General features: G+C 55.1%; 55 protein-coding genes and 1 other annotated feature. Of the genes, 42 read left to right on the plus strand and 13 right to left on the minus strand.

The features are described from left to right. From dnaA to gyrB, 4 genes are read left to right on the plus strand one after another with little or no spacing between them, the layout of a single operon-like run. A complete protein-coding gene (gene dnaA, locus N2K86_RS00005) occupies positions 1-1,395 on the plus strand; it encodes a chromosomal replication initiator protein DnaA (RefSeq protein WP_010426558.1) in 1,395 nt (464 codons plus the stop codon). A gap of 4 nt (positions 1,396-1,399) precedes the next feature. Further along, positions 1,400-2,500 carry a DNA polymerase III subunit beta gene (gene dnaN / locus N2K86_RS00010; protein ID WP_010426557.1) on the plus strand — a complete coding sequence of 367 codons (1,101 nt, stop codon included), beginning with the start codon at positions 1,400-1,402 and terminating at the stop codon, positions 2,498-2,500. After that, positions 2,500-3,573, plus strand: a complete 1,074-nt coding sequence (gene recF, locus N2K86_RS00015; RefSeq protein ID WP_260660034.1) for a DNA replication/repair protein RecF — start codon at positions 2,500-2,502, stop codon at positions 3,571-3,573. Before dnaN ends, recF begins: the two co-directional genes overlap by 1 nt. Positions 3,574-3,601: 28 nt before the next feature. Further along, the gene (gyrB, locus tag N2K86_RS00020; protein ID WP_260660035.1) at positions 3,602-6,013 is read left to right on the plus strand and encodes a DNA topoisomerase (ATP-hydrolyzing) subunit B; all 2,412 of its coding nucleotides are present in this window, start codon (positions 3,602-3,604) and stop codon (positions 6,011-6,013) included. A gap of 151 nt (positions 6,014-6,164) precedes the next feature. Here gyrB and N2K86_RS00025 read toward each other — a convergent pair whose 3' ends face one another. Further along, positions 6,165-6,836: a hypothetical protein gene (locus tag N2K86_RS00025; RefSeq protein ID WP_260660036.1), complete on the minus strand. Its 672-nt coding sequence runs from the start codon at positions 6,834-6,836 to the stop codon at positions 6,165-6,167. Between the two features lie 197 nt (positions 6,837-7,033). Here N2K86_RS00025 and yidA point away from each other — a divergent pair, with 197 nt between their 5' ends. The 7 genes from yidA to N2K86_RS00060 all read left to right on the plus strand — a co-directional run bounded on the left by yidA (position 7,034) and on the right by N2K86_RS00060 (position 14,088). Then, complete coding sequence (yidA, locus tag N2K86_RS00030; RefSeq protein WP_237845209.1) at positions 7,034-7,846, plus strand: sugar-phosphatase; 813 nt, start codon at positions 7,034-7,036, stop codon at positions 7,844-7,846. Positions 7,847-8,072: 226 nt separating this feature from the next. Then, positions 8,073-8,762 (plus strand): D-galactonate utilization transcriptional regulator DgoR, encoded by a 690-nt coding sequence (gene dgoR, locus N2K86_RS00035; protein ID WP_003861109.1) that lies wholly within the window; start codon positions 8,073-8,075, stop codon positions 8,760-8,762. After that, positions 8,759-9,637 carry a 2-dehydro-3-deoxygalactonokinase gene (locus N2K86_RS00040; RefSeq protein ID WP_260660037.1) on the plus strand — a complete coding sequence of 293 codons (879 nt, stop codon included), beginning with the start codon at positions 8,759-8,761 and terminating at the stop codon, positions 9,635-9,637. Before dgoR ends, N2K86_RS00040 begins: the two co-directional genes overlap by 4 nt. Beyond that, positions 9,621-10,238 (plus strand): 2-dehydro-3-deoxy-6-phosphogalactonate aldolase, encoded by a 618-nt coding sequence (locus N2K86_RS00045; protein ID WP_260660038.1) that lies wholly within the window; start codon positions 9,621-9,623, stop codon positions 10,236-10,238. The genes N2K86_RS00040 and N2K86_RS00045 overlap by 17 nt, the downstream gene beginning before the upstream one ends. Beyond that, the gene (gene dgoD / locus N2K86_RS00050) at positions 10,235-11,383 is read left to right on the plus strand and encodes a galactonate dehydratase (RefSeq protein ID WP_260660039.1); all 1,149 of its coding nucleotides are present in this window, start codon (positions 10,235-10,237) and stop codon (positions 11,381-11,383) included. The genes N2K86_RS00045 and dgoD overlap by 4 nt, the downstream gene beginning before the upstream one ends. Before the next feature lie 86 nt (positions 11,384-11,469). After that, positions 11,470-12,807: an MFS transporter gene (locus tag N2K86_RS00055; protein ID WP_260660040.1), complete on the plus strand. Its 1,338-nt coding sequence runs from the start codon at positions 11,470-11,472 to the stop codon at positions 12,805-12,807. 51 nt (positions 12,808-12,858) lie between these two features. Next, entirely contained in the window at positions 12,859-14,088 is a 1,230-nt protein-coding gene (locus N2K86_RS00060; protein WP_260660041.1) for a DUF3748 domain-containing protein, read from the plus strand. On the opposite strand, the gene N2K86_RS00065 is transcribed toward N2K86_RS00060, so the two are convergent. Beyond that, the gene (locus N2K86_RS00065) at positions 14,085-14,417 is read right to left on the minus strand and encodes a YceK/YidQ family lipoprotein (protein ID WP_216358225.1); all 333 of its coding nucleotides are present in this window, start codon (positions 14,415-14,417) and stop codon (positions 14,085-14,087) included. The genes N2K86_RS00060 and N2K86_RS00065 overlap by 4 nt on opposite strands. A 248-nt stretch (positions 14,418-14,665) precedes the next feature. Continuing rightward, positions 14,666-14,737 (plus strand) — a sequence feature (ROSE (Repression Of Heat Shock gene Expression) occurs in the 5'-region of heat shock genes and acts as an RNA thermometer to modulate expression.). On the opposite strand from N2K86_RS00065, the gene ibpA reads away from it, so the two are divergent. The 3 genes from ibpA (at position 14,731) to N2K86_RS00080 (ending at position 17,582) form a co-directional block, all read left to right on the plus strand. Next, positions 14,731-15,141: a small heat shock chaperone IbpA gene (gene ibpA / locus N2K86_RS00070; RefSeq protein ID WP_008500162.1), complete on the plus strand. Its 411-nt coding sequence runs from the start codon at positions 14,731-14,733 to the stop codon at positions 15,139-15,141. Its footprint overlaps the feature before it by 7 nt. A 136-nt stretch (positions 15,142-15,277) precedes the next feature. Then, entirely contained in the window at positions 15,278-15,706 is a 429-nt protein-coding gene (gene ibpB, locus N2K86_RS00075; protein ID WP_148243886.1) for a small heat shock chaperone IbpB, read from the plus strand. Positions 15,707-15,920: 214 nt separating this feature from the next. After that, on the plus strand, positions 15,921-17,582 hold the full coding sequence (locus N2K86_RS00080) for a putative transporter (RefSeq protein WP_260660042.1): 1,662 nt from the start codon (positions 15,921-15,923) through the stop codon (positions 17,580-17,582). Here the strand turns inward: N2K86_RS00080 and N2K86_RS00085 are convergent. Beyond that, on the minus strand, positions 17,550-18,296 hold the full coding sequence (locus tag N2K86_RS00085; protein ID WP_260660043.1) for a GntR family transcriptional regulator: 747 nt from the start codon (positions 18,294-18,296) through the stop codon (positions 17,550-17,552). The genes N2K86_RS00080 and N2K86_RS00085 overlap by 33 nt on opposite strands. A 221-nt stretch (positions 18,297-18,517) precedes the next feature. Between N2K86_RS00085 and N2K86_RS00090 the strand changes: the two genes are divergently transcribed. Next, positions 18,518-20,140, plus strand: coding sequence for an alpha-glucoside-specific PTS transporter subunit IIBC (locus N2K86_RS00090; protein ID WP_260660044.1), 1,623 nt, complete (start codon positions 18,518-18,520; stop codon positions 20,138-20,140). Further along, positions 20,137-21,459 carry a 6-phospho-alpha-glucosidase gene (locus N2K86_RS00095; protein ID WP_148387548.1) on the plus strand — a complete coding sequence of 441 codons (1,323 nt, stop codon included), beginning with the start codon at positions 20,137-20,139 and terminating at the stop codon, positions 21,457-21,459. Before N2K86_RS00090 ends, N2K86_RS00095 begins: the two co-directional genes overlap by 4 nt. Here the strand turns inward: N2K86_RS00095 and N2K86_RS00100 are convergent. Continuing rightward, complete coding sequence (locus N2K86_RS00100; RefSeq protein ID WP_032668915.1) at positions 21,456-22,349, minus strand: helix-turn-helix transcriptional regulator; 894 nt, start codon at positions 22,347-22,349, stop codon at positions 21,456-21,458. The genes N2K86_RS00095 and N2K86_RS00100 overlap by 4 nt on opposite strands. A 173-nt stretch (positions 22,350-22,522) precedes the next feature. On the opposite strand from N2K86_RS00100, the gene N2K86_RS00105 reads away from it, so the two are divergent. From N2K86_RS00105 to N2K86_RS00125, 5 genes are read left to right on the plus strand one after another with little or no spacing between them, the layout of a single operon-like run. After that, a complete protein-coding gene (locus N2K86_RS00105; RefSeq protein ID WP_153657007.1) occupies positions 22,523-24,238 on the plus strand; it encodes a solute:sodium symporter family transporter in 1,716 nt (571 codons plus the stop codon). Continuing rightward, a complete protein-coding gene (locus tag N2K86_RS00110) occupies positions 24,235-25,731 on the plus strand; it encodes a sulfatase-like hydrolase/transferase (protein WP_033487027.1) in 1,497 nt (498 codons plus the stop codon). The genes N2K86_RS00105 and N2K86_RS00110 overlap by 4 nt, the downstream gene beginning before the upstream one ends. Positions 25,732-25,740: 9 nt before the next feature. Next, the gene (locus tag N2K86_RS00115) at positions 25,741-26,088 is read left to right on the plus strand and encodes a YidH family protein (protein WP_260660045.1); all 348 of its coding nucleotides are present in this window, start codon (positions 25,741-25,743) and stop codon (positions 26,086-26,088) included. Further along, complete coding sequence (locus N2K86_RS00120; RefSeq protein WP_260660046.1) at positions 26,078-26,437, plus strand: DUF202 domain-containing protein; 360 nt, start codon at positions 26,078-26,080, stop codon at positions 26,435-26,437. Before N2K86_RS00115 ends, N2K86_RS00120 begins: the two co-directional genes overlap by 11 nt. Before the next feature lie 17 nt (positions 26,438-26,454). After that, complete coding sequence (locus N2K86_RS00125) at positions 26,455-27,540, plus strand: anaerobic sulfatase maturase (RefSeq protein WP_313771649.1); 1,086 nt, start codon at positions 26,455-26,457, stop codon at positions 27,538-27,540. A gap of 3 nt (positions 27,541-27,543) precedes the next feature. Here N2K86_RS00125 and dsdA read toward each other — a convergent pair whose 3' ends face one another. Together dsdA and dsdX are read right to left on the minus strand one after the other, a co-directional pair. After that, positions 27,544-28,833, minus strand: a complete 1,290-nt coding sequence (gene dsdA / locus N2K86_RS00130; RefSeq protein WP_260660048.1) for a D-serine ammonia-lyase — start codon at positions 28,831-28,833, stop codon at positions 27,544-27,546. A 17-nt stretch (positions 28,834-28,850) separates the two neighbouring features. Next, positions 28,851-30,188 carry a D-serine transporter DsdX gene (gene dsdX, locus N2K86_RS00135; RefSeq protein WP_260660049.1) on the minus strand — a complete coding sequence of 446 codons (1,338 nt, stop codon included), beginning with the start codon at positions 30,186-30,188 and terminating at the stop codon, positions 28,851-28,853. A gap of 204 nt (positions 30,189-30,392) precedes the next feature. Here dsdX and dsdC point away from each other — a divergent pair, with 204 nt between their 5' ends. Both dsdC and N2K86_RS00145 read left to right on the plus strand, forming a co-directional pair. Continuing rightward, the gene (dsdC, locus tag N2K86_RS00140; RefSeq protein ID WP_260660050.1) at positions 30,393-31,319 is read left to right on the plus strand and encodes a DNA-binding transcriptional regulator DsdC; all 927 of its coding nucleotides are present in this window, start codon (positions 30,393-30,395) and stop codon (positions 31,317-31,319) included. Positions 31,320-31,403: 84 nt separating this feature from the next. After that, the gene (locus tag N2K86_RS00145; protein ID WP_260660051.1) at positions 31,404-32,492 is read left to right on the plus strand and encodes a cellulase family glycosylhydrolase; all 1,089 of its coding nucleotides are present in this window, start codon (positions 31,404-31,406) and stop codon (positions 32,490-32,492) included. Here the strand turns inward: N2K86_RS00145 and emrD are convergent. The 4 genes from emrD to tisB all read right to left on the minus strand — a co-directional run bounded on the left by emrD (position 32,395) and on the right by tisB (position 35,251). Next, positions 32,395-33,579: a multidrug efflux MFS transporter EmrD gene (gene emrD / locus N2K86_RS00150; protein WP_260660052.1), complete on the minus strand. Its 1,185-nt coding sequence runs from the start codon at positions 33,577-33,579 to the stop codon at positions 32,395-32,397. The genes N2K86_RS00145 and emrD overlap by 98 nt on opposite strands. A gap of 175 nt (positions 33,580-33,754) precedes the next feature. Continuing rightward, the gene (locus N2K86_RS00155) at positions 33,755-34,588 is read right to left on the minus strand and encodes a DMT family transporter (protein ID WP_260660053.1); all 834 of its coding nucleotides are present in this window, start codon (positions 34,586-34,588) and stop codon (positions 33,755-33,757) included. A gap of 62 nt (positions 34,589-34,650) precedes the next feature. Then, positions 34,651-35,097, minus strand: coding sequence for a GNAT family N-acetyltransferase (locus N2K86_RS00160; protein ID WP_260660054.1), 447 nt, complete (start codon positions 35,095-35,097; stop codon positions 34,651-34,653). 64 nt (positions 35,098-35,161) lie between these two features. After that, a complete protein-coding gene (tisB, locus tag N2K86_RS00165) occupies positions 35,162-35,251 on the minus strand; it encodes a type I toxin-antitoxin system toxin TisB (protein WP_045260836.1) in 90 nt (29 codons plus the stop codon). Positions 35,252-35,740: 489 nt separating this feature from the next. Between tisB and N2K86_RS00170 the strand changes: the two genes are divergently transcribed. The 16 genes from N2K86_RS00170 to N2K86_RS00245 all read left to right on the plus strand — a co-directional run bounded on the left by N2K86_RS00170 (position 35,741) and on the right by N2K86_RS00245 (position 50,636). Then, positions 35,741-36,055, plus strand: coding sequence for a type II toxin-antitoxin system HigB family toxin (locus tag N2K86_RS00170; RefSeq protein WP_260660055.1), 315 nt, complete (start codon positions 35,741-35,743; stop codon positions 36,053-36,055). Then, positions 36,052-36,471, plus strand: a complete 420-nt coding sequence (locus N2K86_RS00175; protein ID WP_260660056.1) for a helix-turn-helix domain-containing protein — start codon at positions 36,052-36,054, stop codon at positions 36,469-36,471. Before N2K86_RS00170 ends, N2K86_RS00175 begins: the two co-directional genes overlap by 4 nt. 147 nt (positions 36,472-36,618) lie before the next feature. After that, positions 36,619-36,717 carry an ilvB operon leader peptide IvbL gene (gene ivbL, locus N2K86_RS00180; protein WP_057979964.1) on the plus strand — a complete coding sequence of 33 codons (99 nt, stop codon included), beginning with the start codon at positions 36,619-36,621 and terminating at the stop codon, positions 36,715-36,717. A gap of 106 nt (positions 36,718-36,823) precedes the next feature. Continuing rightward, positions 36,824-38,512, plus strand: a complete 1,689-nt coding sequence (gene ilvB, locus N2K86_RS00185; protein ID WP_260660057.1) for an acetolactate synthase large subunit — start codon at positions 36,824-36,826, stop codon at positions 38,510-38,512. 3 nt (positions 38,513-38,515) lie between these two features. Beyond that, a complete protein-coding gene (gene ilvN, locus N2K86_RS00190; protein ID WP_010426528.1) occupies positions 38,516-38,803 on the plus strand; it encodes an acetolactate synthase small subunit in 288 nt (95 codons plus the stop codon). 765 nt (positions 38,804-39,568) lie between these two features. Next, positions 39,569-40,750, plus strand: coding sequence for an MFS transporter (locus tag N2K86_RS00195; protein ID WP_260660058.1), 1,182 nt, complete (start codon positions 39,569-39,571; stop codon positions 40,748-40,750). Beyond that, complete coding sequence (locus N2K86_RS00200) at positions 40,725-41,471, plus strand: ferritin-like domain-containing protein (protein ID WP_260660059.1); 747 nt, start codon at positions 40,725-40,727, stop codon at positions 41,469-41,471. The genes N2K86_RS00195 and N2K86_RS00200 overlap by 26 nt, the downstream gene beginning before the upstream one ends. Positions 41,472-41,474: 3 nt before the next feature. Beyond that, on the plus strand, positions 41,475-42,077 hold the full coding sequence (locus N2K86_RS00205; RefSeq protein ID WP_260660060.1) for a hypothetical protein: 603 nt from the start codon (positions 41,475-41,477) through the stop codon (positions 42,075-42,077). Further along, a complete protein-coding gene (locus N2K86_RS00210; RefSeq protein WP_260660061.1) occupies positions 42,067-42,363 on the plus strand; it encodes a pyrimidine/purine nucleoside phosphorylase in 297 nt (98 codons plus the stop codon). The genes N2K86_RS00205 and N2K86_RS00210 overlap by 11 nt, the downstream gene beginning before the upstream one ends. Beyond that, a complete protein-coding gene (locus N2K86_RS00215) occupies positions 42,356-43,375 on the plus strand; it encodes a Gfo/Idh/MocA family protein (RefSeq protein ID WP_260660062.1) in 1,020 nt (339 codons plus the stop codon). Before N2K86_RS00210 ends, N2K86_RS00215 begins: the two co-directional genes overlap by 8 nt. Positions 43,376-43,397: 22 nt before the next feature. After that, positions 43,398-44,417, plus strand: a complete 1,020-nt coding sequence (locus tag N2K86_RS00220) for a sterol desaturase family protein (RefSeq protein ID WP_260660063.1) — start codon at positions 43,398-43,400, stop codon at positions 44,415-44,417. Positions 44,418-44,534: 117 nt separating this feature from the next. After that, the gene (uhpA, locus tag N2K86_RS00225) at positions 44,535-45,128 is read left to right on the plus strand and encodes a transcriptional regulator UhpA (protein WP_260660064.1); all 594 of its coding nucleotides are present in this window, start codon (positions 44,535-44,537) and stop codon (positions 45,126-45,128) included. Further along, positions 45,125-46,630 carry a signal transduction histidine-protein kinase/phosphatase UhpB gene (gene uhpB, locus N2K86_RS00230; protein ID WP_260660065.1) on the plus strand — a complete coding sequence of 502 codons (1,506 nt, stop codon included), beginning with the start codon at positions 45,125-45,127 and terminating at the stop codon, positions 46,628-46,630. The genes uhpA and uhpB overlap by 4 nt, the downstream gene beginning before the upstream one ends. Beyond that, positions 46,623-47,942, plus strand: a complete 1,320-nt coding sequence (locus tag N2K86_RS00235) for an MFS transporter (RefSeq protein ID WP_260660066.1) — start codon at positions 46,623-46,625, stop codon at positions 47,940-47,942. Before uhpB ends, N2K86_RS00235 begins: the two co-directional genes overlap by 8 nt. 132 nt (positions 47,943-48,074) lie before the next feature. After that, positions 48,075-49,472, plus strand: coding sequence for a hexose-6-phosphate:phosphate antiporter (gene uhpT / locus N2K86_RS00240; RefSeq protein WP_014068281.1), 1,398 nt, complete (start codon positions 48,075-48,077; stop codon positions 49,470-49,472). A gap of 159 nt (positions 49,473-49,631) precedes the next feature. After that, positions 49,632-50,636, plus strand: coding sequence for an alpha/beta fold hydrolase (locus N2K86_RS00245; protein WP_260660067.1), 1,005 nt, complete (start codon positions 49,632-49,634; stop codon positions 50,634-50,636). Here the strand turns inward: N2K86_RS00245 and N2K86_RS00250 are convergent. Next, positions 50,624-51,526 (minus strand): LysR family transcriptional regulator, encoded by a 903-nt coding sequence (locus tag N2K86_RS00250; protein ID WP_260660068.1) that lies wholly within the window; start codon positions 51,524-51,526, stop codon positions 50,624-50,626. The two genes, N2K86_RS00245 and N2K86_RS00250, sit on opposite strands and share 13 nt — an antisense overlap. A 99-nt stretch (positions 51,527-51,625) precedes the next feature. On the opposite strand from N2K86_RS00250, the gene N2K86_RS00255 reads away from it, so the two are divergent. The 3 genes from N2K86_RS00255 to nepI all read left to right on the plus strand — a co-directional run bounded on the left by N2K86_RS00255 (position 51,626) and on the right by nepI (position 54,055). Continuing rightward, complete coding sequence (locus N2K86_RS00255) at positions 51,626-52,078, plus strand: DUF1198 domain-containing protein (RefSeq protein ID WP_104949788.1); 453 nt, start codon at positions 51,626-51,628, stop codon at positions 52,076-52,078. Between the two features lie 97 nt (positions 52,079-52,175). After that, positions 52,176-52,694, plus strand: coding sequence for an SRPBCC domain-containing protein (locus N2K86_RS00260; RefSeq protein ID WP_260660069.1), 519 nt, complete (start codon positions 52,176-52,178; stop codon positions 52,692-52,694). 170 nt (positions 52,695-52,864) lie between these two features. Further along, positions 52,865-54,055, plus strand: coding sequence for a purine ribonucleoside efflux pump NepI (gene nepI, locus N2K86_RS00265; RefSeq protein WP_260660070.1), 1,191 nt, complete (start codon positions 52,865-52,867; stop codon positions 54,053-54,055). Positions 54,056-54,168: 113 nt separating this feature from the next. Here the strand turns inward: nepI and N2K86_RS00270 are convergent, their stop codons facing one another. Continuing rightward, positions 54,169-55,074 (minus strand): DMT family transporter, encoded by a 906-nt coding sequence (locus N2K86_RS00270; RefSeq protein WP_023333969.1) that lies wholly within the window; start codon positions 55,072-55,074, stop codon positions 54,169-54,171. Between the two features lie 134 nt (positions 55,075-55,208). Beyond that, positions 55,209-56,588: a carbohydrate porin gene (locus N2K86_RS00275; protein WP_221552141.1), complete on the minus strand. Its 1,380-nt coding sequence runs from the start codon at positions 56,586-56,588 to the stop codon at positions 55,209-55,211. Between the last annotated feature and the right edge of the window lie 85 nt (positions 56,589-56,673).

The raw sequence follows: 56,673 nt of genomic DNA on the forward strand, positions 1-56,673 counted from the left end.
GTGTCACTTTCGCTTTGGCAGCAGTGTCTTGCCCGATTGCAGGATGAGTTACCAGCCACAGAATTCAGTATGTGGATCCGCCCGTTGCAGGCGGAACTGAGCGATAACACGCTGGCTTTGTATGCGCCAAACCGTTTTGTGCTCGATTGGGTAAGGGACAAGTACCTTAATAACATCAATGGACTGCTGAACGATTTCTGCGGGTCAGATGCCCCACAGCTGCGCTTTGAAGTGGGCACAAAGCCGGTCACCCAAACCGTACGTGAAACCGTGAACGTCGCAGCGCCTGCTCAGGCCGCTCCTGCTCCGGCCCCTCGCGTCGCACCTGCTCGTCAGGGCTGGGATAACGTCCCTGCGCCCGCTGAGCCCACCTATCGCTCCAACGTTAACGTTAAGCACACCTTTGATAACTTCGTTGAAGGTAAGTCGAACCAGCTGGCGCGCGCGGCGGCCCGTCAGGTTGCTGATAACCCCGGTGGTGCCTATAACCCGCTGTTCCTTTATGGCGGCACGGGTTTGGGTAAAACGCACCTGCTGCATGCGGTGGGTAACGGCATTATGGCACGCAAGCCTAATGCGAAAGTAGTGTATATGCACTCCGAGCGCTTCGTTCAGGACATGGTAAAAGCCCTGCAAAACAATGCGATCGAAGAGTTTAAACGCTACTATCGTTCCGTTGACGCGCTGTTGATCGATGACATCCAGTTCTTTGCCAATAAAGAACGATCGCAGGAAGAGTTTTTCCATACCTTCAACGCCCTGCTGGAAGGCAATCAGCAGATCATTTTGACCTCGGATCGCTACCCAAAAGAGATCAACGGCGTTGAAGATCGTCTGAAATCCCGCTTCGGCTGGGGCCTGACCGTGGCGATCGAGCCACCGGAGCTGGAAACCCGCGTCGCGATCCTGATGAAGAAAGCCGATGAAAACGACATTCGCCTGCCGGGTGAAGTGGCGTTCTTTATTGCCAAGCGTCTGCGCTCCAACGTGCGTGAGCTGGAAGGGGCACTGAACCGTGTGATTGCCAACGCCAACTTCACCGGTCGTGCGATCACCATCGATTTTGTGCGTGAAGCGCTGCGCGATTTGCTGGCATTGCAGGAAAAACTGGTCACTATCGACAATATTCAAAAGACGGTGGCTGAGTACTACAAGATCAAAGTGGCAGATTTACTGTCTAAACGTCGTTCCCGCTCGGTGGCGCGTCCGCGTCAGATGGCGATGGCGCTGGCAAAGGAGTTAACCAACCACAGTCTGCCGGAAATCGGGGATGCGTTTGGTGGCCGTGACCATACGACCGTGCTGCACGCTTGTCGTAAGATTGAGCAGTTACGCGAAGAAAGCCACGACATAAAAGAAGATTTTTCCAATTTAATCAGAACATTATCATCGTGACGCTATGAAATTTACCGTTGAACGTGAACATTTATTAAAACCGCTGCAACAGGTGAGTGGCCCATTAGGCGGCCGCCCAACGCTGCCTATTCTCGGAAACCTGCTGCTTCAGGTCGCGGACGGTACGCTGTCGCTGACCGGCACGGATCTGGAAATGGAAATGATCGCGCGCGTTACGCTGACGCAGCCGCACGACGCGGGCGCGACCACGGTTCCGGCACGTAAATTCTTTGATATTTGCCGTGGGCTGCCGGAAGGCGCTGAAATCGCCGTGCAGCTGGAAGGCGACCGCATGCTGGTGCGTTCTGGCCGCAGCCGTTTCTCGCTCTCCACGCTGCCTGCTGCAGACTTCCCGAACCTGGACGACTGGCAGAGCGAAGTTGAATTCACCCTGCCACAGGCGACGATGAAGCGTCTGATTGAAGCCACGCAGTTCTCCATGGCGCATCAGGACGTTCGTTACTACTTAAACGGCATGCTGTTCGAAACCGAAGGTGAAGAGCTGCGTACCGTAGCCACCGACGGCCACCGTCTGGCGGTCTGTTCTATGCCGATTGGCGACTCACTGCCAAACCATTCGGTGATCGTGCCGCGTAAAGGGGTGATTGAGCTGATGCGTATGCTCGACGGTGGCGACACGCCGCTGCGCGTGCAGATCGGCAGTAACAACATTCGCGCACACGTGGGCGATTTTGTCTTCACGTCGAAGCTGGTTGATGGTCGTTTCCCTGATTATCGCCGCGTATTGCCGAAGAACCCGGACAAAACGCTGGAAGCAGGCTGCGACAGCCTCAAGCAGGCCTTTGCCCGCGCGGCCATTCTCTCCAATGAGAAATTCCGCGGCGTGCGTCTGTACGTGAGTGAAAACCAGATCAAAATCACCGCTAACAACCCGGAGCAGGAAGAGGCAGAAGAAATTCTGGACGTCACCTACGCCGGTACCGAGATGGAAATCGGCTTCAACGTCAGCTACGTGCTGGATGTGCTTAATGCACTGAAATGCGAGAACGTTCGCATTCTGCTGACCGACTCCGTTTCAAGCGTACAGATTGAAGATGCGGCCAGCCAAAGCGCGGCTTATGTTGTCATGCCAATGAGACTGTAATGTCGCTCACCCGTCTGTTGATCCGCGACTTTCGCAATATCGAAAGCGCGGATCTCGCTTTATCCCCCGGCTTTAACTTCCTGGTTGGCGCAAACGGCAGCGGCAAAACCAGCGTGCTGGAAGCCATCTATACGCTCGGCCACGGTCGGGCGTTTCGCAGTTTGCAGATTGGTCGCGTCATTCGCCACGAGCAGGAATCCTTTGTTCTGCACGGACGTTTGCAGGGGGCGGAGCGGGAAACCGCCATCGGCCTGACCAAAGACAAGCAGGGCGACAGCAAGGTGCGCATCGACGGCACCGACGGCCATAAAGTGGCGGAGCTGGCGCTGCTGATGCCAATGCAGCTGATTACGCCGGAGGGGTTTACTTTACTCAACGGTGGCCCCAAATACAGAAGAGCGTTCCTCGACTGGGGATGCTTTCACAACGAAGCCGGTTTCTTTAACGCCTGGAGCAACCTGAAGCGCCTGCTCAAGCAGCGTAATGCCGCGTTGCGCCAGGTAACACGCTACGCCCAGCTGCGTCCGTGGGATAGGGAATTAATCCCTCTCGCGGAACAAATCAGCCGCTGGCGTGCCGAATACAGTGCAGGTATCGCCGAAGATATGGCGGATACCTGCAAACAGTTTTTACCCGAATTCTCTCTCACCTTCTCCTTCCAGCGCGGCTGGGAGAAAGAGACGGATTATGCCGAGGTGTTAGAGAGAAACTTCGAGCGCGACCGCATGTTGACCTACACCGCGCACGGCCCGCACAAAGCGGATTTCCGCATTCGTGCCGACGGTGCGCCGGTGGAAGACACGCTGTCGCGCGGGCAGCTCAAGCTCCTGATGTGTGCGCTGCGCCTGGCACAGGGGGAGTTTCTCACCCGCGAGAGCGGAAGACGCTGCCTGTACCTGATAGATGATTTTGCCTCGGAACTCGACGACGCGCGGCGCGGGCTGCTTGCCAGCCGCTTAAAAGCCACGCAGTCGCAGGTTTTCGTCAGCGCCATTAGCGCTGAACACGTTATAGACATGTCGGACGAAAATTCGAAGATGTTTACCGTGGAAAAGGGTAAAATAACGGATTAACCCAAGTTGAAATGAGCGAGAAACGTTGATGTCGAATTCTTATGACTCCTCCAGTATCAAAGTCCTGAAAGGGCTGGATGCGGTGCGTAAGCGCCCGGGTATGTATATCGGCGACACGGATGACGGCACCGGTCTGCACCACATGGTATTCGAGGTGGTAGATAACGCTATCGACGAAGCGCTCGCGGGTCACTGTAAAGACATCGTGGTCACCATCCATGCGGACAACTCCGTCTCCGTCACCGATGATGGTCGTGGCATCCCAACCGGTATTCACCCGGAAGAGGGCGTCTCTGCTGCGGAAGTGATCATGACCGTCCTGCACGCAGGCGGTAAATTCGACGATAACTCCTATAAAGTTTCCGGCGGCCTGCACGGCGTAGGTGTTTCCGTAGTAAACGCCCTGTCGCAGAAGCTGGAGCTGGTTATTCAGCGCGAAGGCAAAATTCACCGTCAGCTTTATACGCACGGCGTGCCGCAGGCACCGCTGGCTGTGACCGGCGATACCGACAAAACCGGTACCCTGGTGCGTTTCTGGCCAAGCCATGAAACCTTCACCAACGTCACCGAATTCGAGTACGACATCCTGGCGAAACGCCTGCGTGAACTGTCGTTCCTGAACTCCGGCGTCTCTATCCGCCTGAAAGATAAGCGTGACGGCAAAGAAGACCACTTCCATTACGAAGGTGGTATCAAAGCGTTCGTTGAGTATCTCAACAAGAATAAAACGCCAATTCACCCGAATATCTTCTACTTCTCCACCGAAAAAGACGGTATTGGCGTGGAAGTGGCGCTGCAGTGGAACGATGGTTTCCAGGAAAACATCTACTGCTTCACCAACAACATTCCACAGCGTGACGGCGGTACGCACCTTGCGGGCTTCCGTGCGGCGATGACCCGTACCCTGAACGCCTACATGGACAAAGAAGGCTACAGCAAGAAAGCGAAAGTCAGCGCCACCGGTGACGACGCCCGTGAAGGCCTGATTGCCGTTGTCTCCGTGAAGGTGCCGGATCCGAAGTTCTCCTCACAAACCAAAGACAAGCTGGTCTCTTCTGAGGTGAAATCAGCCGTTGAACAGCAGATGAACGAACTGCTGAGCGACTACCTGCAGGAAAATCCGTCTGACGCGAAAATCGTGGTCGGCAAAATTATTGATGCGGCGCGTGCCCGTGAAGCGGCGCGTAAAGCCCGTGAAATGACCCGTCGTAAAGGCGCGTTGGACTTAGCAGGCCTGCCGGGCAAACTGGCTGACTGCCAGGAACGCGACCCGGCGCTGTCTGAACTGTACCTCGTGGAAGGGGACTCTGCGGGCGGTTCTGCGAAGCAGGGCCGTAACCGTAAGAACCAGGCGATTCTGCCGCTGAAGGGTAAAATCCTCAACGTTGAAAAAGCCCGTTTCGACAAGATGCTCTCTTCTCAGGAAGTGGCGACCCTCATCACCGCGCTGGGCTGCGGCATCGGCCGTGATGAGTACAACCCGGACAAACTGCGCTACCACAGCATCATCATCATGACCGATGCGGACGTCGACGGCTCGCACATCCGTACGCTGCTGTTGACCTTCTTCTATCGTCAGATGCCTGAAATCGTTGAGCGTGGCCACGTCTACATTGCACAGCCACCGCTGTACAAGGTGAAGAAAGGCAAGCAGGAACAGTACATTAAAGACGACGAAGCGATGGATCAGTACCAAATCGCGATCGCCCTTGATGGCGCGACCCTGCATGCGAACTCTCACGCCCCTGCACTGGCCGGTGAGCCACTGGAGCGTCTGGTGTCCGAGTTCAACGCGACGCAGAAAATGATCACGCGTATGGAACGCCGTTATCCGAAAACGCTGCTGAAGGAGCTGATCTATCAGCCAACCCTGACCGAAGCCGATCTGAGCGACGAGCAGACCGTGACTCGCTGGGTTAACGCCCTGGTGACCGATCTGAACGAGAAAGAGCAGCACGGTAGCATGTGGAAATGCGATATCCAGCAGAACGCCGATCAGCAGTTCGAGCCGATTATTCGCGTGCGTACTCACGGCGTTGATACCGACTATCCGCTGGAGCACGAGTTTGTGACCGGTCCGGAATACCGTCGTATCTGTACGCTTGGCGAGACGCTGCGCGGCCTGATTGAAGACGATGCGTTTATCGAACGTGGCGAACGTCGTCAGCCGGTAGCCAGCTTCGAGCAGGCACTGGACTGGCTGGTGAAAGAGTCCCGCCGTGGTCTGGCTATTCAGCGTTATAAAGGGCTGGGCGAAATGAACCCGGATCAGCTGTGGGAAACCACCATGGATCCGGAAAGCCGCCGCATGCTGCGCGTTACCGTTAAAGACGCGATTGCGGCGGATCAGCTGTTCACGACCCTGATGGGCGATGCGGTTGAACCACGTCGTGCCTTCATCGAAGAGAACGCGCTGAAAGCGGCAAATATCGATATTTAATTTGTTCTGACCCGGCGGTATTTTGCGCTGCCGGGTCATCCTGTTAATGTAATAGAAACCTTAATAAACGGTGTGTTAATCGAAGCATATTTCGATAAGTTATTTCAGATAGATTATCAGTTCCTGTCAGGGACAGTTATGTCCAAATGATTTAGTGGGATGGAACCGAAGCATTCGAAATAAATATCGCAACACCTATCAACTGTATTGGGAACGTCACAATATCCGCCGCAATGGCTACAGGGTAAAGAACTCTCTTCGCGGAATACCCTGATTCTTTATAAAATGTTACGGCGAAAGGTTTGTGAAAATAAATTATTTTCCCAGCATCTTCACTTTTATTCTTATTATGAATGCTTCCTTTTAAACGCAGTATGTCTGACCTGCAGTGAATGCGCCTGGCATTGTCATCACAATTGAATCTGGAGGCGGTTAAAGCCAGTTTTAGCGTCTGATCGTGTTCGGGGTAATCATACGTAAGTATCATTTCTCCGGTGAAATCATTATCATCATTTATTATAAAACTTGGAGGTGAGAATATTGTTATCCTGGATGTATCTACATTCTTGTTTTTTAATAATGTGACTATTCCGTTTACGCCAGTGGTAACCAGGTAGTCGAAATGCTCACCAATAAAAACCCATCCCTTTTGATCTTCATGACTGATGCCAGCAGACAAACCAATGATTTTATCACTCGAGAATGCATATTTTTGTGACTCTTCAACGAGAATGCTATCTTTTAATTTACTTGTGTTGCACCCGCTAAGAAATAGTGATGTGATGAATAATATTGATACTGCTGATACTTTATTTAATCTCATTACTTAAGTCCTTTTTTTGTTAGTAATAATATGTCTATATACTCCATTTTTATTTTTTAGTGAATAAAATTACAGCGAGAATAACAAAAAGAGGAATCCCCCTTTAAACCACATCCCCCTTTATCCCCAACTCTGTTACTGTTTTTTGAGCAGAATCGCGTTAGCATGAGGCAGCACTCATTTATCCCGGGGATCTCATGGCTATCAAACTCATTGCAATCGACATGGACGGCACGCTGCTGCTGCCTGACCACACCATCTCTCCAGCCGTTAAAAACGCGATCGCCGCCGCACGCGCGAAGGGCGTGAATGTGGTCCTGACCACGGGCCGTCCTTATGCGGGCGTGCACAGCTACCTGAAAGAGCTGCACATGAATCAGCCGGGCGACTACTGCATCACCTACAACGGTGCGCTGGTACAGAAAGCGGCAGACGGCAGCACGGTGGCGCAAACCGCGCTGAGCTACGATGACTACCTGTTCCTGGAAAAACTGTCCCGTGAAGTGGGTTCCCACTTCCACGCGCTCGATCGCAACACGCTCTACACTGCTAACCGCGACATCAGCTACTACACCGTGCATGAATCCTTTGTCGCGACGATCCCGCTGGTGTTCTGTGAAGCCGAGAAGATGGACCCGGCGACCCAGTTCCTGAAAGTGATGATGATCGACGAGCCTGAAATCCTGGATAAAGCCATCGCGCGCATTCCGGCGGAGGTAAAAGAGAAGTACACCGTGCTAAAAAGTGCGCCGTACTTCCTCGAAATCCTCGATAAACGCGTCAATAAAGGTACTGGCGTGAAATCGCTTGCTGATGCGTTGGGTATCAAGCCGGAAGAGATCATGGCGCTGGGTGACCAGGAAAACGACATTGCGATGATTGAGTTTGCGGGCATGGGCGTGGCGATGGATAACGCCATTCCATCCGTGAAAGAAGTGGCCAACTTCGTGACCAAATCCAACCTGGAAGACGGCGTTGCCTACGCGATCGAGAAGTTTGTGCTGCAGTAACGCCTGTTTTTAATCATCAGCCTCGGTTATCAACCGGGGCTTTTTTTTGCGCTGAATTTATTGAATTGTTCTTTTTGTGATCTGGATTGTAGTACAACATTGAGTGATTGTACTACATTATAACCACAGCAAAGACGAACTCTCTCACGTTTGTACTGCAAAAGTGAGGTGAAATTCAGCGGTCGCGGTAAAGTAGTGATGGACATACAGAGCACAAGGACTCTCCATGACTCTCAATAAAACCGATCGCATCGTCATCACGTTGGGCACCCAGATTGTGGGGGGCAAATACGTACCCGGTTCGCCGCTGCCCGCAGAGGCTGAACTGTGTGAGGAGTTTGAAACCTCGCGCAACATCATCCGGGAAGTGTTCCGCTCGCTGATGGCGAAGCGGCTCATTGAAATGAAACGGTACCGCGGCGCGTTTGTTGCCCCGCGCAACCAGTGGAACTACCTCGATACCGACGTACTGCAGTGGGTGCTGGAAAACGACTACGACCCGCGGCTTATCGGTGCGATGAGCGAAGTTCGAAACCTGGTGGAACCGGCCATCGCCCGCTGGGCGGCGGAGCGCGCAACCTCCGGCGATTTGGCACAGATTGAGTCGGCTTTAAACGACATGATCGCCAATAACCAGAACCGGGAGGCGTTTAACGAAGCGGACATTCGCTACCACGAAGCGGTGCTGCAGTCGGTGCATAACCCGGTATTACAGCAGCTTAGCGTGGCGATCAGCTCGCTACAGCGAGCAGTATTTGAACGTACCTGGATGGGCGATGAGGCCAACATGCCGAAAACGCTCCAGGAACATAAAGCGCTGTTCGATGCGATACGGCATCAGGACGGCGATGCGGCAGAGCAGGCGGCACTTACCATGATTGCCAGCTCGACACGAAGGCTGAAGGAAATCACATGATATCTCGCTACATCGCAATTGACTGGGGATCGACCAACCTGCGCGCCTGGCTTTACCAGGGTGAGCAGTGCCTGGAGAGCAGGCAATCAGAAGCAGGCGTGACGCGCCTGAACGGTAAATCCCCCGAGGCGGTGTTAGCAGAGGTCACACAAAACTGGCGCGATAGCGCCACGCCGGTGGTAATGGCGGGCATGGTCGGCAGCAACGTGGGCTGGAAGATAGCGCCTTATCTCCCTGTTCCTGCCCATTTCTCCGCTATTGGTGAGCAGTTAACGTCCGTTGGCGACAATATCTGGATTATTCCCGGTTTGTGCGTCTCTCGCGACGATAACCACAACGTGATGCGCGGCGAAGAGACGCAGCTGCTTGGCGCGCGCACGCTTTCTCCTTCTTCTGTCTACGTCATGCCCGGAACGCACTGCAAGTGGGTCCAGGCTGACGCTGAGCAAATCAACGATTTCCGCACCGTGATGACCGGCGAACTGCACCATTTGCTGCTCAACCATTCACTGGTGGGAGCCGGGTTGCCGGAGCAAAAAGCCTCGTCAAAGGCATTTGCTGCCGGGCTTGAACGTGGGATCGCTTCCCCTGATGTTTTGCCGCACCTTTTTGAGGTTCGCGCCTCGCACGTGCTGGGAAATCTCCCGCGCGAGCAGGTCAGCGAATTTCTCTCCGGCCTGCTGATTGGCGCAGAGGTCGCCAGCATGCGCGATTTCGTCGCGCACGAGCAGGCCATCACCATTGTCGCCGGCGCATCGCTGACGTCGCGCTACGAGCAGGCGTTCCGCGCCGTTGGGCGTGATGTTGCAACGGTATCCGGCGACACGGCATTTCAGGCAGGAATAAGGAGCATCGCTCATGCAGTGGCAAACTGATCTTCCCCTTATCGCGATTTTGCGCGGCATCACGCCCGATGAGGCGTTAGCCCACGTCGGTGCGGTTATCGACGCCGGATTCGACGCGGTAGAAATCCCGCTCAACTCGCCGGAATGGGAAAAAAGCATTCCAGCCGTGGTGGAGGCGTTCGGTGAGAAGGCGCTGATTGGCGCAGGCACCGTATTACAGCCGGATCAGGTGGACAGGCTGGCAGAGATAGGCTGCAGGCTTATCGTCACGCCCAACATCAATCCTGAGGTGATCCGCCGTGCGGTAGGTTACGGCATGACCGTCTGCCCGGGATGCGCTACCGCCACAGAAGCGTTTACGGCACTTGATGCCGGCGCGCAGTCGCTCAAAATTTTCCCGTCATCGGCGTTTGGACCGGACTACATCAAAGCGTTGAAAGCGGTCTTACCCGCCAGCGTGCCGGTCTTTGCCGTGGGCGGCGTAACGCCAGAAAACCTGGGCCAGTGGATGAGCGCGGGCTGTGTGGGCGCGGGGCTGGGCAGCGATCTTTATCGTGCCGGGCAGTCCGTGGAACGTACCGCACAGCAGGCGGCAGCATTTGTGAAAGCGTATCGAGAGGCAGTGAAATGAAAATAACCAAACTCACCACGTACCGTTTACCCCCGCGCTGGATGTTCCTGAAAATCGAAACCGATGAAGGGGTCGTGGGCTGGGGCGAGCCGGTGATAGAAGGACGAGCGCGCACCGTAGAAGCGGCGGTGCACGAGCTGGGTGAATACCTGATTGGTCAGGATCCGGCGCGCATCAACGACCTGTGGCAGGTGATGTACCGCGCTGGCTTCTACCGCGGGGGGCCGATCCTGATGAGCGCCATTGCCGGTATCGACCAGGCGCTGTGGGATATCAAAGGCAAAGTGCTGAACGCGCCGGTCTGGCAATTAATGGGCGGCCTGGTGCGCGACAAGATCAAAGCCTACAGCTGGGTGGGCGGCGACCGTCCTGCAGAAGCGATCGACGGCATCACGCAGCTGCGCAACATTGGCTTTGATACCTTCAAGCTCAACGGCTGCGAAGAGATGGGCATTATCGACAACTCGCGTGCGGTGGATCGCGCGGTGAATACTGTCGCGCAAATCCGTGAAGCCTTCGGCAACGAGATTGAGTTTGGTCTGGATTTCCACGGCCGCGTCAGCGCGCCGATGGCCAAAGTGCTGATTAAAGAGCTGGAGCCGTATCGCCCGCTGTTTATCGAAGAGCCGGTGCTGGCCGAGCAGGCCGAGTACTATCCGAAACTGGCTGAACAGACCCACATTCCTATCGCGGCGGGTGAACGTATGTTCTCGCGCTTTGAGTTTAAACGCGTGCTCGAGGCAGGCGGCATTGCCATCCTGCAGCCGGACCTCTCCCACGCGGGCGGCATCACCGAATGCTACAAAATTGCCGGAATGGCTGAAGCCTACGACGTGGCGCTGGCACCGCACTGTCCGCTCGGGCCGATCGCGCTGGCAGCCTGTCTGCACGTGGACTTCGTCTCCCGCAACGCCGTGTTCCAGGAGCAGAGCATGGGCATTCACTATAACAAGGGTGCGGAGCTGCTCGACTTTGTGAAAAATAAAGAAGACTTCAGCATGGAAGGCGGTTTCTTTAAACCGTTAACGAAGCCGGGCCTTGGCGTGGAAATTGACGAAGCCAAAGTTATTGAGCTGAGTAAAAGTGCGCCGGACTGGCGTAACCCACTGTGGCGTCATGAGGACGGCAGCGTAGCGGAATGGTAATCGCCATCCCGTAGGCCCGGTAAGCGCAGCGCCACCGGGCAAAAAAACGTACATACAAAAATATAACCCTCTGTAAATTACAGGGCATGGTGAGCGGCTTCGCTATGCCCAAAATCTGGAGACAGATTGCGATGGATATTCCAGTTACTGCTGCAAAAACCGGGCGTCGTCGTTACCTGACGCTGATTATGATCTTTATTACCGTGGTTATTTGTTACGTTGACCGCGCCAACCTTGCCGTGGCATCGGCCCATATTCAGGAAGAGTTTGGCATCACCAAAGCGGAAATGGGTTACGTCTTCTCGGCGTTTGCCTGGCTGTATACGCTCTGCCAGATCCCCGGCGGCTGGTTCCTTGACCGCGTGGGTTCACGTCTGACCTACTTTATCGCCATTTTCGGCTGGTCCGTGGCGACCCTGTTCCAGGGCTTCGCGACCGGGCTGATGTCGCTGATTGGCCTGCGCGCGATCACTGGGGTTTTCGAAGCGCCCGCGTTCCCAACCAACAACCGCATGGTGACTAGCTGGTTCCCGGAACATGAACGTGCGTCTGCCGTCGGCTTTTACACCTCCGGGCAGTTTGTTGGCCTGGCGTTCCTGACGCCGCTGCTGATCTGGATCCAGGAGCTGCTGAGCTGGCATTGGGTGTTCATCGTCACCGGCGGGATTGGCATTATCTGGTCGCTGATCTGGTTCAAGGTTTACCAGCCGCCGCGTCTGACCAAAAGCATCACCAAAGCCGAGCTGGACTATATCCGCGACGGCGGTGGCCTGGTGGATGGCGATGCGCCGGTGAAAAAAGAGGCGCGTCAGCCGCTGACCAAAGCGGACTGGAAGCTGGTCTTCCACCGTAAGCTGGTGGGCGTTTATCTGGGGCAGTTCGCGGTCACTTCCACGCTGTGGTTCTTCCTGACCTGGTTCCCGAACTACCTGACCCAGGAAAAGGGCATCACGGCGCTGAAAGCGGGTTTTATGACCACCGTGCCGTTCCTCGCGGCGTTCTTCGGCGTGCTGCTCTCGGGCTGGCTGGCCGATAAGCTGGTCAAAAAAGGCTACTCGCTGGGCGTGGCGCGTAAAACGCCGATTATCTGCGGACTGCTGATCTCCACCTGCATCATGGGTGCCAACTACACCAACGATCCGGTGTGGATTATGACCCTGATGGCGGTGGCGTTCTTCGGTAACGGTTTCGCCTCTATCACCTGGTCGCTGGTGTCGTCCCTCGCGCCGATGCGGCTGATTGGCCTGACCGGCGGCGTGTTCAACTTTGTCGGCGGGCTGGGCGGCATCACCGTACCGCTGGTCATCGGCTACCTGGCGCAGGACTACGGCTTTGGTCCTGCGCTGGTGTACATCGCCGCCGTGGCGCTGATCGGCGCGCTCTCCTACATCCTGCTGGTGGGTGATGTGAAACGAGTAGGCTAATCCCTACGGATGTTTTACCCTGATGCACTCTCCGTGCATCAGGGTATCCTCATGAAACAAATCACCTTCGCCTCCCGTAATCACCAGCTCACTAATATCAACACCTGGACACCGGACAGCCAGTGGCTGGTCTACGACGTGCGCCCGTCCGGTGCGTCCTTCACCGGTGAAACCATCGAGCGGGTCAATGTCGATACGGGTGAGGTGGAGGTGGTTTATCGCGCCACCGATGGCGCGCATGTCGGTGTGGTGACCGTTCATCCGGCGCAAGAGAAATACGTCTTTATCCACGGCCCGAAAAACCCGGACGCAGACTGGCGCTACGATTTTCATCATCGTCAGGGAGTCATTGCGCACAACGGTCAGGTGAGCAATCTTGACGCGATGGATATCACTGCGCCCTACACCGCAGGCGCGCTGCGCGGCGGCAGCCATGTGCACGTCTTTAGCCCAAACGGGCAGCTCGTCAGCTTCACCTATAACGACCATGTGCTGCACGAGCGCGATCCGAAGCTCGATTTACGCAACGTCGGTGTGGCGGCGCCGTTCGGCCCGGTGAACCCGCAGGGGAATCATCCGCGTGAATATCCGGGAACTTTCTGGAGCGTGCTGGTCAGCCGCACCACGCCCAACCCGCAGCCGGGCAGCGATGAAATCAACCGCGCCTACGAAGAGGGCTGGGTAGGCAACGACAGGCTGGCGTTTATCGGCGACACGCTGTCTGAAAAGGGCGAGAAAGTGCCCGAGCTGTTTATTGTCGCGTTACCGCAGGACGAGCAGGGCTGGAAACGAGCGGGCGATACGCCGCTGCAGGGAACGCCTGAGACCCTGCCTGCGCCACCCGCCGGGGTGATGCAGCATCGTTTAACCTTTACTCATCAGAACCGTTATCCGGGGCTGGTGAACGTGCCGCGCCACTGGGTACGTAGTAATCCGCAAGGGACGCAGATTGCCTTTCTGATGCGTGATGAAAACGGTACGGTTCAGCTGTGGTTAATCTCACCCGAGGGCGGCGAGCCGCGCCAGTTAACCCATACGGAGAGCGGTATTCAGTCTGCATTCAACTGGCACCCTTCCGGAAACATGCTGGGATGTGTTCTAGAAAATCGGATCGCCAGTTGTGATGCGCAGACTGGAGAGGTCACGTTTTTGACGTCCGAGCGCGGCAATCCACCGTCTGCGGATGCGGTCGTGTTCTCGCCTGACGGGCGATCTATTGCCTGGATGGAAGAGACGGACGGTTTCCGCCAGCTGTGGCTAACGGAAACCGCTGAGAACTAACGCGGGGGCAGTGCAGCGGGCGGGATGACGGCGTTGGTCGCCAGATTTTCCTGCTCGCTTTTCTCTACGCGTGAGCGCACGGAACTGTCCGTGCGGAACATGTCCCACGGGAGTAGCAGCGTATCGGCGACTGCCGTGAAAGGCATATCCAGGATAACCAGAGATTTGGTTCCCCAGTTTGTATCGTCATCGGAAATCATGGCCGCACTGGCGCGCGTCCCCGGATATGTTCCTTCTTTACCGCCGGTGTGAGACATCACGCTCGAGCACCCGCAAAGTAATACCACCCCGCTGAACGCTGTCAGCTTTATCAGAACATTTTTCATCATCACTCAGTCATCGTTAATAACACTGCATCGACCTGCAACTCAGGGTTATAGCGAGCCTTACCCTAAATGAATAGCCCGAAAACCCCGCACTGTGGCAGCCATCGCAATTTAACTCTTTGTGCTGTTGTCCCAGTCTAAGCGACAACCCGCAAAGTGCAAAAAAATCTCACATCAATACGCTTGAAAAGCCCGTATCCAGACCCATTTTAAGAATGTAGCCCGATAACGAACTCGCCTGATGGGTGTTCGGGGGCGCAAAGGCCTGTCCATGGTGGAAGGCTATACTTTCTCGCTGATTTCAGGAGTTTTATTTATGCGTAACTTCGATCTTTCTCCGCTATACCGTTCTGCTATTGGTTTTGACCGCCTGTTTAACCATTTAGAAAATAACCAAAGCCAGAGCAACGGCTACCCTCCATACAATGTTGAGCTGGTTGACGAAAACCACTACCGCATCGCCATTGCCGTCGCCGGTTTTGCAGAAAACGAGCTGGAAATCACCGCGCAGGACAACCTGCTGGTGGTGAAAGGTTCCCATACGGCCGAGCAGAAAGAACGTACCTACCTTTACCAGGGCATCGCCGAGCGCAACTTTGAACGCAAGTTCCAGTTAGCCGAGAACATTCACGTTAAAGGCGCGAACCTGGTTAACGGCCTGCTGTTTATCGAACTGGAACGCGTGATTCCGGAAGAGAAAAAACCGCGCCGTATCGAAATTAACTAATTACGCGGGTCGCGCGAGCGGCCCACCCGGACTTGCTTGCCGTAACGGGAGCATATGCGAATCCATCAGGATTTGCAGGAACAACTGTGCACAAAATTAAACTGTGCCGAACTCGCTTCTCAGAAGGAGATTTAGTATGCGTAACTACGATTTATCCCCCCTGCTGCGTCAGTGGATTGGTTTTGACAAACTGGCTAATGCCCTGCAAAGCACCACCGAGCAACAGACATTTCCGCCGTACAACATCGAAAAAAGCGACGATAACCACTATCGCATCACCCTGGCGCTGGCCGGCTTCCGCCAGGACGATCTGGATATCCAGCTTGAAGGCACGCGCCTGACCGTGAAGGGGTCGCCGGAAAAACAAGAGACCGAGACCAAATGGCTGCATCAGGGTCTGGTGAATCAGCCGTTTAGCCTGAGCTTTACCCTGGCCGACCATATGGAGGTGTCCGGCGCGACGTTTACCAACGGGCTGCTGCATATCGACCTGCTCCGCAACGTGCCGGAAGCCATCGCGCCGCAGCGTATCGCCATTAGCGACCGGCCGGCGTTGAACAGTTAACTCACTTTTTTGCCGGGTGGCGGCTATGCCTTGCCCGGCCTACAAATCATGCCGCTCCTGTAGGTCGGGTAAGGCGCAGCCGCCACCCGACAATACTCACAGACTGCACGAAGCCCTGCCCGGCAGGGCTTTTTTGTGCGCCATCACCCATACAACCGCCCACGGCTCTGAGAGAATCCTTAGCATAACTAAGGTTATGCCAAGGAAGTGGATCATGAGTGATATCGCGTTAACCGTCAGCGTGTTGGCCCTGGTCGCTGTTGTTGGCCTGTGGATAGGGAATATCAAAATCCGTGGCGTCGGGTTTGGAATAGGTGGGGTACTGTTTGGCGGCATTTTTGTCGGGCACTTTGCCGACCAGCTCGGGCTGGTCCTCAGCGCCGAAATGCTCCACTTTACTCAGGAGTTCGGCCTGATCCTCTTCGTTTATACGATCGGTATTCAGGTGGGACCGGGCTTTTTCGCCTCACTTCGGGTCTCCGGATTACGGCTCAACCTGTTTGCCCTCGGCATTGTGGTGATGGGCGGGCTGGTCACCGCGATCCTGCACAAAATCTTTGCTATCCCGCTGCCCGTGGTGTTGGGCATTTTCTCCGGGGCGGTCACCAACACGCCTGCGCTCGGCGCGGGCCAGCAAATCCTGCGCGATTTGGGCATCGAACCCGGCATTGTCGACCAGATGGGGATGAGCTACGCCATGGCCTATCCATTTGGGATTTGCGGCATTCTGCTCTCCATGTGGCTGGTACGCGTTCTGTTTCGCGTCAACGTTGAAAAAGAGGCGATGGAGCATGAAACCACGCTCACCAACGGCCATATGCCGATCAAAACCATCAACATTCGCGTCGATAACCCTAACCTGAACAATATGGCGATTCAGGACGTGCCGATCCTGAACAGCGCCAATATCATCTGCTCACGGCTTAAGCGTGACGATATGCTGATGGTACCTGCGCCCGGCACCGTCATTCAGCAGGGCGATCTGCTGCACCTGGTCGGCCAGCCCGGTGATTTAAACAACGCCCGTCTGGTGATTGGGCAGGAAGTGGATACCTCGCTCTCAACCCGCGGCACCGATATGCGCGTCGAGCGCGTTGTCGTGACCAATGAAAAGGTTTTGGGCAAGAAAATACGCGATCTGCAGGTCAAAGAGCGCTATGACGTGGTGATCTCCCGCCTTAACCGTGCGGGTGTCGAACTGGTTGCCAGCCAGGACGCCAGCCTCCAGTTCGGGGATATCCTCAACCTGGTCGGCCGCCCGTCGTCCATCGACGCCGTGGCGGATATGGTGGGTAACGCCCAGCAAAAACTGCAGCAGGTGCAGATGCTGCCGGTGTTTATCGGTATCGGGCTCGGCGTGCTGCTCGGCTCTATTCCGGTGTACGTTCCGGGCTTCCCGGTGGCGCTCAAGCTGGGTCTGGCGGGCGGACCGCTGATTATGGCGCTGATCCTCGGGCGTATCGGCTGCATCGGTAAGCTCTACTGGTTTATGCCGCCGAGCGCCAACCTGGCGCTGCGCGAGCTGGGCATCGTCCTGTTCCTGGCGGTGGTCGGGCTAAAATCCGGCGGGGATTTTGTCGATACCCTGGTCAAGGGCGAAGGGATGAGCTGGGTCGGTTACGGCATTTTCATCACGGCGATCCCGCTGCTGACGGTGGGCATACTGGCGCGGATGTTCGCCAAAATGAACTACCTGACGCTGTGCGGCATGCTGGCGGGCTCGATGACCGATCCGCCCGCGCTCGCCTTTGCCAACAACCTGCACGCCACCAGCGGTGCGGCCGCGCTCTCCTATGCTACCGTCTATCCGCTGGTGATGTTCCTGCGCATCATCACCCCCCAGCTACTGGCGGTGCTGTTCTGGGGCATGGGCTAGCAGGTCCTCCGGGTGGATGCGCCGCAGATGGTAGTCCACCTGGTAATCACTGGTATTTCGGAACATCACGGAATAATTCAGGAACTCGCCGCTGTCGCTGTAGGAGAGAGACGTAATGCGCAGCAGCGGCGTCTGTTCCGGCAGGTTCATATAACCGGCCAGCGTTTTATCGGCCAGCACCGGCGTCAGGCTCTCGTAGTTGCCGCTGATGGTGATCCCGCACTCCTTCTCGATGTAATCAAACTTAGACCCCTCAAGATGCGCCAGCGAGAGGTTGCGAAACAGCTTCACCGGCATAAAGCTGTCTTCCAGCATCAGCGGCTTCCCGTCCACGTAGCGCACCCGCCGGGAAAAGTAGATTCGCTCATCCACCTGAATCCGCAGCTGGCTGGCGATGGCGGGTGGGGCGGGCATCACTTCAAACTGTAAGACCTTACTCTGCACCTCTTTTCCCTGCTGGCGCAGCACCTCCACCAGCCCGGTCAGGTTGGTGGTTTCGTGGTGAACGTCTTTGCGCGAGACAAACGTTCCGCTACCGTGCCGCCGCTCAACCAGCCCCCAACTCACCAGCAGATCCAGCGCCTTACGGATGGTCATTCGCGCCACGCCGAACTCCTGCGCCAGCGCTTTTTCGCCAGGCAGCGGGCTGCCGATGTTGTAGTCCGACGAATTCAGCCGCAGCCGTAATCTGTCGGCTATTGATTTGTAGATCACCAGTAGACCTCTCTGCCCTTATCAGGGCGTGGATTGCGTCCTGACATGTCCATGTTTACCGCAAAAAGTAGACCTGATTGGTCAAAATAAAACCATGAATGCGATCACGAATCGCAGCGGCACGCCATGTTCGTGCATCAGTAAGTTCTTATGCTCACCTCAGGCCAGCAAAAAACCATAAAGGCCTCTACCCCTACAGGTTGTTTCATGAGGATTTAAAAATGCTCAGTCAAATACAACGTTTTGGCGGTGCCATGTTTACCCCGGTATTGCTGTTTCCGTTCGCCGGGATCGTGGTGGGAATCGCCATCATGCTTCGCAACCCGCTGTTTGTCGGCGAAGCCTTAACCGCCCCCGATCATCTTTTCGCGCAGATCGTTCACATCATTGAAGAGGGCGGCTGGGCTGTTTTTCGCAATATGCCGCTGATTTTTGCCGTCGGCCTGCCGATTGGCCTGGCGAAGCAGGCGCAGGGCCGCGCCTGTCTGGCGGTGCTGATTAGCTTCCTGACCTGGAACTACTTCATCAACGCGATGGGAGTGACCTGGGGCCACTTCTTCGGCGTCGACTTCTCCGCCGAACCCACGGCGGGTAGCGGGCTGGCGATGATTGCCGGGATCAAAACGCTCGATACCAGCATCATCGGTGCCATTGTGATTTCAGGCATCGTCACCGCCATCCACAACCGCTACTTCGACAAGCCGCTGCCGGTCTTTCTGGGGATTTTCCAGGGTAGCTCGTTTGTCGTTATCCTCGCATTTTTCGTCATGATCCCCTGCGCCTGGCTGACGCTGCTGGGCTGGCCGAAAGTACAGATGGGCATTGAGTCCCTGCAGGCGTTCCTGCGCTCTGCCGGTGCGCTGGGCGTGTGGGTATATACCTTCCTAGAACGCATTCTGATCCCAACTGGCCTGCATCACTTCGTCTACGGCCCATTTATCTTCGGCCCGGCGGCGGTAGAAGGCGGGATTCAGGTCTACTGGGCGCAGCATCTGCAGGCGTTCAGCCAGAGCACCCTGCCGCTGAAAACCCTCTTCCCGGAAGGCGGGTTCGCGCTGCACGGCAACTCCAAAGTGTTTGGCTCGGTCGGGATAGCGCTGGCAATCTGGTATACCGCGTCGCCAGAAAACCGCGTCAAGGTGGCGGGCCTGCTGGTCCCGGCTACGCTCACCGCCGTGCTAGTGGGCATTACTGAACCGCTCGAATTCACCTTCCTGTTTATCTCGCCGCTGCTGTTTGCCGTTCACGCGGTGCTGGCGGCGACCATGGCGACGGTGATGTACACCTTCGGCGTGGTCGGGAACATGGGCGGCGGCCTGCTGGACCAGTTCCTGCCGCAAAACTGGATCCCGATGTTCCATAACCACGCCTCGACGGTCTTCACCCAGATCGGCATCGGCGTCTGCTTCACCGGCATCTACTTCGTGGTCTTCAAAACGCTGATCGAACGTCTGAATCTGAAAACGCCTGGCCGGGAAGAGAGCGAAATCAAACTCTACAGCAAGGCCGACTATAAGGCGGCGCGCGGGCAAACCACCGCTCCGGCAGCGGCCAGCCAGCAGGTCGGGCAAGCCGCCGGGTTCCTGCAGGCGCTTGGCGGTGCGACCAACATCGAAAGTATCAACAACTGCGCCACCCGCTTGCGCATCGCCCTGGTCGATATGGCGAAAACGCAAAGTGATGACGTCTTCAAAGCCCTCGGCGCCCACGGCGTGGTGCGACGCGGCAACGGTATTCAGGTGATTGTCGGTCTGCACGTTCCTCAGGTGCGCGACCAGCTGGAATCGCTGATGAAAACTCCTTTAACGAATGAACAAACCACCCTGACAGAGGCTATATCATGAAAAAATTCTCAGTTGTCATTGCAGGCGGCGGCAGCACCTTCACGCCTGGTATCGTCCTGATGTTGTTAGCCAACCGCGACCGTTTCCCACTGCGTGCGCTCAAGTTCTATGACAACGACGGCGCGCGGCAGGAGATCATCGCCGAGGCGTGCAAAATCATCCTTAAGGAGCAGGCGCCAGAGATTGAATTTAGTTACACCACCGATCCGAAAGCGGCCTTTACCGATGTGGATTTCGTGATGGCGCATATTCGCGTTGGCAAATACCCCATGCGTGAAAAAGATGAAAAAATCCCGCTGCGCCACGGCGTGCTGGGCCAGGAAACGTGCGGGCCGGGCGGAATTTCCTACGGCATGCGCTCCATCGGCGGCGTGCTTGAACTGGTAGATTATATGGAGCAGTACTCCCCGAACGCGTGGATGCTGAACTACTCCAACCCGGCGGCGATTGTTGCGGAAGCCACGCGCCGCCTGCGTCCGAACGCGAAAATCCTCAACATCTGCGACATGCCGATCGGCATTGAAGGGCGTATGGCGCAAATTGTCGGCCTGAAAGACCGCAAAGAGATGCGCGTGCGCTACTATGGTCTGAACCACTTCGGCTGGTGGACGTCGATTGAAGATCACAACGGCAACGATCTGATGCCGAAACTGCGCGAATACGTGGCGAAAAACGGTTATGTTCCGCCTTCGGAAGATCCGCATACCGAAGCGAGCTGGAACGATACCTTTGCCAAAGCAAAAGACGTACAGGCGCTGGATCCGGACACCATGCCGAACACTTACCTGAAGTATTACCTGTTCCCGGACTACGTGGTCGCCCATTCCAACCCGGAGCGTACCCGCGCCAATGAAGTGATGGATCACCGTGAGAAGCATGTATTCAGTTCATGCCGGGCGATTATCGAAGCCGGTCATTCTTCTGCCGGTGAACTGGAAATCGACGAACATGCGTCGTACATCGTCGATCTGGCAACTGCGATCGCCTTTAACACCCAGGAGCGCATGCTGCTGATTGTGCCTAACAATGGGGCTATCCATAACTTTGACGCCGACGCGATGGTAGAAATCCCGTGTCTGGTCGGCCACAACGGACCGGAGCCGCTGACCGTGGGGGATATTCCGCACTTCCAGAAAGGGCTCATGAGCCAGCAGGTGGCGGTGGAAAAACTGGTGGTGGACGCCTGGGAGCAGCGCTCGTATCAGAAACTCTGGCAGGCGATTACCCTGTCGAAAACCGTACCGAGCGCGTCGGTGGCGAAGGCGATTCTGGACGATCTGATTGAAGCCAACAAAGAGTACTGGCCGGAACTGCATTAATTTTCCTGACCGGCATCATTGAGGTGCCGGTCCTTAAACTTGCTGACCGCCGACGGCGCATAGCCAAACTTATTCTTAAACGCTTTGCTGAAGTGAAACGAATCAAAAAAGTTGAGCATGTCAGCCACCTTGTTTACCGTATTTCCCTCCTGGCGCAGCAGCGATTGCGCCAGTTCTAGGCGTGCGTCAAGATAATATTCTTTCGGCGTTTTACCCGTGTATCGTAAAAAGATCCGCCGCAGCCAGGGCTCGCTGCACTGCATCCGCTGTGCCATTTCTGTGACGCTCCAGCGCTTTTGCACACTGGCGTGCAACTCGGCCAACAGATTTTCCAGACGCAGCAGTTCCCGATCTTTCCTACCATTTTCGGAAATAAGACAAATCCACTGATAGATAATTTTTGTGAGAAACGCGACGGCTAAATTATTTTTTATGGGGGACCGCAAAGCGAGTAATTCAGCAACTTCTGAAAGTTCTTTATTAAACTCGTCGCCATTATAAATTATGCCAGTTTGTAATATAGGGATTTCCATCATGTTTGTGGGGATGAATTCCATCCAGTATTGTTCCCAGATAAGACCGTCGCAGTAGTACGACGTTATATCGGTAGGTTTTAAGAATATAACGTTATTTCCATTAAGCATAATTTCAGAATTATCTTTGAGCCTGATTTTCCCGCACCCTTGCACGGTATAAACCGCCACCCAGGAGTTAGCAATCAGCGGTTTTTTCTTATCCTGAGGCCAGATAACGCGGTAGCTCTCGTCGGCTAGCGTATGCCAGAGTGAGATCAGTGAAATTCCGCTTGAGATCACACTTTCATCAAGAACTAAGGGAATATTGTACGTTGTTTCGTTTTTTACATGCGAAATTTGAATTTTTCCATTCATTTTAATTTCTCGTCAGCAAATTATGCCCACAACCTGTAGCGGAATTTATCAGAAAATTACCGTGATGGGGAAACCAGTCTTGTATTTTAAGATATCGAATAGCCTGGGTCCGGTGCGTTAAATTCCTCTGTACAGCGAACTACCGGGTCATAATCATAATTAAGGGCAACAAGATGAATATTCAGCAAATTGTGAGCTTTATTGCCTTTACGCTGCTGGTGGCGTTTATCACCTGGTGGAAGATACGTAAAGTGGATACCGCTTCGCAGCAGGGATACTTTCTGGCGGGCCGGTCGCTGAAAGCGCCAGTGATTGCTGCTTCACTGATGCTGACCAACCTGTCCACAGAGCAACTGGTGGGTCTGTCTGGCCAGGCCTACAAAAGCGGCATGTCGGTGATGGGCTGGGAGGTCACGTCAGCGGTTACGTTGATTTTTCTGGCGCTGATCTTCCTGCCGAAGTATCTGCAACGCGGTATTGCCACTATTCCCGATTTTCTGGAAGAGCGTTACGACAAAACGACACGCATCATTATTGATTTCTGTTTTCTTATCGCGACGGGCGTCTGCTTCCTGCCGATTGTGCTCTACTCCGGCGCGCTGGCGTTGAATAGCCTGTTTCACGTCGGCGATGCGCTTGGACTTTCGCAGGCCGCAGCCATCTGGTTGCTGGTCATTCTGCTGGGGCTGGCCGGAATTGTGTATGCCGTTATAGGCGGAATGCGCGCCATGGCGATTGCGGACTCCATTAACGGCATTGGTCTGGTGATCGGTGGTCTGCTGGTACCCGTGTTTGGTCTGATTGTGATGGGGGATGGCAGTTTTTTACAGGGAGTTGAGCGTCTGACCACCGTACACGCCGAGAAGTTAAATTCCATTGGCGCAAGCACCGATCCGTTGCCTATCGGCGCGGCATTTACGGGCCTGATCCTGGTGAATACCTTTTACTGGTGTACGAATCAGGGGATTGTGCAGCGAACGCTGGCCTCGAAAAGTCTTGCTGAGGGACAAAAAGGGGCCTTGTTAACCGCAGTGTTAAAAATGCTCGACCCGCTAATTCTGGTGCTTCCTGGCCTGATTGCGTTCCACCTGTACAGCGATCTGCCGAGTGCGGACATGGCCTATCCTGCTCTGGTCAACAAAGTCCTGCCGACACCGTTGGTGGGTTTTTTTGGTGCCGTTTTATTTGGTGCAGTTATCAGTACGTTCAACGGGTTCCTGAATAGTGCCAGTACGCTCTTTAGTATGGGAATTTATCGTCGCATCCTGAAGCCTGATGCGACACCGGACGGACTGGTGCAGGTAGGACGCCGGTTTGGCCTGTTTATCGCAGTGGTATCTGTAATAGTTGCGCCGTGGATTGCCAATGCGCCGGAGGGGCTTTATTCATGGATGAAACAGCTAAACGGCATCTATAACGTTCCACTGGTGACTATCATCATTATGGGCTTTTTCTTCCCGCGCATTCCAGCCCTCGCCGCGAAAGTGGCGCTGTTTATCGGCATTTGCAGCTACATCGTAATTAATTACCTGGTGAAATTCGATTTTCACTTTCTCTATGTTCTGGCCTGCACGTTCTGCATCAACGTGGCGGTAATGTTGATTATCGGCTGGCTCAAGCCGCGCGACACGCCGTTTACCTTCCATGACGCGTTTGCCGTGGACATGTCACCCTGGCGTAACGCGAAAATTGCCTCGGTGGGTATTCTCTTCGCCATGATTGGCGTCTACGCCGGGCTGGCCCAATTTGGGGGGTATTCCACTCAATGGCTTGCCATCGTCAGCTACTCCATCACCGCAGGGGTCGTGATTTACCTCATTATCGATGCCATCCGTCAGCGCCGTAACCCTTCGCTTGTTTATGTTTCCGATGTTAAGGAAAAGCCATGAAACGCCCGAATTTTCTGTTCATCATGACCGACACTCAGGCCACGAATATGGTGGGCTGTTATAGTGGTAAACCCCTGAACACCCACCATATTGATCAGCTTGCGGAAGAGGGGATTCGCTTCAATGCTGCTTATACCTGCTCCCCTGTTTGCACCCCCGCGCGTGCGGGGCTGTTCACCGGGATCTACGCTAATCAGTCCGGACCGTGGACCAACAACGTTGCACCAGGCAAGAACATCTCAACGATGGGGCGCTACTTCAAGGATGCGGGCTATCAAACCTGCTACATCGGCAAATGGCATCTTGATGGTCATGACTATTTCGGCACCGGCGTTTGTCCTCCCGAATGGAATGACGAGTTTTGGTTTGACGGCGCTAACTATCTGGCAGAACTTACCGAAGAGCAGATTAATCTGTGGCGCAACGGCCTTAATAGCGTAGAGGAATTGCAGGCTAATAATATCGATGAGACCTTTACCTGGGCGTACCGCATCAGCAATCGCGCGATCGATTTTTTACAGCGCCCTCACCCGGAGGACGAACCCTTTTTGATGGTGGTCTCTTACGACGAACCTCATCATCCCTTCACATGCCCGGTTCAGTATCTCGAGAAATATCAGGACTTTTACTACGATTTAGGGGAAAAGGCGCAGGATACGCTAGTGGATAAGCCCGTACATCATCGCCTCTGGTCGCAGGCCATGCCGTCACCCGTTGAAGACGGCAGCCGGTACTACCATCACCCGCTTTATTTCGCCTGTAATGACTTTGTGGACGATCAGATTGGTCGTGTGGTTAACGCACTCACTCCCGAACAATGCGAGAACACATGGGTCATATATACCTCTGACCATGGCGAGATGATGGGAGCACATCGGCTTATCAGCAAAGGTGCGGCTATGTACGACGATATTACCCGCATCCCGTTGATTATACGCCCCCCACAGGGCGCACCGAAGCAAGTCGACACGCCGGTCAGCCATATCGATTTACTGCCGACCATGATGGCGTTGGCGGGGATACCTAAACCTGACATCCTGCCGGGTGACAATATTCTGGCGACAGAGCCAGAGCGCGGAGTGATGGTGGAGTTTAACCGCTACGAGATAGAACATGACAGCTTTGGCGGATTTATTCCGGTACGCTGTTGGGTAACGGATGCATTCAAGTTGGTGCTGAACTTGTTCACAACTGATGAACTCTACGACCGCCGCAACGATCCAAACGAGATGCATAATCTGATTGACTCGCCGCGCTATGCTGAGCAGCGCAATCAGCTGCATGATGCGCTGCTGGATTATATGGATAAAATCCGCGACCCGTTCCGTACCTATCAATGGGCGTGTCGACCGTGGAGAGCGGACGCTATCCCTCGTTGGATGGGGGCTTTCCGTCCGCGGCCGGGAGATGGCTATTCTCCGGTGGTGCGTGATTACGACACCGGACTGCCCACGCAGGGGGTAAAAGTGGAAGAGAAAAAGCAGAAGTTTTAAGGAGACAAGATGAAAATTTCCCGCGTCGGTGAAGCGCCGGATTACCGCTTCTCGCTGGCCAATGAACGCACGTATCTGGCGTGGATCCGCACCGCGCTAGGTTTTCTGGCCGCAGGCGTGGGTCTTGATCAGCTTGCACCCGATTTCGCTACGCCACTGATCCGTGAATTGCTGGCATTACTGCTGTGCCTTTTCGCAGGGGTGCTGGCGATTTACGGCTACCTGCGCTGGCTGCGAAACGAAAAAGCGATGCGGCTTAAAGAGGATTTACCCTACACCCGCGGCCTGCTTGTGATTAGCACTATACTACTGGTGGTAGCCGTAGTGGTGATGGGGTTGGTGCTCTATGTCGGGTAGCCGCAAAGCGCGCCGTGAGGCCGACCCAGGTCTACAGCCGGAGCGAACGTCGCTGGCCTGGCTGCGCACGTTACTGGGCTACGGTGCGCTTATCGCGCTGGCGATTAAACACAACTGGCACCACACGGGGCTTCCATTCTGGATTTCACTTGTGGTACTTGCGCTGGTGGCGGTTATCCTCTGGCGCTACACGCGCGGTCGTAATCTGATGGACGTTGAGCATGGTGATTTCGCACAACCTAAAGCCGTACGTGACAAATTTTTGATCGCTCTCGCTGTTCTCTCCCTTTCTATATTGTTTGCTATTTCGCACTTACATCAGATTATCTCTTTTATAGAGGAAAAATAATGACAGGATGTCATGTGATGGCCAAACCGGCCAGCTCTCGCTGTAACCTGAACTGCCGTTACTGTTTTTATATCGATAAACCCGAACAACCCCAAATGAGCGAGGCCACTCTGGAGGCGTTTATTTGCCAACAGATTGCTGCCCAGCCGGATGATGACGTTCACTTTGCCTGGCAGGGAGGTGAACCCACGCTGTGCGGCATCAATTTTTTTCGTAACGTGGTGGCGTTGCAGCAACTCCACGGGAAAGGAAAGCGCATCATGAACGCTTTTCAGACTAACGGCGTACTGCTCAACGATGAATGGTGCCGTTTTTTTCGCGAAAACGACTGGCTGGTAGGTATCTCTGTCGATGGTCCTGCCGAATTGCACGATGCCTATCGTGTTAACCGTCGCGGCAATTCGACTCACCAAAAAGTTCTCGCAGCCATTGAAAAGCTATGCATTCATCAGGTTTCTTTCAATCTTCTGACGGTGGTCAATCAACACAACAGCCAACAGCCGGAGCGGGTGTACCGTTTTCTTCGCACGCTCGGCACCCCATTTTTGCAGTTTATTCCGTTGGTAGAGCAGAGTAATCCGTCATCAGTGAGTGACAGGGAGTGGGGGACATTCCTGAAGGCAATCTTCGACCTCTGGGTAAGAGAAGATGTAGGGCGCGTTTTTGTGCAGCTCTTTGACTCAATGCTTGGCGTCTGGAGTGGCTATCCCGCACAGATGTGCTCACTGGCCGAACGCTGCGGGCATGCCTTTGCACTAGAGGCCAATGGCGATCTCTATCAATGTGACCACTATGTTTACCCTGAATACTGTCTGGGAAATATTCATCAAATGTCGATATCTGTTCTTAACCAAACCGCCGCGGCGCGTGCATTTGGCGAAATTAAGCATGATTCGCTCACGGATGAGTGTAGGCAGTGTTCTGTTCTTCCCCTGTGCAATGGCGACTGCCCCCGCCATCGCCTGAACGGTAAAAGCGTGCTGTGCGAGGGCTACCGTGATTTCTTTTTTCACAGCACGCCGTACATGCGGGCCATGCGCGACCACATCAGGCATCAACGTTCGCCCGCTGAACTGATGAAACAGCTGCGGCAGAGCGGCTGACGATCAGGCGTTTCCCTTCGCCAGATACTTCGCCATCTCGTCTTCCGGCACCATGCCGCCGCCCGTCGCCCACACCAGGTGAGTAACGCTGGCATCTGAAAGCACGCGCAGCGGCCCGGCCATCCCCGCCAGTGCTGACGGCTCCAGGCGAATCCCTTCCTCCTGCGCCAGCCAGCCGAGCATGTCGTACATGCTTTGGTCGGAAAGGGTGTAGAACCCGTCAAGCAGGCGCTCCATCGCGCGGCCCACGAAGCCGGACGCGCGGCCTACCGCCAGACCGTCCGCCGCCGTCACGTTATCAATGCCCAGATCCTGTACCGCGATTTCATCGTGCAGGCCGGTGTAGACGCCCAGCAGCATGCACGGGGAGTGCGTTGGCTCCGCGAAGAAGCAGTGGACGTTATCGCCAAAGGCCAGCTTCAGGCCAAACGCCACCCCACCGGGGCCGCCGCCGACGCCGCACGGCAGGTAGACGTACAGGGGGTGATCGGCATCCACCACGCGGCCCTGTTCGGCAAACTGCGCCTTCAGGCGCTCACCTGCAACGGCATAGCCCAGGAATAAGGTGCGGGAATTTTCATCGTCAATGAAGAAACAGTTCGGATCGCTTTCCGCCGCTTTTCGTCCCTGCTCTACCGCCACGCCGTAATCCTGCTCATATTCCACGACGATGACGCCGTGGCTGCGCAGCCTGGCTTTCTTCCACTCGCGGGCGTCGGCGGACATATGCACCGTCACCTTAAAACCGATACGGGCGCTCATAATGCCGATGGACATCCCCAGGTTGCCGGTTGAGCCCACCGCAATGCTGTACTGGCTGAAAAAGTCCTTAAAGCGCGGCTCCAGCAGAACGCTGTAGTCGTCTTCAACGCTCAGCAACCCGGCGTCCAGCGCCAGTTTTTCCGCGTGGGTCAGCACCTCGTAGATGCCGCCGCGCGCTTTAATCGAGCCGGAGATCGGCAGATGGCTGTCTTTTTTCAGCAGCAGGCTGCCGGGAATGGGTTTGCCGGACTCTTTCGCCAGCCGCGTCTGCATTGCCGGAATGGCGACCAGTTCGGATTCAATAATCCCGCCCGTTGCCGCCGTTTCCGGGAAGGCTTTCGCCAGATACGGCGCGAAGCGTTTCAGGCGAGCATGCGCGTCGTCCACGTCGGCTTTGGTCAGCCCGACATGCGGCAATCCTTCAGCCAGCGTTGTGGTACGCGGGTTAATCCATGTGGTTTCTTTCAGGGCAATCAGATCCTCAACCAGAGGAAACTGTGCGGTTAAAGTAGTGATAGTTGCGTTTTCCATAATACGTCTCTTCGCGCTCAGATAATGAAGGAAAGCAGGAATGTGCCGCCAAGTGCAAGCACCGAGGCGATAAACGTCGCCGTCGTATAGTATTTGAAGGTCTCATTCAGGGTCGCGCCGCAGTATTGCTTCACCAGCCAGAAGAGAGAATCGGTCACGATCGTGCAGCCAATGGCGCCGGAACCGATGGCAATGGTGATGATCTCCGGGCTCACATTCGGGTAGAGTGGCAGCATCGGCGCGACGATCGCCGTGGCGCCCATCATCGCCACCGTCGCGGAGCCTACAGCGGCATGCAGCACCAGCGCCACCAGCCAGGCGAGCAGGATTGGGTGCATGTGCAGGTTCGAGAGAATATGCGCCAGCGAGTCCGCCAGCCCGCTGGTTTTCAGGATGGCGTTGAACGCGCCGCCCGCCCCAATAATCAGCAAAATGTTGGCAATAGAGCCAAAGCCGTGCTCGGTGTGCGTCAGCATTGCGCCCATGCCCATTTGCTGGCGGATGCCCAGCAGGTAGTAGGCGACAAACACGGCGATAAACATCGCGGTGATGGGGTTGCCGATAAACTCCAGCAGCGTATACAGCGTGCCTTCTTTTGCCATATTCAGCTCGGCAATGGTTTTCACCAGCATCAGCGCAATTGGCAGCAGCACCGTGAACAGGGTAGCGCCCAGCGACGGCAGGGTGTGCTCTTCCCGCACCTTCAGGTCTGAAAATTCCACCGGAACCGGCTTAAACGGCAGACGGTTGCCGAGCAGTTTCAGGAACAGCGGGCCGCCGACCAGCGAGGCCATCAGGCCCACCAGCAGACCGTAGACAATCACCGTCCCGACGTCCGCCCCTAATTTATTGGTCACAAACAGCGCGGCCGGATGCGGCGGCACCACGCAGTGCACCGCCATCAGCGCGGTACAGAGCGGAATGGCCAGCTTGAGCAGCGACGTGTTAGTCTTTTTGGCGATGGAAAACGCCAGCGGGATCAGCAGTACCACGCCCACTTCCACGAACAGCGTAATGCCGCAGATAAGGCCCACCAGCACCATAATCACGTCCGCCGACAGCCAGCGGCAGCGCTGCAACGTAATGCCAATGCGTTCCGCCGCGCCGGAGACTTCCATCATCTTGCCGAGAATGGTGCCCAGACCAATCACCGCCGCCAGGAAGCCCAGCGTACCGCCAATTCCACTCTCAATGGCGTTCACCATATCCAGCGGGCTCATCCCCATCATCGCGCCGACGAAAAAGCTCGCCAGCAGCAGTGCGAGGAACGGGTGAAACTTCAGTTTTACGATGGTTAAAACAATCAACACAATGCTGACCAGCAGCGTTGCCACAACCCAGACCTGAGATCCCATATCTCACCTCACCCTTATGTCATCTGTGGGTATTGGACGAAAAAACGGCGTGGGCTGACAAACGATATAAATTGGCGTTCAGATGAGCCAGATTGGATCAACTGAGTGACTGTGCTCTAAAAAGTGCACTTAATTCGTATTAGGTTCACATAAATTCACCCTTGAGCGGTATGCTGAGCGCAGAAACCCCGCGTGAGAATTGTGATGAACGATGCAAATGAAGCCAGAAACCGGCTGTTAAACGGCTGGCAACTGTCGAAAATGTACACCTTTGAAGTGGCGGCCCGGCATGAGTCCTTCGCGCTGGCGGCGGAGGAGTTGTCGCTCAGCCCCAGCGCGGTGAGCCACCGCATCAACCTGCTGGAAGAGGAGCTGGGTATTCAGCTGTTTGTCCGCTCGCACCGTAAAGTCGAGCTGACGCAGGAGGGAAAGCGCGTTTACTGGACGCTAAAATCGTCCCTCGACACCCTGAATCAGGAGATCCTGGATATCAAAAACCAGGCGCTCTCCGGCACGCTGACGGTTTACTCCCGCCCGTCGATTGCCCAGTGCTGGCTGGTGCCGATGTTGGGGGACTTTACCCGCCGCTACCCGTCGATTTCACTCACCATCCTGACCGGCAATGATTACGTTAATATGCAGCGAACCGGCGTCGATCTGGCGCTCTATTTTGACGATACGCCGCCAAACCACCTCGCTCATCACTTCCTGATGGACGAGGAGATTCTGCCCGTCTGCTCACCGCAGTATGCCCGCGAGCATGAACTGCTGAAAAACCCCGATAACCTTAGACACTGCACGCTGCTGCACGACCGTCAGGCCTGGAGCAATGATTCCGGTACGGATGAGTGGCTGAGCTGGGCGCAGCACTTTGCGGTGAATATGCCGCCATCGTCGGGCATTGGTTTCGATCGTTCTGATTTAGCCATTATCGCGGCCATTAATAACGTGGGGGTGGCGATGGGGAGAAAGCGGCTGGTGCAAAAACGTCTCGAACGGGGGGAGCTGATCGCACCCTTTAATGGGAAAACCCTCAAGTGCCATCAGCATTATTACATCTCAACGCTTCCCGGCCGTCAGTGGCCGAAAATTGACGCCTTTATCGGCTGGCTAAGAGAGCTGGCGGGTTGAAGAATTATTACGCTTTCGCGCTACACCAAATGTGAAAAAGCGTGCTAAATACAGGTAATGCTTTTGATTTATCCAGGGTAAACCGTGTTAAAGCCTCTCATCGCTACCGCGTTACTGATCTCTTCCGGCTGGACCATTGCCGCTGAACCGCCGCTGACGGCTGCCCGTTACGCGCAGATGCTGGGCGTCGGAATGGATGTCGACTGGGCGCGCACCGAGCGCGGTATCCGCGAGTTCGATCCGCTGGTGGTCCGTGATTTCCAGGTGAAAGGCATACGTCATGTCCGTATTCGGGTGGCGGGCGAACCGACGGAAGCGCGGCTGATTCACCTGCGTAAGCTGGTGGAGGCCTGCGAGCAATACGGCGTCATCCCCATCATCGCTTATCAGGCCGATGAGTATAAAAACGACCCGAAAGCGGATACCGAAAAAGAGGTGATCAACTGGTGGATTGCCGTAGCGCACTATTTTGGTCAGCGCTCGCCGTTGCTGGGCTTTGACCTGATCTACGAACCGGCGGACAAGCTCAACCGCAACCTTGCTTCGCTCAACCGGGTGTATGAGAAAGCGATCAAAGACATTCACGCCATTGATGCCAGCCGCATGATTTTTATCGCCCCTCGTCTGCGCGCCGCGCCGGAGGATTTATCCAGCCTGAAGCTGCCCGCACACAGCCAGAATTACCTGCTGGCGGAGTGGCATATTTTCCCCTGGGGTCCGCTGAAAACGAACGGCAAATACCCGTGGACGTCCGGAACCGCGGCTGAGAAAGCGGCTATCCGTAACCGAATCAACGCCGCGCTGCACTGGCAACAAAAAACCGGGCACGTGAGCTGGGTTGGCGGCTGGGGGGGGGGCGAATCGAAAAGCCTGACACCAACCGCCTCCCAGATGGCCTTCGCCACCTTTATGGCCTGCGAGCTGCAAAAGGCGAAAATCCCGTATGCGCTTAACGCGGATTTCCAGTTTTACGACGGGGAAGAGGGGGCCTGGCGGCCAGCGCCGGAGCCGTTATTGCAGGCGATGATTGCGCCCGTCTGTGAAAAGCCCGGCGAGAAGCCGGGCCATCATGCGGTTAAACCGGCTGCTCGTGATGCGGGACACGCGACGCCAGCGGCAGCCAGCACAGTAAAATCAGCAGCCCCATCAGCGTCATCAGCAGGCCCAAACTAGCCTGCCCGGTCTGCGGCATCATGGCCGAGAGCCAGGCCAGCGCGCCGGAACCGATGTTCTGCAAACCGCCCACCAGCGCGCCCGCCGTACCGGCGAGGAACGGGAACGGCTCCATCGCGCCGCTTGTCGCCAGCGGGAACAGCATCCCCGCGCCGAAGAAGAACAGCGCCGCCGGGATGAGCAGCGTCCAGACCGTCATCACGCCAAACAGCCCAGGGATCCACATCATCAGACCCGCCAGCAGGCAGCTGATCACCGACTGCCACATCAGCGTTGAGAAACGCTTGTTCGGGCGTCCGGCAAACCACGCGCCGAAGAACGCCGCCGGGATCGGCAGAATAAACAGAATACTCACCACCATGCTGCTCAGGCCCAGCCCCGCGCCCAGCAGCACGCCGGAGCAGGCTTCGAATACCGCAATACCCGCCAGGCCGCCGATCAGCATCAGCAGGTAGCAGGTAAACGATCCGTTGCCGAACAGCGTTTTATAGCTGGCGATGAGCTTCGTGCGCGGCGCGTCCTGCGGGCGCGTTTCCGGCATCCAGCGCGCCATGCTGAAGGTGACAATCACGCAGAGCACCAGCAGGAAGGCGTAGCAGGCGCGCCAGGACCACATCGTGTCCAGCAGGCCGCCAATCAGCGGGGCGAGAAGCGGGCTGACCAGAATACCCATATTCAACAGGCTGTTGGCATGACGGAGCTGGGTGCCCTGATACATATCGCGCGGTAAGGTTCGCGCCATCACCCCCCCGACGCCGGTTCCGACACCCTGCAGGGCACTGGCGGCAATTAATACGGTCAGGTTATGGGTGGTCATCGTAATGACGGTCGCCACCATGAAAATGCTCATGCCTACCAGGATCACCGGGCGACGCCCGACGCGGTCGGACAGCGGGCCATAGAAAAGCTGCGAAACGCCATAGGTCAGCAGGTAGGCTGCCATTACGCTCTGCACCGCGCCCTCGCGGACGTTCAATTCCTTTGCCATGTCGGCGATAGCCGGAATGTAGATGGTTTGCGCCATCTGACCGACGGCCACCAGTAACACCAGCATCAACAATAAGTTAACGTTCCTTTGTTTTTTCATGTCGCTGAATACTTTTGCCAAAAGAGAAAAATGAAGAATAAGTGACTGCGAATTCCCGTAAATGCGCGAGGAATCTACCACATTGAGATGACAATTTAAGCATTGTTGTGGTGAATGAAAAAACCGGGAAAGGCAGGATTTGTAAACAAGAACGGCAAGTAATGTTGCCAGTGATTTACGCCAGGCGCAGCAGAATGGCGCCGCAGGCGATACCCAGCGCCGCCGCGATGCGCAGGCCCGCAACCTTCTCTTTTAAAAGCAAAAATGCGATCAGCGCCCCGAAAAGAATCGAGGTTTCCCGTAGCGCCGCGACCACCGCCAGCGGTGCCTGCGTCATTGCCCAAAGCGCCAGACCGTATGATCCCATGGTGCCAACGCCGCCGAGTAGTCCCTTTTTCCAGTGCAGACGCAGGTAGCCGGACGCCTCGCGCCGACGTGCCACCATCGCCCAGCTCAGCAGGCAGAAGCCGTTCATAAAGAACGTCCACAGCGTATAGCCCAGCGCGGTGCCGGACAGCCGCACGCCGGTGCCGTCCACCAGCGTGTAGCCTGCGATAAAACAGGCGTTCAGGAGCGCCAGCCAGATCCCTTTGCGTGACTGCATGCGGCCATGCATCGCCATAATGAGAATCGACAGGCAGATCACGCCAATGCCTGACCAGGCGAGCCAGGAGAGACGATCGCCGAGCGCCAGCACGCTGATCAGCGCCACCAGCAGCGGGGCGGTGCCGCGCATCAGCGGGTAGGTCTGGCTCATATCGGAGACCTGATAGGTCTTCGCCACCAGTACGGTGTACACCACCTGTAAGGCGCAGGAGACAATCAGAAACGGCCAGCTTTCAGCAGATGGCTGAGGGGAAAACGGCAGTAAGACCAGAGCGATAACCGTGGCGGAGCCGCTGACGCTTATTGCGGAATAGAGCTTGTCCGTTCCGGCTTTAACGATGGCGTTCCAGCTGGCATGCAGCAGCGCGGCGAAGAGCAAAATGCAGAAAACGGTGATGGTCATGGCGTATCGGGTGATGAATTGTCACTCAACTGTAACATTCACATTCTGATGCCGCCAGCCGGTTACACCGCACAAAAAAGGCGGTGCGTTACCCGCGGTTCGTCTGAGACCATCGTAAAACCCGCCCGATGATAAAACCCGTAGGCACTGTCTGGCGCATGGGTATTGAGAAAATCAAACCAGATGCTGGCATCGGCCATTACCACGGTCAAAAGCTGTTTGCCAATGCCCAGCCCGCGGCACTTCTCGCTGACGTAGAGATGGCGAATACGTCCGGCGCGCGGCTGCTGGCTGAACGGATCGCGGTTGAGGCCGCACACGCCCACCAGCTTGCCGTTGAGAAACGCACCCAGCAGCTTTTCACCCGGCGCGTTAAAGCGGTTCTCGCCCCGCTGCCAGTTCTCTTCCAGCCTGCGCAGCATGTTGAAATTCAATGCGATACTTTCCGCCTTCAGGGCGATATACCCCGGCTCATCCGGTGTGACAGGCTCAATTAACAGACGCGACATAGCATTCCCTCGTTATTAAAGAGGGGCGGTTGCCCGCCCCTCTCAGGTGCGACTTGAACCTGAATTACCGAACGTATTTCAGGACAGCATCAAGCAGTTGCAGTACTGCAACAATGAGTTTGAGGATAAGTATCACCATATCCACTACGCTCATACGCGTCTCCTTTTGGTTAAAAGGAGCACGATGCTGGCGTACCTTTCCGCCGCCTGTTGCCAGCACCTGGATTGACGTAACACAGTGTGCTCACTTCAGGGGTTAAGGCACTGACGGCACCACCCGTTTCAGCCAGGACTTCGTTGCGCCGGTAGAACTGCGGCCCCCTCGCTCACTGCGAACACCCTCAGTATAGATAAATACTGTATGCATGAACAGTATTTTATGGACAAAATTTGGAAGGCGATCCATACTCAAAAACGTCAAAATCCGTGCCGGAATTGCGCGTTCGTCTTCGATCGCGTATACTTTTTGCGTTGACGTAACACAGTGTGTTCTGCGGCAACCAACCGCAAAACCCTGATAAAAACCTCGCTCCGGCGGGGTTTTTTGTTTTCAGATGTTAGTCAGAAAAACGATACGTGTTGACACATTGGCAATGCATGGATATCGTTGCCATAATGGCAACGGACGCAGCAGGCATGCAGTATGCATTTAATTTCTTTGAAGGCAATTATTGATGCGGTAAAACAGTTCCCGCAGCACAAGGAAGAGCTCCTTTTTTTAGGTCGCACTATCGAAAAGAGCCATTGCCCGACACCTGCTGCGCTGAAACAAATTTTTCCGACGCTGGATAACTTTAAATATCTGGATAAGCATTATGTGATTGATATTGCAAATAACATTCTCAGAGTAGTGGCTCTCATATTCTTTGAAAGCCAAAAGTTCTATGTGCGCCATGTTTTTACTCATAAGGAATATGACCGTTTTACGGAGAAACATCGCACTAAGGGGAAGAAATGATGATCGTCGCTGATGCAATGAAAGCAACGCATGCCCTTGTCGAGGCTGTCCCTTTACTGGGTGAACATCCGAACGAGAAAGATTACCAGGATGCACTTGAGCTGGTTGAGTATCTGCTCATGAATGAACCTGGTAGCCCTTTGCTGGATATCGTATGTGCAAGAATAAGTCGTTATGAAGCGAATCGACCCGACATTGTCGCCTTGCGTCAGGAGATGGAATCTGTTCCAGTGGGAATTGCGGTTTTAAGAACCCTTATGGATCAGTACAAACTGACCATTTCAGATTTTCAGGATGAAATTGGCAGTAAATCAATGGTTTCAAGGGTGTTGAATGGACAGCGTCAGCTGACCTTAAACCATATAAAAAAACTGGCGGCGCGCTTTGGGGTATCGCCTGCACTGTTTATTGAATGAAATAAAACGGTCGACAACCCTTTTATCACTCAACAAACGAAACGTGATCCCTGACGCATTTTTGCGCAGATGAAAATATTTCCATTGTCACGCCCGAAAACCTGTGTTTGTATAAATTCAATCAATGATTCCAAACACAGGTCCCCAATGACTTCATCCATCTTCACTTCGACCCTACTAAAAACTGCGCAACCAGCCGCAGTGGTCGTCGTGCGTGTGGTGGTGGTCGTCGGCAATGCGCCGTAGGGACTGGATCAACACACGAATCCAAAACCCCGCCGGCGCAAACCGGGCGGGGTTTTTCGTTTAAGAGCCTCCCCGGAAAGTCGGCCCAGAAGAAAAGGACTGGAGCATGGCAATTTCGGGCACAACATCCACCAGAACGCGTTTTACCGGCGCGCAGCTGATCGTTCATTTGCTGGAACGACAGGGCATCACTACCGTTGCGGGTATCCCGGGCGGCACGGTGCTGCCGCTGTACGATGCGTTAAGCCAAAGCACGCAGATCCGCCACGTGCTGGCGCGCCACGAGCAGGGGGCAGGCTTTATCGCTCAGGGCATGGCGCGTACGCAGGGTAAACCGGCGGTCTGTATGGCCTGCAGCGGCCCGGGCGCCACCAACCTGGTGACCGCCATCGCCGACGCGCGCCTCGACTCCATTCCGCTGATCTGCATTACCGGCCAGGTACCGTCCTCGATGATCGGCACCGATGCGTTCCAGGAAGTGGATACCTACGGCATCTCTATCCCCATCACCAAACATAACTATTTAGTTCGCGATATCAGCGAGCTTCCTCAGGTTATCAGCGATGCGTTCCGTATTGCGCAGTCTGGCCGCCCGGGCCCGGTGTGGATAGACATTCCTAAGGATGTCCAGACCGCAGAGATCGAGATCGACGTTCTGCCTGAACCGGGCGAGCGTGCCCCCGCGCCGGAATTCAGCGCTGAGAGCGTGCGCGACGCCGCCGCCATGATTAACGCGGCGAAACGCCCGGTGCTCTATCTGGGCGGTGGGGCGATTAACGCCGCGGATGAAATCCGCGAGTTTGCAGAGAAAGCCAACCTGCCGACCACGATGACCCTGATGGCGCTGGGTATGCTGCCTAAAGCGCACCCGCTCTCTCTCGGCATGCTGGGCATGCACGGCGCGCGCAGCACCAACTACATCCTGCAGGAGGCGGATTTGCTGATCGTTATGGGTGCGCGTTTTGATGACCGGGCGATTGGCAAAACTGAGCAGTTCTGCCCGAACGCGAAAATCATTCACGTGGATATCGACCGCGCCGAGCTGGGTAAAATCAAGCAGCCGCACGTGGCGATTCAGGGCGACGTGGCCGACGTGCTGGCGCAGCTGATCCCGCAGACTGACGCAACCGAGCGCGCCGACTGGCGTAAGCTGGTGGCCGATCTGCAGCGCGAGTTCCCGGGCGCCATTCCAACCGAAGGCGACCCGCTGAGCCACTATGGTCTTATCAACGCCGTGGCCGCCTGCGTGGATGACAGCGCGATTATCACCACCGACGTCGGCCAGCATCAGATGTGGACCGCTCAGGCCTACCCGCTGAACCGTCCGCGCCAGTGGCTGACCTCCGGCGGTCTGGGAACCATGGGCTTTGGCCTGCCTGCAGCCGTGGGTGCTGCGCTGGCGAATCCGGACCGTAAGGTCATCTGCTTCTCCGGCGACGGCAGCCTGATGATGAACATTCAGGAAATGGCGACCGCGGCCGAAAACCAGTTAGACGTGAAAATCATCCTGATGAACAACGAGGCGCTGGGGCTGGTGCACCAGCAGCAGAGCCTGTTCTACAAGCAGGGCGTGTTTGCGGCGACTTATCCGGGGATGATTAACTTTATGCAGATTGCCGCCGGTTTTGGCCTGCATACCTGCGATCTGAACGCCGAAGAGGATGCTCACGCGGCGCTGCAGGCGGCGATTTCTCGCCCCGGCCCGGCGCTGATCCACGTGCGTATCGACCCTGAACAAAAAGTGTATCCGATGGTGCCGCCGGGAGCGGCAAATACTGAGATGGTGGGAGAGTAAACCATGCAGAAACAACATGATAACGTCATTCTGGAACTCACCGTCCGCAACCACCCTGGCGTGATGACGCACGTTTGTGGGCTGTTTGCCCGCCGGGCATTTAACGTTGAAGGCATTCTTTGTCTGCCGATTCAGGGCAGCGAGCACAGCCGCATCTGGCTGCTGGTCAACGACGATCAGCGTCTGGAGCAGATGATGGCGCAGATCGACAAGCTGGAAGATGTCACCAAAGTGGCGCGCAACCAGTCCGATCCCACCATGTTTAACAAAATTGCGGTGTTTTTCGAATAAGCTAACTTGAACGCCCGAACAGGATTTCGCGTTCGGGCTTTATCGTTAATGCGGTTTGCTTTCAGCCTGGGCCTGAATGCTGAACCTATTTCCATTCAAACGTCACGTCCATCCACCCGCGGTCATCACGAGAAGATAACCGTTAATGGCAAGGCGCCTGTCTGCTAGCAATAAGATATAGCCTATTCCTTATTATTATAAATAAACAGCAATTATTCTCATTAAAGCTGTTGCTCTACAGGACAATCGTTAAAAAATTACATTCACAAACGGACCTGTTTTACTCGTAATATATCTTGTATTTTATATTTTTCTTACTGGCATTTCGCAATGCATCGTGAGTGAATAGCTAATATCTGTAATGAAAAAAGAAACCGGCATTTTAAGTAACGTCTTGATTGAATAAAAATATATTTTTCAGGCAATCGCCATTACCTCAAGCGTACTTCATGATTTCCAGTTGTTACTATTTAAATTATAGTATTTAACCGCTTGAAATTAAATATTTTGCAGGAATGCGAAATATAAAATGAGTTACGATGTAGATCACAAAATAGTAACTTTTAATTTTCATGGTGTTTACAAGATTAACGATATGTATTTAGATTAAATCGCCTTGCAAGCACAACACAATCAAGCAATATCACTTTCAATTATATCTATCAGGAGGATTTATGGACTATCAACCACTGGCAGTGTGATCAATCTGTAACTGGTATAAGCCGCTAGCGGCTTATACCAGCCAAAAATAAAAAAGGGTAAGAGATGATAAAGTATATAGGCATTGGATCTAACGAATTAGATACCTATCTTGATTATGCTGTCTTAAGTATTGTCGCGATATATATGTTTAATGCAACCCCGTTACAAATGGGGGTGCTAGGGGCCTGTTTTGCATTACCGTTTCTCTTTTCAAGTAATTTATTTGGTCGTTTGTTAGACAATGCTAAGATTCATCACTATCGGGTGATGTTGTTCTTGATAAATGCCATTACAACGCCCTTATTCATGCTGACGGGATCGATAGCCGGGTTATACTGCATTGCATCAATAAAAACATTATCCCGCTGTGGCCTAAATATCTCAAACGTCAAGCTAAATCCTGATGATTCAGAGTCAAAGCGGTTTTTTGAAATTTATGGATATCTTATCAACATCAGCAGGATAGTTATTCCGATTATAGGCGTATACATATATCAGCATTACGGATTATGGTATGCAATAGGCTTATCATCTTTATTGAACCTTGTTGGCTTGCTGGCCTCTACTGAAAAAAACAGTCGAATCATTTCTAAAAGCAGTGAGAATAATTCACATGATAAATACTCGTTCTGGCTGGAATTAAAAAAACAGCGCGATCTCTTATATTTGGTTGTTGGCTATACGCTTGCGAATTTAGCCTTTTTTATGAGTAACGATATGCTGGGGTTGTTTTTCAGAGCTCTCGGACAAAGTGAAAACAGTATTGGCATGATAATTTCATTGTTGGGTATCGGAGGATTTTTTGGAACAAAAGTTGCCGCTGTGATCAATAGCCATATTAAGCCCGTTCAAATATTAATGGTTTCAATGTTGTTTAATATTACGGCCTTCACGCTATTTGGTTTTGTAACACCGCAGAGCGCATCCGTGATGTTGTTCTATTTTGCCATTATGTTAATAGGCGCATCTTCGGGTATCACCTTTTTTGCCGTCAGGTATGGTGTCCGGAACATGGTTGGATACACCGATGTCGGTAAAGCAACCGGAATGATACAGATGATCTCGTCGGTGGTCGCTATTCTGATGCCTATGGTAGGTGGGGTCATTGCCGGAGCAACCTCGCTCATTGTGACCTTCCGGCTGACCTGTTTGATGCTAATCGCGACCTTAGTTGCTTTTTTAATATTTTTTTATAACCAACAAAGCAGGAGTAAGTGTCATGAAGAACCCACCGAAAATGAGTGAAATAGATTTTCTATCCGACCGTCATTATGATTTATACGTAAAAGGAAAAACAAAGCAAACGTGGGATGCCAGCCTTAACTGGAGTTTAGCGAAAAATGACAATATTCCTGAACGTTTGCGTGAGGATGCTATTACTATTGCCAGCCTTTCTGCTCATGTCGAACTGCTTGGCATGGAAAATGCGGCCGAATTGCTTCTGCAGACCGATGATTTCTCGCTAAAATTGGGGCTTGCGCAGGCCGTAAATGATGAGGCGAGACATTCAGAACTGTTTTCGCGTTATGCCATCCTTGCCAATGGCTCCATTCGCGATTTATCAAAAACCAGAGAATTATATATTGAGCATTTTCATAAGCTAGAGACATTTGACGAGGTTTTTTTAAGCCATGTGTTCCTTGAGAATGGGGCCCTGGAACAGTTCAATTTATTCATTCACGCCTTTACAGAAAATAGCTTGATTGGTCAAATTTATAAGGGCGCTATGAACGATGAGGCCAGACATGTTCAGATGGGAATTAATTATTTTCGCCAGTTAATCAGTCGCGATCCAGCCAAACATGAGATGGTTTCGGATCATCTGCATACGTTTAAAAGCATTCTGCATGTTAACCCTGACGGAATCGCTTGGTTATCGGGCATTAGCGGTATCCCGGCAAATGAAATACAAGAAAGAGTTCAACGTCGGCATGATAATTTTATAAATAAAATAATTGAAGGGTAAAACATGTTTTCTGGTGTGAAAGTTTTAAAATCTTTAATTACCGATCGTGAAATTGATATCTTTTACCGCTATCTTGCCATTTCAAAAAATATGGGGGCGTTAAAAGGTAATACGGACAGTGCCGATGCTCACATGTATTTTGCTGTTCCATTAGGGGAAGCCATGCTGAGCCACTTCAATTCATTAATGAAAGATATTGTTGGAGAGGATGTATATCCGAGCTATTCTTTTTTATGGAATTATAAAAAGGGATATGTTCTGCCAAAGCATAAAGACAGAAACTCAGTCGATTATATTATCTCCATTGGATTACATAGCCACGAAGAAAGTGACTGGGGGATTTTCGTCGACGGTGAAGAAATAAAATTATCGGTAGGCGATGCCATGGTGCTTGATGGGAAAAAGTTCGAACACTGGCGTGAGGCCTGTCCTTATGAGAACCGACTGCAGCTTATCTTATGCTATACGCGTGATGTGGGGCAACGCTTTGACAGACGCCAGCACCTTGGTTTTGACCCCATTCCGGAAGTGATAACCAGCCCGCTAAATCGTGGCTTAACAATTGAAGATCGCTATGTGGCAACATTAGGAGAAAATGATGTCTGAACTATTAATGTATGAAAAAACATTTATTTTCTTTGATGGTAAAGTGGTTCTTCGTGACTTTAGTGTTGAGGGTAATAAAATGACGATGGGATATATGGCATCTGGTCATTATCGGTGGTTAGCTGAAGATGCGGAACGTTTTATTATTGTAAGCGGTAACGCTATTTTTGCTTTCAACGATAAAGAAGTGAATGCTCAGCCAGGAGATGAAGTATTCGTACCGCCAGGAACAACATTCACGGTTGAGGTTGCCGAGCCATTAGATTACAGGTGTTATTATGCTTAAGCTTGGCATCGTTGGAACCGGTATGATGGCCGGTATAATCGCCGAAGCATGTCCGCTCGCTGGAGTTAACGTGCATTCCGTGTTGTCGCGTACGCCAAACGCGCTCGACGCGTTCTGCCAGAAGTTCAATGTACCGCGCGATCGAGGCTTTTGTGATTTATCCCGTTTTTTTTCCGACCCGCAGCTGGACGCCGTCTATATCGCAACGCCGACATCGACCAAGGAAGAGCTCCTCAGAATGTGCATACAACATCGTAAACATGCGCTGATAGAGAAACCCTTCCCCGATTCAGATGGCTTTTTGTCACTGCTTTCAGAGTCCGATCGGCTGGGCCTCGTCTGGCTTGATGCTGCTCATTATATTCATAACCCCTTTCACAGTCGGATCCGCCAGGAAATTGAGACCTATGTCGGATCAATAAACAGAATTTGTGCCTCTTTTATTTGGCCTGATACCGATCGCGGGCAAATTAAGTTTTCACCTGAACTGGAGCCGTATGGAGCACTTGGCGATCTGGGCTGGTATCCGGCAAGAGTAATCAGTGAGTTTATTGATGTTAACCATCTGGAGACCATCTCTTCCTTTTTAATTAAAAATCAAAGGGGCGCGGTAACAGAAATGAATGCTGCGGGATATACCGATGATAATATCACTTTCACAAGCTCAGCGTCCTACCGTGGGTCCGTATGTGAACAAACCTGTATAATATCAGGCGAAAAGGGGCAATTAACTGTTAATGATTTCGTTATGCCTTACTGCGGTTCATTTGTTTATGGGCAAATGATGAAGCAAATGTCCATTAAAATTTCACATGGATTAAAGCCGCTTATTGATACCACGGAAAAGGGTTTCGTGTTTACTGAACGTCAACATATTACGATGTTAAAGAAATTTTCTGAATACACTATTGGGTCAGCGCATGAAAGATTACTATCACATCAGAATGTCTGTATTAATACGATAAAACTCTTACGTAATATTAATAATAATGCCAGCATTATTATTGCTTAAATAGCTATTAACAGGAACTCTCATGGATAAGTTCATTGATATACTCACTGTAGTATATAGGGAGTTTATCGAACCGCTGACTGAACGAGCGTTGGTGTTTTTTACTCCTTCAGACGGTTTATATATAGGCTATCTATTGACCGCCTCTTTTATTGCTATTATCTATTTTGCCTGGTTTTTAAGAACCTGGAACGTGATTACGGCAGCAAAGGCAGCGGTACGGGCACATCGTTTTACCTCACGATCGGTCGTTGATGATATCAAGCTTTTTTTTTGTGATAAAGTGCTGCTGGGTTTTGTTTATACTTTCGTTATCGGTGCGGCATATTTCTTCAAGCACAAAACAATTTTATTACTCTCCTTATTCGATGTGCCTGCTTCACATAGCGTTCCTGGCTTTTATTTAAGTATGTTGTTAACCGTTGGAGCATTGCTTGCTTTCGATTTTGCGGTTTTTTTTGAACATTATTTATCCCATAAAGTTATGATTCTTTGGGAATTTCATAAAATACACCATATTGCTGAAGAGCTTAATCCATTAACAGCCTATCGTTCCCATCCTGTGAATCAATGTTGTTTCATTTTGATGGCCAGTCTGTGTTCCGGGGTCTACTCTGGAGTCATAAGCTATTTCTTTGATACCACCCATGCCTATCTTTTCTTTGCCGGGCAAAATATCATTATGTTTTTACTTCTTTTGTTTGGGTTGAATTTACAACATTCACGCGTGTTTATTTACTACCCACCGGCTCTGCGGCGTATTTTCGTTAGCCCGGCTTATCATCAATTGCACCATAGCAGTGATAAAAAACACCATGATATCAATTTCGGGTTTATTTTCTCTTTTTGGGATTATCTCTTTAAGGTGCAATATCTTCCCACGAAGCATGAGCAGTTAACCTTTGGCGTAAGTGGAGAGCGCTATGAGAGTTATGCCGGCATAAAAAACACCTATGTAACCCCTTTCAGGAGAGCCTATAAGCGTATCGTTAAAAGAGGGCAACGCTATAAAAAAAGCCCCCCGAAGCAGGATCTCATTTAAAAAGGGCTAATCACGACGAATGCCTGGCGCGATCTTTCTCAAGTAACGTTGAGTCACTTGAAGGATGAAGCCTATATCGTTAAGGTAAGCGCGTTTTTTAACCTGCCAGGAACACACATGACCACCATCGCTCTCATCGACGACCACCTTATCGTTCGCTCCGGCTTTGCCCAGCTTCTGAACCTCGAACCGGATTTTCAGGTGGTGGTCGAGTTTGGCTCCGGTCGCGAGGCGCTGGTGGGCCTGCCGGGGCGCGGGGTGCAGGTCTGTATCTGCGATATCTCGATGCCGGACCTCTCCGGGCTGGAGCTGTTAAGCCAGCTGCCGAAAGGGATGGCCACGATTATGCTGTCGGTCCACGACAGCCCGGCGCTGGTCGAGCAGGCGCTCAACGCGGGGGCGCGCGGGTTCCTTTCAAAACGCTGTAGCCCCGACGAACTGATCGCCGCGGTGCGTACCGTCTCCACCGGCGGCTGCTATTTAACGCCGGATATCGCCATCAAGCTGGCGGCTGGACGGCAGGATCCGCTCACCAGACGCGAGCGTCAGGTTGCGGAAAAACTCGCGCAGGGAATGTCGGTAAAAGAGATTGCCGCCGAGCTGGATCTGTCCCCGAAAACCGTGCACGTTCATCGCGCCAACCTGATGGAAAAACTTAACGTCAGCAACGACGTCGAGCTGGCGCGCCGCATGTTTGACAGCTGGCAATGAGTTCCGCTTTTTCACGGCTGATCGCCGTCGTCGCCAGCTTTTTTATTTTCTCCGCCGCCTGGTTCTGCCTGTGGAGCATCAGCCTGCACCTGGTGGAACGCCCGGAGCTGGCGGTGCTGCTGTTTCCCTTTGGCCTGCGTCTGGGCTTAATGCTCCAGTGTCCGCGCGCCTACTGGCCCGTTTTGCTCGGTGCTGAATGGCTGATGCTGATCTGGCTGGCGCAGGAAGTGGCGCTCGCGCAACTGCCTTTATTGATGACCGGAAGCCTGCTCACGCTTCTCCCGGTTGCGCTGATTTCGCGCTACCGCCACCAGCGCGACTGGCGCACGCTGCTGCGTCAGGGGGCGGCGCTGATTGCCGCCGCGCTGCTGCAGTCGCTTCCGTGGATTGGCGAGAAGGAGATGCTCAATGCCCTGCTGCTGACCCTGACCGGCGGCCTGACGCTCGCCCCGACCTGCCTCGTTTTCTGGCACTACCTCACCAGCACCGTCTGGCAGCCGCTCGGCCCGGCGCTGGTTTCTCAACCGGTGAACTGGCGCGCACGGCATCTCATCTGGTATCTGCTGCTGTTTGTGGTGAGCCTGTGGCTACAGCTTGGCCTGCCCGCCGAGCTTTCACGCTTTACCCCATTTTGCCTTGCGCTGCCGATTATCGCCCTGGCCTGGCACTACGGCTGGCAGGGGGCGCTGATTGCGACGCTGATGAACGCCATCGCGCTGATTGCCAGCCAGACCTGGCACGATCATCCGGTAGATCTGCTGCTTTCTCTGCTGGCCCAGAGCCTGACCGGGCTGCTGCTCGGGGCGGGCATTCAGCGCCTGCGCGAGCTGAACCAGTCTCTGCAAGCCGAGCTGGCGCGCAACCGCCGTCTGGCGGAGCGCCTGCTGGAGACCGAAGAGAGCGTGCGGCAGGAGGTCGCCCGCGAGCTGCACGACGATATCGGCCAGACCATCACCGCCATCCGCACCCAGGCGGGCATTGTCCAGCGCCTGGCGGCAGAAAACGCGGGCGTGAAGCAGGGCGGGGCGCATATCGAACAGCTTTCGCTGGGCGTCTATGACTCCGTTCGCCGCCTGCTAGGGCGGCTGCGCCCGCGCCAGCTTGACGATCTGTCGCTGGAGCAGGCGGTGCGTTCCCTGATGCGCGAGATGGAGCTGGAAAGCCGCGGCATTGTCAGCCATCTCGACTGGCGCATTAACGAATCCTCGCTCAGCGAAGGCCAGCGCGTGACCCTGTTCCGCGTCTGTCAGGAGGGGCTGAATAATATCGTCAAACACGCCAGCGCCAGCGCGGTCACGATCCAGGGCTGGCAGCAGGACGAGCGCCTGATGCTGGTGATTGAAGACGACGGCTGCGGTCTGCCGCCGGGCTCCGGCCAGCAGGGCTTTGGCCTGGCGGGCATGCGCGAGCGCGTGAAGGCGCTCGGCGGCACGCTGAACATCTCCTGCACCCACGGGACGCGCGTGAGCGTCAGCCTGCCGTTACGGAGTTATCATGTTTAAAACCCCAGTCAGCGCGGCTCCGTTGAGTGACAAAGCGGAAATCGACGCCCGCTATCGCTACTGGCGTCGCCATATTCTGATCACCATCTGGCTCGGCTACGCGCTGTTCTACTTCACCCGCAAAAGCTTTAACGCCGCCGCGCCGGAAATCCTCGCCAGCGGCGTAATGACGCGTACCGATATCGGCCTGCTGGCGACGCTGTTTTACATCACCTACGGCCTGTCGAAGTTCTTCTCCGGCATCGCCAGCGACCGCTCCAACGCGCGCTATTTTATGGGCGTTGGGCTGATCGCCACCGGTGTGGTGAATATCCTGTTTGGCTTCTCGACGTCGCTGTGGGCCTTTGCCCTGCTGTGGGCGCTGAACGCCTTTTTCCAGGGCTGGGGCGCGCCGGTCTGCGCCCGCCTGCTCACCGCCTGGTATTCGCGCAACGAGCGCGGCGGCTGGTGGGCAATCTGGAACACCGCGCATAACGTCGGCGGGGCGCTGATCCCGATGGTGGTTGGCGCGGCGGCACTGCACTACGGCTGGCGCGCGGGGATGATGATTGCCGGTGCCCTCGCGATTGTCGCCGGGCTGTTCCTCTGCTGGCGCCTGCGCGACAGGCCGCAAACCGTCGGCCTGCCTGCGGTGGGCGACTGGCGGCACGACGAGATGGAGATCGCCCAGCAGCAGGAGGGGGCGGGGCTGACCCGAAAAGAGATCCTCACCAAATACGTGCTGAAAAACCCGTACATCTGGCTGCTGTCGCTCTGCTACGTGCTGGTCTACGTGGTGCGCGCGGCCATCAACGACTGGGGCAATCTGTACATGTCCGAGACGCTGGGCGTGGACCTGGTGACCGCCAACTCGGCGGTGACGATGTTCGAGCTGGGCGGGTTTATCGGCGCGCTGGTGGCGGGCTGGGGATCGGACAAGCTGTTCAACGGCAACCGCGGGCCGATGAACCTGATTTTTGCCGCCGGGATTTTGCTCTCCGTCGGCTCGCTGTGGCTGATGCCGTTCGCCAGCTACGTGATGCAGGCGGCGTGCTTCTTCACCATCGGCTTCTTCGTGTTTGGCCCGCAGATGCTGATCGGCATGGCGGCGGCGGAGTGTTCCCACAAAGAGGCGGCAGGCGCGGCGACGGGCTTTGTCGGGCTGTTTGCCTACCTTGGCGCATCGCTCTCCGGCTGGCCGCTGGCGCGGGTGATCGACATCTGGCACTGGAGCGGGTTTTTCGCGGTGATCGCCATCGCGGCGGGAATTTCCGCCCTGCTGCTGCTGCCGTTTTTGAACGCGCAGGCCCCGCGTGAAGCCAGTGTGATGTGATGCGCCTCACCTTTTCACCCCGAATGGCGCAAAACTAAGAAATTTTCCCGGTTTTACCTGGACGCTGTCTCAGGCATCTCTCCCGGCTGATTTTTACAATGCTGCAAAAATCAGCTCAGGAGTAACTCAGTCATGCTGGCCTTCTTAAACCAGGTGCGCAAGCCGACCCTGGATCTGCCGCTCGACGTGCGGCGCAAAATGTGGTTCAAACCGTTCATGCAGTCCTATCTGGTGGTCTTCATCGGCTACCTGACCATGTACCTGATCCGCAAAAACTTTAACATCGCGCAGAACGACATGATCTCCACCTACGGGCTGAGCATGACGCAGCTGGGGATGATCGGCCTGGGCTTCTCCATCACCTACGGCGTGGGGAAAACGCTGGTTTCCTACTACGCTGACGGCAAAAACACCAAGCAGTTCCTGCCGTTTATGCTGATCCTCTCCGCCATCTGTATGCTCGGCTTCAGCGCCAGCATGGGCGCGGGCTCCGTCAGCCTGTTCCTGATGATCGCCTTCTACGCGCTGAGCGGCTTCTTCCAGAGTACCGGCGGGTCGTGCAGCTACTCCACCATCACCAAATGGACCCCGCGCCGCAAGCGTGGTTCGTACCTCGGCATGTGGAACATCTCACACAACCTCGGCGGTGCGGGTGCGGCTGGCGTGGCGCTGTTCGGCGCGAACTACCTGTTCGACGGTCACGTGATCGGCATGTTTATCTTCCCGTCGATTATCGCCCTGATTGTCGGCTTTATCGGTCTGCGCTTCGGCAGCGACTCTCCGGAATCTTACGGCCTCGGCAAAGCTGAAGAGCTGTTCGGGGAGGAGATCAGCGAAGAAGACAAAGAGACCGAAGAGAACGAGATGACCAAATGGCAGATCTTTGTTGAGTACGTGCTGAAAAACAAAGTGATCTGGCTGCTGTGCTTCTCAAACATCTTCCTCTACGTGGTGCGTATCGGCATCGACCAGTGGTCGACCGTGTATGCATTCCAGGAGCTGAAGCTTTCTAAAGAAGTGGCGATTCAGGGCTTCACCCTGTTCGAAGTGGGCGCGCTGGTCGGCACGCTGCTGTGGGGCTGGCTCTCCGACCTCGCCAACGGCCGTCGCGCGCTGGTGGCCTGCGTCGCGCTGGCGCTGATTATCGCCACCCTCGGCGTCTACCAGCACGCCAGCAACCAGTACGTTTATCTCGCATCACTGTTCGCGCTCGGCTTCCTGGTGTTTGGTCCGCAGCTGCTGATCGGCGTGGCGGCGGTCGGTTTTGTGCCGAAAAAAGCGATCGGCGCAGCCGATGGGATTAAGGGCACCTTCGCGTACCTGATCGGCGACAGCTTCGCCAAGCTGGGCCTGGGGATGATCGCCGACGGCACGCCGATTTTCGGCCTCACCGGCTGGGCGGGCACCTTCGCGGCGCTGGATGCGGCAGCGATCGGCTGTATCGTCCTGATGGCAATGGTCGCGGTGCTGGAAGAGCGTAAAATCCGCCGTGAGAATCGTGCGCAGAAGCAGAAATTGAAAGCAGCCTGAGTGTGCAGGTGACTTCTTTGCCCGGCTGACCGTCGGGCTTTTTTATTTACAGGCTCTACCTTTACCCCGCTTTACACACTCGCTCCTCTCCATGCTCTACAGTGTTTTTGCTGCCGCCTTTCGCGCAGCCTTAGCCCCTTTTGCTAACGGAGAGCTTGCATGTTGACCCGACGATTATCCTGCCTGGCGCTGCTGGTGGCGCTGGCCTCCCCCGCAATGGCCGCGGATACCCCCACGAACGGCGAGAAGCTGGAAGGTTTCGATTACGGCTGGCCGGTAAAACATTTTACGTTTACCTCGCAGAATCAGTCTCTGGATATGGCTTACCTGGACGTGAAGCCGGAAAAACCCAACGGCCGCACCGCGGTGCTGATGCACGGTAAAAACTTCTGCGCCGGCACCTGGGACGGCACGATCCGCGCGCTTTCAGCCAGCGGGTATCGCGTGATCGCACCCGACCAGATCGGCTTCTGTAAATCCACCAAGCCGGAGCATTATCAGTACACCTTCCAGCAGCTGGCGGATAACACCCACGCGCTGCTTAAATCGCTGGGCGTCGATCGCGTCACGGTTATTGGTCATTCGACCGGCGGCATGCTGGCGACCCGCTACGCGCTGATGTGGCCGCAGCAGGTCGAGCAGCTGGTGATGGTGAATCCAATAGGGCTTGAAGACTGGAAAGCGCGCGGCGTGCCGCATATTACCGTCGACCAGTGGTACCAGCGCGAGCTGAAGGTCAGCGCCGACGGCATTCGCCAGTACGAGAAAAACACCTACTACGCCGGGGAGTGGAAGCCGGAGTACGAACGCTGGGTCACCATGCTCGCCGGACTGAACAACGGGCCGGGTAAAGCGCGCGTGGCCTGGAACTCGGCGCTGCTCTACGACATGATCTACACCCAGCCGGTTGTCTACGAATTTAGTGAACTGAAGATGCCGGTATTATTGATGATCGGCACGAAGGACAACACCGCCATCGGGAAAGATCTCGCCCCACCGGAGATCCGCAAGACGCTCGGGAACTATGCGGTGTTGGGGAAAGAGACGGCTAAGCGTATCCCGCACGCGACGCTGGTTGAGTTCAACGACATGGGCCACGCCCCGCAGATGCAGGATCCTGCCCGCTTCCACGAGGCGCTGCTGAAAGGGCTTCAGGCGCGCTGACTGGTCTCCAGCAGTAACCCGCGCAGCCATACCTGCGCGGGGTTTCGATGCGAGCGCCCGTGCCAGGCCATGCTTTTGGTGAATCCCTGCACAGATACTGGCGTATCACAAACAAACATTCCCGCCCGGTTTTCCGCCATCCGCTCCGGCACCACGGCAATCATATCGCTGATCGCGAGCACGTCTGGCAGCACCAGGAAACTGCTCACCGATAGCCCGATGTGGCGGACCCGCCCACTCTTCGCCAGCGCGTCGTCAGTGACGCCGTGAAAGCTTTCCCCTTCATAGGAGACCAGCACATGCTCCAGCGCGCAGAATCGGTCCAACGACAGTGCTTTTCCCGCGTCAGGATGACTGGCGCGCATCATACAAACGTACCGTTCATCATAAAGCGCGCGGCTGTGGAGTTCGTCCGGCGTGGTGTGGGGGGTCAGGAGGGCGAGGTCGATTTTTCCCTGCTCGAGCTGAGCGACGAGACGATCGGGTTCAACCGGCACCACGCGCACGCGGATGTGGGGAGCCTGCACCTTAAGGACGGCAATAAACGGCACCACCACCGCGCGCAGGGCGTAGTCCGTCGCGGCAAGGGTGAAGGTCAGGTTGGCAGTGAGCGGGTCAAACGAGACGGGCTGCAGCAGCACGTCGATATCCGCCAGGATGCGCTTCACCGGTGCAGCAAGTTCTTCCGCGCGCGAGGTCGGCACTATCCCGTGCGGCGCGCGGATAAACAGCGGGTCGTCGAAGTAGTCCCGCAGGCGGTTGAGCATGCCGCTCACGGCAGGCTGGGTCAGGGCAAGACGCGCCGCCGCGCGGGTAACGCTGCGCTCGTCCAGCAGGGCGTCCAGCGTTTTCAGCAGGTTAAGATCCAGCGTGCGCAGATCCGCTTTCATGACGTTTTTCCACCTCTTTTCCGTTCACTATTATGGCGCTGCCTGCTGTCGACGCGCTGCGTTTCCCGCTATGATGAGCGGCTAGTCTAAGGAGAACGCATGGTCTGGATAATGCTGGCAACGCTTGCCGTGGTGTTTGTGGTTGGGTTTCGTGTACTGACCTCGGACTCCCGCCGCGCCATCAAACGTTTAAGCGAGCGTCTAGGGATCACCCCGATGCCGGTCGAGTCGATGATCGACCAGTTTGGAAAATCCTCCGGGAATGAGTTTATCCGCTACCTTGAGCGCCCCGACGAGGCGCATCTGCAAAACGCCGCCCAGGTACTGCTTATCTGGCAGGTCTGCATTGTCGATGGCAGTGAAGAGAACCTGCACACCTGGCACCGCATGCTGCGCAAAGCCCGTCTGGCTTCGCCCATCACAGATGCGCAAATCCGCCTCGCGCTCGGTTTTATGCGCGAGATAGAGCCAGATCCACAGGAGCTAAACGCCTTTCAACTGCGCTATAACCAATTCTTCCTGCCGGAAGAGGGCGTGTTTTATCTGCACTGATATCACGAATCGTGATGAAGAGTATAAAGCATCATCATTAGATTTATACCTCTCCCGGGCGCACCATCACCTCATCAACTAACCGATGAGGTGAACCATGAAACAATCCACCATTATCTGGCCGAACGACTACCTGCCAGGCACCACCGATAACTTTGCATCCAACGAAATCATCGTCGCCGGACTGAGCGCAAGAGAGATTTGGACGCAGCTTAACGACACTACGCTGTGGCCGGGCTACTACAGTAACGCCGAGGATATCCGTTTTCACGACGGCAGCGGCCCTGAACTGAGCGCTAACGCCCGCTTCCGCTTCACCACCTTTGGCTTTCCGGTTGAGGCCCAGGTGACGGAGTATGTTCCTCCGGTAGACGGCGAGGCCGCACGCATTGCGTGGCACGGCTGGGTGGAAGGGGATGCAAATTCGCGTCTCGACGTGATCCACGCCTGGCTGTTTGAAGACTTACCGGGCAACCGCGTGCGCATTCTGACTCAGGAGTCGCAGAAAGGCGTGCCGGCGCAGGAATTATCACGCACCGTGCCGAACCCGATGATTAACGGGCATCAGGAGTGGATCGTGGGATTAGCGAATGCCGCCCTTAAGGCTCGCGGGTAATTTTGCCCGGTGGCGCTTCGCTTACCGGGCCTACAAGCCCCGTAGGCCGGTGCAAGCGCAGCGCCGCCCGGCATTAAAAAGCTGAAAAAGTTGTCAAATCGTTAAATCCGTCACACTTTTGATGATAAACTGCGCGACTTTTCCGCACGTTTTACTCTTCAGGTGACGCCATGACAGAACATATCCAGCCCACGACCAGACCGCAGACCACCGAGGTTTCACGCCCCAACTGGTCGGCGGTTTTCGCCGTGGCGTTCTGCGTCGCCTGCCTGATTACCGTTGAGTTTCTGCCGGTGAGCCTCCTGACGCCGATGGCGCAGGATCTGGGCATTTCCGAAGGTGTGGCGGGGCAGTCGGTCACCGTGACCGCGTTTGTGGCGATGTTCGCCAGCCTGTTTATCACCCAGGTCATTGGCACTATCGACCGCCGCAAAGTGGTCATTCTGTTCAGCGTGCTGCTGACGGCATCCTGCCTGCTGGTCTCCTTCGCGGAAAGCTTCACCCTGCTGCTGCTCGGTCGCGCCTGTCTGGGGCTGGGGCTCGGCGGCTTCTGGGCGATGTCGGCCTCGCTCACCATGCGCCTGGTGCCCGCGCGCACGGTACCAAAAGCGCTGTCCGTTATCTTCGGCGCGGTCTCTATCGCGCTGGTGATTGCCGCGCCGCTCGGTAGCTTCCTCGGTGGGATTATCGGCTGGCGTAACGTCTTTAACGCGGCGGCGGTAATGGGTTTGCTGTGCATTATCTGGGTGTGGAAGGCGCTGCCGTCCCTGCCGGGTGAAGCGGCGCATCATAAGCAGAACATGTTCGCGCTGCTGAATCGCCCCGGCGTGCTGGCGGGGATGACCGCCATCTTTATGTCGTTTGCCGGGCAGTTTGCCTTCTTCACCTACATCCGCCCGGTGTTTATGACCATGGCGGGCTTTGACGTGGACGGCCTGACGCTGGTGCTGCTGAGCTTCGGTATCGCCAGCTTTGTCGGTACCTCGCTGTCGTCGCAGTTCCTGAAACGCTCCCTGAAGGTGGCGCTGGCGGGTGCGCCGCTGGTGCTGGCTGCGAGCGCCACGGTGCTGGTGCTGTGGGGTAGCGATAAGTGGGTCGCGTCTGCCATTGCGATTATCTGGGGCTTTGCCTTTGCGCTGGTGCCGGTGGGCTGGTCGACGTGGATCACCCGCTCGCTTGCCGATCAGGCGGAAAAAGCCGGGTCGATTCAGGTGGCGGTGATCCAGCTGGCGAACACCTGCGGCGCGGCCATTGGCGGCGTGGCGCTCGACCATCTGGGGCTGACGTCACCGCTGGTGATTTCCGGCACGCTGATGCTGCTGACGGCGCTGCTGGTGGCAGGGAAGGTGAAGGCGAAGTAGTTAATTTCCCCCCCTCACCCTAACCCTCTCCCCACAGGGGAGAGGGGACTGCTCGGTGCTGTCTTTTCCCCCTCGCCCCATAGGGGAGAGGGTCGGGGTGAGGGGTGATCAGGCTACGCCGATGCCTTAACCCTTCTGCGTGAATCCATCGAAATCAACACCACCGACGACACAATCAATAGCGTTCCCAGCCAGTCCGGCAGGGTGAAGGCCACCCCCAGCAGGATCACCGACAGTAACGCGCTGCTCAACGGCTCGGCGCAGCTCAGAATGCTCGCCTTCGGCCCGCCGATCATCTGTGCGCCTTTCAGGTACAGGCTGAACGTCAGCGCGGTGCCAATCACCACCAGATAGAAAAATGCCAGCAGCAGGCTGCCGTCAATCACGAACGTGGTCCCGCGTCCGGCGTAGAACGGCGTCAGCATTAACCCGGCAATCAACATGCTCCAGCCGACAATCGGCAATGTGCCGTAGCGGGCAATCAGCGTTGACGGATAGGTGGTGTAAAACGCGGCGGCAAACGCCGAGGCGATGCCGAAGAACAGCGCGGCAGGCGAGATGGAGAGCGAGGTTGGGTCGCCGTGGGTCACCAGCAGGAAAGTGCCAACAAGCGACGTCATGATGGCCGACAGCACAAACACGCCGGGACGCTTTTTCCGCGCCAGGGCAAACCAAGCCACAATGATGGTCGGTGACAGAAACTGCAGCACGGTAGCGGTCGCAGCGTTGGATTTTTCAATCGTCAGCAGGAAGGTGAGCTGCACGGTGAGCGCGCCGACGAGTGAAAAAATCAGCAGGCTGAGGGCGTCTTTGCGATGTTTGATGACCGAGAAAATCTTGTCGCCGTGAACGAAAGATAGCGTCAGCAGGATCACGCCGGTAAACAGCAGGCGAACCATGGTCAGGTAAGGCGAAGAAATGTGGCTTTTCTCCATGATGTACTGCGCGCAAACGCCGGAACTGCCCCATAAAACGGCGGCGATCAGGACGTTCAGCATCCCTTTACGTGTGGAACCCATGTTCTCCCCTGCTATGTTGATTTTTTTCTAGCATAACATGGGATCTTGCCGGGTGGCGCTGCGCTTACCCGGCCTACAAGGTTTTGTAGGCCCGTGCAAGCGCAGCGCCGCCGGGCGAAACAAACGGCGCCGTATTAGAACCACGCCTCCCACATCGCGCCGACGTTGAAGTCGTCGAGGGTTTCGTCTTTGGTGTTGTTCACGCGCGCGGTGCGTTCGTTATCCACCTTGCCGCCGGTCACGTAGAAGCGCAGCATCGGACGGAACTCTGGCCCCATGGCGATAGACATGTTCTGCGACAGGGTCAGCTTCCAGCCCTTGTTGTCGCCGCCGTTATCGTAATCAACGTGCTGCCAGCCCGCCTCCAGCCAGGTGGAGTGAACGTCGTTCCACCAGTGCATCGGGCGCACGATGGCGTTGTAGTTCTTACGGTTGTCGGTGCTGTCACGGCTGTTATCGTAGTCGTGGAAGGCGAGGATGTACTCCACCTGCGTCGCCTGGGTGAATTTGTACAGCCCTTCGAAGCTGGCGTAAACCGTGGTCAGATCCTCGGTTTTGTTGAACACGCTGTTGTCCGCGTTATCGGAGTAGCGGGCAATCACCTTGTTCACGCCGCTGTCGTTGGTGTGGCTCAGCACCACGCCGCCCTGCCAGGCGTTCAGGCGTTCGTCGCTTTCAACCGCTTTCGAATCAAAGCCGTAGTTGGCGTACAGCTCCATGTCGATCGGTCCGAGCTTCATGCCGTGGATTTTGGAGGTCGCGGCGTAGTTGCCCTTGTCGCCCGTGCCGGAACCGCCGGTACAGGTGATGCGCGACGGGTTCGCTTCATCTTCCATCACTTCCGGGCTACAGGATTCCACCGCCGCCACGGCGGCCACGTCAAACTGCACGCCGCCGATGTCAAAGTTCTTCACCCCGGCACCCTGGCCGTCGTGGTTCATCCAGAAGTAGTCGTTGATGCCCTGCTGCGGACGCTGGTGGAAGTCACGACCGGCCCAGAAATAGGCGTTCGGGTTGGAGGCCATAATGTTGGTCACCCCCGCGTAGGCTTTTTTCAGGTTAACTTCGTCGCCCCAGTGGTCGATCATCACGTTGATGTCCCAGATGGCGCCGTTTTCACCCTTGAAGGCCTTGGAGAGCTGGAATTCCCCTCCGTTGCCTTCGTTACCCAGACGACCAATGGCGGACGCGCCGTTATACGAGCCGTCCACCGCCACGTATTTCTGATCGGCAGCCTGGAAGTGCGCGCCGTAGCGGGCGTAGCCGGTAAATTTAATGCCGAACGGGATCGCCATATCCGGGGATTGCGCCGCGCTTTGCGGCTCGGTCACCACGTCCGCTTTTTTCGCGACCGCCGCATCCATTTTGGCCTGACGCTCGGCCAGGGCTTTATCCACCGCTTTCGCCACAATGGCGTCGATTTGCTCCTGGGTGAATTCCTGTGCGAGCACGGAAATTGGACAAAGCGCGGCGATAACCGCCATGGTTAATGGAAGTTTTTTAATCGTATTCATGGTTATCTCAATATAGTTTAATTTTATTCAGACAATAACCATCCCGCTCCGATCTGACAGAGTATGTCGCTATCATCAGAACAAG

Origin of the sequence: Enterobacter mori (genome assembly GCF_025244905.1) — a bacterium.
GTDB lineage: Bacteria > Pseudomonadota > Gammaproteobacteria > Enterobacterales > Enterobacteriaceae > Enterobacter > Enterobacter mori_A.

What these genes read in the sequence shown, in the direction of transcription:
- N2K86_RS00260 (WP_260660069.1), top strand. Translation starts at nt 52,176, where the DNA reads ATGAAACAATCCACCATTATCTGGCCGAACGACTACCTGCCAGGCACC.
- dgoR (WP_003861109.1), top strand. Translation starts at nt 8,073, where the DNA reads ATGACTCTCAATAAAACCGATCGCATCGTCATCACGTTGGGCACCCAG.
- uhpA (WP_260660064.1), top strand. Translation starts at nt 44,535, where the DNA reads ATGACCACCATCGCTCTCATCGACGACCACCTTATCGTTCGCTCCGGC.
- N2K86_RS00215 (WP_260660062.1), top strand. Translation starts at nt 42,356, where the DNA reads ATGCTTAAGCTTGGCATCGTTGGAACCGGTATGATGGCCGGTATAATC.
- dgoD (WP_260660039.1), top strand. Translation starts at nt 10,235, where the DNA reads ATGAAAATAACCAAACTCACCACGTACCGTTTACCCCCGCGCTGGATG.
- N2K86_RS00045 (WP_260660038.1), top strand. Translation starts at nt 9,621, where the DNA reads ATGCAGTGGCAAACTGATCTTCCCCTTATCGCGATTTTGCGCGGCATC.
- N2K86_RS00040 (WP_260660037.1), top strand. Translation starts at nt 8,759, where the DNA reads ATGATATCTCGCTACATCGCAATTGACTGGGGATCGACCAACCTGCGC.
- N2K86_RS00205 (WP_260660060.1), top strand. Translation starts at nt 41,475, where the DNA reads ATGTTTTCTGGTGTGAAAGTTTTAAAATCTTTAATTACCGATCGTGAA.
- N2K86_RS00270 (WP_023333969.1), bottom strand. Translation starts at nt 55,074, where the DNA reads ATGGGTTCCACACGTAAAGGGATGCTGAACGTCCTGATCGCCGCCGTT.
- N2K86_RS00120 (WP_260660046.1), top strand. Translation starts at nt 26,078, where the DNA reads ATGTCGGGTAGCCGCAAAGCGCGCCGTGAGGCCGACCCAGGTCTACAG.
- N2K86_RS00195 (WP_260660058.1), top strand. Translation starts at nt 39,569, where the DNA reads ATGATAAAGTATATAGGCATTGGATCTAACGAATTAGATACCTATCTT.
- nepI (WP_260660070.1), top strand. Translation starts at nt 52,865, where the DNA reads ATGACAGAACATATCCAGCCCACGACCAGACCGCAGACCACCGAGGTT.
- N2K86_RS00210 (WP_260660061.1), top strand. Translation starts at nt 42,067, where the DNA reads ATGATGTCTGAACTATTAATGTATGAAAAAACATTTATTTTCTTTGAT.
- recF (WP_260660034.1), top strand. Translation starts at nt 2,500, where the DNA reads ATGTCGCTCACCCGTCTGTTGATCCGCGACTTTCGCAATATCGAAAGC.
- gyrB (WP_260660035.1), top strand. Translation starts at nt 3,602, where the DNA reads ATGTCGAATTCTTATGACTCCTCCAGTATCAAAGTCCTGAAAGGGCTG.
- N2K86_RS00110 (WP_033487027.1), top strand. Translation starts at nt 24,235, where the DNA reads ATGAAACGCCCGAATTTTCTGTTCATCATGACCGACACTCAGGCCACG.
- emrD (WP_260660052.1), bottom strand. Translation starts at nt 33,579, where the DNA reads ATGAAAAAACAAAGGAACGTTAACTTATTGTTGATGCTGGTGTTACTG.
- N2K86_RS00155 (WP_260660053.1), bottom strand. Translation starts at nt 34,588, where the DNA reads ATGACCATCACCGTTTTCTGCATTTTGCTCTTCGCCGCGCTGCTGCAT.
- N2K86_RS00060 (WP_260660041.1), top strand. Translation starts at nt 12,859, where the DNA reads ATGAAACAAATCACCTTCGCCTCCCGTAATCACCAGCTCACTAATATC.
- N2K86_RS00080 (WP_260660042.1), top strand. Translation starts at nt 15,921, where the DNA reads ATGAGTGATATCGCGTTAACCGTCAGCGTGTTGGCCCTGGTCGCTGTT.
- dnaN (WP_010426557.1), top strand. Translation starts at nt 1,400, where the DNA reads ATGAAATTTACCGTTGAACGTGAACATTTATTAAAACCGCTGCAACAG.
- N2K86_RS00090 (WP_260660044.1), top strand. Translation starts at nt 18,518, where the DNA reads ATGCTCAGTCAAATACAACGTTTTGGCGGTGCCATGTTTACCCCGGTA.
- N2K86_RS00275 (WP_221552141.1), bottom strand. Translation starts at nt 56,588, where the DNA reads ATGAATACGATTAAAAAACTTCCATTAACCATGGCGGTTATCGCCGCG.
- N2K86_RS00095 (WP_148387548.1), top strand. Translation starts at nt 20,137, where the DNA reads ATGAAAAAATTCTCAGTTGTCATTGCAGGCGGCGGCAGCACCTTCACG.
- N2K86_RS00245 (WP_260660067.1), top strand. Translation starts at nt 49,632, where the DNA reads ATGTTGACCCGACGATTATCCTGCCTGGCGCTGCTGGTGGCGCTGGCC.
- ibpB (WP_148243886.1), top strand. Translation starts at nt 15,278, where the DNA reads ATGCGTAACTACGATTTATCCCCCCTGCTGCGTCAGTGGATTGGTTTT.
- N2K86_RS00025 (WP_260660036.1), bottom strand. Translation starts at nt 6,836, where the DNA reads ATGAGATTAAATAAAGTATCAGCAGTATCAATATTATTCATCACATCA.
- N2K86_RS00200 (WP_260660059.1), top strand. Translation starts at nt 40,725, where the DNA reads ATGAAGAACCCACCGAAAATGAGTGAAATAGATTTTCTATCCGACCGT.
- N2K86_RS00065 (WP_216358225.1), bottom strand. Translation starts at nt 14,417, where the DNA reads ATGATGAAAAATGTTCTGATAAAGCTGACAGCGTTCAGCGGGGTGGTA.
- ilvB (WP_260660057.1), top strand. Translation starts at nt 36,824, where the DNA reads ATGGCAATTTCGGGCACAACATCCACCAGAACGCGTTTTACCGGCGCG.
- yidA (WP_237845209.1), top strand. Translation starts at nt 7,034, where the DNA reads ATGGCTATCAAACTCATTGCAATCGACATGGACGGCACGCTGCTGCTG.
- N2K86_RS00235 (WP_260660066.1), top strand. Translation starts at nt 46,623, where the DNA reads ATGTTTAAAACCCCAGTCAGCGCGGCTCCGTTGAGTGACAAAGCGGAA.
- uhpT (WP_014068281.1), top strand. Translation starts at nt 48,075, where the DNA reads ATGCTGGCCTTCTTAAACCAGGTGCGCAAGCCGACCCTGGATCTGCCG.
- tisB (WP_045260836.1), bottom strand. Translation starts at nt 35,251, where the DNA reads ATGAGCGTAGTGGATATGGTGATACTTATCCTCAAACTCATTGTTGCA.
- N2K86_RS00175 (WP_260660056.1), top strand. Translation starts at nt 36,052, where the DNA reads ATGATGATCGTCGCTGATGCAATGAAAGCAACGCATGCCCTTGTCGAG.
- N2K86_RS00055 (WP_260660040.1), top strand. Translation starts at nt 11,470, where the DNA reads ATGGTGAGCGGCTTCGCTATGCCCAAAATCTGGAGACAGATTGCGATG.
- ilvN (WP_010426528.1), top strand. Translation starts at nt 38,516, where the DNA reads ATGCAGAAACAACATGATAACGTCATTCTGGAACTCACCGTCCGCAAC.
- ivbL (WP_057979964.1), top strand. Translation starts at nt 36,619, where the DNA reads ATGACTTCATCCATCTTCACTTCGACCCTACTAAAAACTGCGCAACCA.
- N2K86_RS00125 (WP_313771649.1), top strand. Translation starts at nt 26,455, where the DNA reads ATGGCCAAACCGGCCAGCTCTCGCTGTAACCTGAACTGCCGTTACTGT.
- N2K86_RS00100 (WP_032668915.1), bottom strand. Translation starts at nt 22,349, where the DNA reads ATGAATGGAAAAATTCAAATTTCGCATGTAAAAAACGAAACAACGTAC.
- dsdA (WP_260660048.1), bottom strand. Translation starts at nt 28,833, where the DNA reads ATGGAAAACGCAACTATCACTACTTTAACCGCACAGTTTCCTCTGGTT.
- dsdX (WP_260660049.1), bottom strand. Translation starts at nt 30,188, where the DNA reads ATGGGATCTCAGGTCTGGGTTGTGGCAACGCTGCTGGTCAGCATTGTG.
- dsdC (WP_260660050.1), top strand. Translation starts at nt 30,393, where the DNA reads ATGAACGATGCAAATGAAGCCAGAAACCGGCTGTTAAACGGCTGGCAA.
- uhpB (WP_260660065.1), top strand. Translation starts at nt 45,125, where the DNA reads ATGAGTTCCGCTTTTTCACGGCTGATCGCCGTCGTCGCCAGCTTTTTT.
- N2K86_RS00170 (WP_260660055.1), top strand. Translation starts at nt 35,741, where the DNA reads ATGCATTTAATTTCTTTGAAGGCAATTATTGATGCGGTAAAACAGTTC.
- N2K86_RS00255 (WP_104949788.1), top strand. Translation starts at nt 51,626, where the DNA reads ATGGTCTGGATAATGCTGGCAACGCTTGCCGTGGTGTTTGTGGTTGGG.
- N2K86_RS00115 (WP_260660045.1), top strand. Translation starts at nt 25,741, where the DNA reads ATGAAAATTTCCCGCGTCGGTGAAGCGCCGGATTACCGCTTCTCGCTG.
- N2K86_RS00250 (WP_260660068.1), bottom strand. Translation starts at nt 51,526, where the DNA reads ATGAAAGCGGATCTGCGCACGCTGGATCTTAACCTGCTGAAAACGCTG.
- ibpA (WP_008500162.1), top strand. Translation starts at nt 14,731, where the DNA reads ATGCGTAACTTCGATCTTTCTCCGCTATACCGTTCTGCTATTGGTTTT.
- N2K86_RS00220 (WP_260660063.1), top strand. Translation starts at nt 43,398, where the DNA reads ATGGATAAGTTCATTGATATACTCACTGTAGTATATAGGGAGTTTATC.
- N2K86_RS00160 (WP_260660054.1), bottom strand. Translation starts at nt 35,097, where the DNA reads ATGTCGCGTCTGTTAATTGAGCCTGTCACACCGGATGAGCCGGGGTAT.
- N2K86_RS00105 (WP_153657007.1), top strand. Translation starts at nt 22,523, where the DNA reads ATGAATATTCAGCAAATTGTGAGCTTTATTGCCTTTACGCTGCTGGTG.